This window comes from Pedobacter changchengzhani (genome assembly GCF_004354365.1).
In the GTDB taxonomy this organism is placed as follows: domain Bacteria; phylum Bacteroidota; class Bacteroidia; order Sphingobacteriales; family Sphingobacteriaceae; genus Pedobacter; species Pedobacter changchengzhani.
On the sequence record NZ_SJCY01000014.1, the window covers coordinates 1 to 57,671 of the forward strand.

The following is a 57,671-nucleotide window of genomic DNA, read 5'->3' on the forward strand; positions in this document are numbered from 1 at the left end:
ATAAAAAGAGGAACCCCATATCTTGCAGAGATGATTGCATAAAAGAAATTCAGAGGGCATATCTAAAATAATGCTTCTCAAAAAATAATTGCCTTTTTTCTTGTAAAAACCATAGAATACAGGTTTAAATAACTCGGGTAAACCTCTATAACTCCCAAAAGCGTTCAGTTTTTGGCTAAAGCCTATTTCATGTTCAATATCATAGCCCTTGGCTGAAGCCAAGGGCTATGAATTTGTTATCGCAAAAGCTTTCAACTGTTCAGTTTTTGGCTAAAGCCTATTTCATGTTCAATATTATCCCTTGGCTGAAGCCAAGGGCTACGAATTTATGATTGTCGTTTTATTTTCCACCAACATTTACCACAACACCTATTGTAAAAATAGAATTTCCCGCAGTTAAATAATCTCTACTTTTTAACCCGAAATTACTACTTGTTGTATATTGCAGTTGGATAACTTTACTCAATTGCATGCGGGTAAAAAATATAGGTTCGAAAAAAATATTATTTTCTTTTGGTTGTACAACGTTATTTATAAAAAATCGATCCATATTTACTTTACTTATTCTTAACGCCGTACCGTAATTTAATGGAAAATTAGTTCCAAAAATCCTAAAGTTACTTTTCCTTTTCGAACTATAATTTACCTGTAAATACGCCCTACGGTAGTCAACTTTCTGCAATTGTGTGTTAATTAGTAGGTCATCTTTATAATCTCTAAAAGTAATGTTGCTGTAGCCCTTGCCTACACCACCGTAAACTTCAATTATTCTGTTGTCATCAGGCCCGAAAGTGTTAAAATAACCGCCTCCAATTTCAAATAATTTATGGTTAAAATCTTTTGCTTTTCTTTTATTATCCATTGCGGCACCACTAAAAAGTAAAGCAAAATGATCAGAAACAGCATAGGCACCGTTAATACTGGTGTTTCCTTTTAACGATATATGCCCGCCACCACTAAATTCGCCCTGTTTACTTAACATTGGTGTATTGGGTACATTTGGCATGTAAACGGATGAGCAACCAGTAATAAAAATTATTGAAAATGCTAAAATTGAAAATAAGTATTTATTCATAGATGTTTTAATAAACAGATTTAAATGGGAAAAATTGTGCTACAAATCCATATTCATAAATTGCATAACCCTTTTAAATTCTTGATGAAGACTTGCTTTAATGTAAATTTTCTGATTTGTTATTGGATGAACAAAAGTTAATTCAGATGCATGGAGCAACATTGTGGTCATATCCCATTGTTCCTTAAAAAACTTATTTTGCTTATTACAACCGTGTGTTCTATCGCCAATAATTGGGTGTAAAATATGGCTAAAGTGCCTCCTAAGCTGATGCATACGTCCGGTTGTTGGTTTCGCTTCTACTAATGAATACCTCGACGTAGAAAACTTGCCAAACGGAACATCAATTTCTGCTCGTTGTAAGGTTTTAAAATGTGTAAATGAATCTTGGAGGGTTCCATTTTCTTTCGCCAACGGATAATCGATATCCATTTCATCGGCTGTAAAACCACGTAAAATTGATAAATATTTTTTATCAGTTTCTCCATTCATAAACTGCTGTTGCATACCAATTTCAGTAGGCTTATCGAAAGCAAATAATAAGATACCACTTGTCTTTCTATCTAGCCTATGCACCGGACTTACGTGCTTACCAACCTGGTCTCTGAGCATCTGCAAAGCAAACTCGGTAGCATCTCGAGCAATCGATGATTGATGAACCAACAAACCGTGTGGCTTATTAATCGCAATTAAATTTTCGTCTTGATAAATTATCTCCAACATTTTGGCGAAGATAAGAATTGTAGGTTTTTAATTGGCGACTTTTATTTTATACTTCTGAGTATCTCTTAAAATGACGGGAAAAAGTATCAACGTTGTTAAAAGCCAGACAACATAAACTTGCAATATTTGATTATTTACCACCAGAAAAGCGGTAAGTGATGCATATACGCACCAATCATTGTTTGTTATCGTCGAGTTGCAATTGAGATAAGCCAAACGGTTGTAATAAAAGCATACAAGCTCCAATTGCGATACCAATGATGGCGAGCGTTTTCCAATTTTGAAATGGAAATGGATAAGGTTGTTTTAGAAAATTGATTATTTTCATTTTAGGTAAATAAATCAAAAGCCACACGATATGTATTGCAATGGGCATCAACAATATCTTTAATATCAGCAGAATATCCACCGCCCATACTCACCTGAACAGGGATATTCAAATCTTTGCACTTCTTCAAAACCATCAAATCTCTTTCTCTACAAGCGCTTTTACTTAAAGATAGCTTTCCCAATTTATCTGTTGCTAAAACATCAACACCCGATAAATAGAAAACAAAATCTGGCTTTGCCTTTTCGAAAGCGAATGATAAATTTTCTGCTAATAAACTTAAATATTCATTATCGGCTACGCCATCATTTAAAGGAATATCCAAATCAGACTTCTCTTTCCTGAAAGGGAAATTTTTATCGCCATGCATAGAAAAGGTAAATACATTCGGTTCATTTTTAAAAATTTCGGCCGTTCCGTTTCCTTGATGAACATCTAGATCTATAATTAAGATTCGAGTTACTATCTTTCTGTTTAATAAATAGTTGGCTGTTATAGCTTGATCATTTAATAAACAGAAGCCTTCTCCCCAATTACTGCCAGAATGATGCGTGCCACCAGCAATGTTAAATGCAATTCCATCATTTAATGCAAATAATGCAGCATCGATTGTACCCTGTGTAATGCGCAACTCCCGCTCAATTAATTGTTGAGATAAAGGGAAACCAATGCGTCGCTGTTCTTTTACTGGCAAAGTTAAATCTCTTAATTGAAGCCAGTACGCTTCAACGTGGGTAACAAGAATGATATCTTCAGTAACAGGTTCTGGAGAAAATAAATTTTTAGGCTCGATAGTGCCCTCATGTAGAAGTTGGCCAGGAATCAGTTCGTATTTCAACATCGGAAAGCGATGACCTTCTGGCAATGGATGTGCATAAATTGGATGATAGGCAACCTTAATCATTATTGGGAGCTAAAATTACTTTACTAATATTAAGCAGTGCGACTCCTGTTAGATAAATATCTTCAAATGAATTGTACAACGGTACAGGAGAAAATCGAATTACATCAGGTTCCCGCCAATCGCCCAAAATGTGTTTTGCCACCAATTCATCGAAAATTTCTTTGCCTTTTTCCTTTGCTATGATCGATAATTGCGCACCGCGTTCGGCTGGATTTGCTGGTGTAATAATTCTGTATTGCGTAAATCCTATTGATTTATTTACCTCATTTATAATAAATTCTAAATAACCAGTTAAAGCAATACTTTTTATTCTAAGCGGTTCTAAATTGTCTGCCTCTGCAAAAATTTTAAGGGCTGCATGGTAAATCGCCATTGGCAAAACTTGCGTACAACTAACCTGCCAACCATCGGCGCCAGCTTCGGGTACAAAACCTTTATCCATTTTGAATCTAGAATTTTCATTGTATCCCCACCAACCAGCAAAACGGTTTAATTTCGAGGCGAAATGTTTCTCGTGGACAAAAATAGCACTTATCCCGCCAGGACCGCCGTTTTGATATTTATAGGAGCACCAACAGGCAAAATCTACATTCCAGTCGTGTAATTTCATGGGCACATTGCCCGCTGCATGTGCCAAATCAAAACCAACAATGGCACCAACTTCATGTCCGGCTTTTGTAATCGCTTCCATATCGAACCATTGTCCGGTAAAATAATTGATGCCACCAAAAAGCACCAAAGCAATTTCATCTCCGTTTTCTTTGATTTTAGCCACAATATCTTCAGTCCGAAGTGTTGATTCGCCTTCACGTGGAAAAACCTCTATAATCGCTTCGTTTGGCTCGAAACCATGATGTATGATCTGGCTTTCTATCGCATATTGATCTGAAGGAAACGCGCCAGCTTCCATAATAATTTTAGATCGTTTAGACGTAGGACGGTAAAAGCTGACCATTAAGAGGTGTAGATTTACCGTCAAAGTATTCATCGGACAAACCTCCACTTCAAAAGCCCCAACCAAAGGCGCTAATAATCTTTTGATTTCTTTGTGGTAGAACATCCATGGCTCATCTCCATGAAACCAGCCTTCTACCGCGAGATTTGCCCAACGATCTAATTGCAAATTTGTAACCTCTTTAGTAACTTTAGGTTGAAGTCCTAATGAATTACCGCATAGGTATATATAATCCTTACCCATGCGATTTGGAAATAGAAATTTCTTTCTAAAATCCTTTAAAGGATCTTCCCTATCTAAGCGGTTAGCAAAGGTTAAAGTGTTTTCAAAAATCATTATTGTAATAATACAAAAAAAGCAGGTATTGTTTCCAAACCTGCTCAAAATATGATGTTAATTTTATTTTAAAAACTCATGGTGTCGTGCTTACCTAAATCTGGCGTTGACCCCGTCACTAAAGCCTTCAAAGTGCTGAATAGAACCACAATTTTTGATGACGATGAATCCCAGTATTCAGCAGTATGCGGAACCACTTTAATCAAAATCAGTCGTGGATCGTCTATCCCATCAGGAAACCACGCTTTAATAAATGGCGAAAAATACGACTCTTTCCTAACCCGATCATCTACCAATTCGGCATCGCCCTTAACTGTTAAATAGGTGTTTTTTGATGGATCGCTATATACCAATAAAACCGAATTGTCTTTAGATACCTCTTTCGATTTTAAAGAATACTCATTCGTAAAAAACCAAATTGTGCCATCATCTTCAATTTTAGCAGTACCCATCGGTCGGCTTCCAAATTCATCTTTAGTAGAAAAGGTGGTAAACATGCAAATTCTTACACTTTCTGCCATTTCTTTTAAAATGGATATATTTTTTTCGTTTTTCATGCGCTATGTTTTTTAATTCAAAACATCCACCGTAGAAAAATGTTTCAACTAACTAATTAAACGTAGTTCTCAAATAAAAATTTTGGTGTAATAAAATGAAATTTCAATTAGCAAAAGAGCACAAAAACCCGCCCAAAGCCCGTTGTAATTATATAAACTATTTATTTAGTAAAATAGCTATAACTTGCGCTAAGTAAGTATTATCAATCTCATCGAAATGGTTTAGAAACTCACTATCAACATCTAAAACACCAATTACTTCACCATCTTTAATTAGAGGCAAAACTATTTCCGATTTCGATGCCGAGGCACATGCAATATGACCAGAAAACTCGTCAACGTTGGGCACGATTAAAGTTTTTTCTTGTGCCCATGAAGCGCCACAAACACCTTTTCCTTTATGAATACGCGTGCAGGCAACAGGACCTTGAAAAGGCCCTAACACCAATTGCTCGTTTTTAACCAAATAAAAACCCACCCAAAACCAGTTGAACTGTTCTTTTAAGGCAGCCGAAACGTTGGCTAAGTTTGCTATAAAATCATCTTCACCATGTAACAAGCCTTCAATTTGGGGAATTAAAGTTTCGTACTGTTCCGCTTTAGTCGCGGTTCTGTTAATAGTTAAATCTTCTGCCATTTGTAAATTTTTTTATTGAATATTATAACAACAAAGTTAACTGCTTTAGAATTTGCTTGCTTATTATCGTAAAAACTTTACAGACTTAAAACATTTATGGTTTTTTAAGCCTGACTAAAATACTTAATTTTGAACTTTAAATACCATACTTATACACACATGAATAAGAAAACCTTAATCTTTACTTTATTACTTTGCTTAGGCATTATTCAGCTTGCTTATACCCCGCCAGAAGAAGGTATGTTTCCACTTAGTGAGATTCATAAATTAGATCTTAAAAAGGCAGGATTAAAAATTGATCAAAATGAAATTTACAATCCTGGTGCACCAAGTTTGGTTGATGCTTTGGTTAATGTTGGTGGCTGTACAGGTTCTTTCATCTCTAATGAGGGATTGATTATTACCAACCACCACTGTGCATTTAGTGCTGTACAGTTGGCAAGCACGCCCGAAAATGATTACCTAACCAATGGTTTTGTTGCAAATAAACGTGAACTAGAAATTGAGGCAAAAGGACTAACCTGCCGTATAACTGATAGTTATGAGGATGTATCGGATAAGGTATTGGGTGCGGTTGCACAAATTACCGATCCAGCATCTCGAATTTCTGTTATAAACGCTGCAATGAAAAATATCGCTGCAGATGCTGAAAAAAGCGACCCTAGTATCAAAGCAGAAGTATCAGAAATGTTCATCGGTAAAAGCTACGTGCTATTTAAATATAAAACCATAACAGATGTGCGATTGGTTTATGTGCCGAGTAGAAATATTGGAGAGTTTGGTGGCGAAACCGACAATTGGGTTTGGCCACGTCATACTGGTGATTTCTCTTTTATGCGTGCGTATGTATCGCCAGATGGAAAACCTGCGAAATATGCCAAAGAAAATGTGCCCTATAAACCCAAAAAGTTTTTAAAGGTAAATCCAAAAGGCACTAACGAAGAAGATTTTGTGTTCATATTGGGCTATCCGGGAAGAACATTTCGCCACCGCCCAGCTGCGTATATAGAATATCAGCAAAATTATTTACTTCCCTATACATCAGAACTTTACGATTTCCAAAATACAACAATGGAAAACGTAGGGAAGAAAGATAAAGCTACCGAGCTGAAACTTGCCACTCGAATTAAAAGAAATGCAAACGTAATGAAAAACTACCGTGGCAAATTGAAAGGTTTGAAAGGGATTGATTTGGTAAATCAAAAAAAGCAGGAAGATGCAGCTATGGCTACTTTCATTAACAACGATGTTGATTTAAAAGCGCAATATGGCAATTTAATGAGCGATATTGACAACACCTACCGGATTATTAACGGAGATGCCAATCGTGATTTATGGTTAAATCAAATATATAATTCTACTAACTTATTGGTTATCGCCCGAAACATCAACAGTTTCAAAAACGCTCTCGATTTGCAACCTGCAGATCAAAAACAAAGCTTTTTTGATAACAATGTTGCTTCGGTAAAAAATGTTTTGAAAAACAGTTATTCATCTTACGATATTGATGTTGACAAAAAGATTTTGAAAAAGATGATGAACGACGCAGCGGTTTTTAGGCCAAATGAGCGCGTAAATGCAGTGGATAAAATCACCAGCAAAGGATCTGACAATGAAAGCTTAATAAGCTCATTTGTTGCTGATGTTTTTGAATTGACGAAATTGAAAGACGAAAATTATGTAATGAATAATTTGCTAAAATCACCAAAAATATTAGCTAGTTATAACGATGGACTGTTGGTTTTGGAAGGAGGCATAAGTAAGCAACTTGCAGATTTGAAACCCGAAAAGGATAGACGAGATGGTTTGGTAAACAAACTAATGGGCGATTACGTAACGGTTAAGGAGAAATTCCTCAAAAAAGATTTCATTCCTGATGCGAACAGCACACTGCGCTTAACTTATGGCTATGTGCGGGGTTATTCGCCCGCAGATGCAAGCTATATGCATCCGTACACCACAATAAAAGGTATATTGGAAAAAGGCGCAACAGGAAATCCCGAGTATGTTTATCCCCCAGTAATCAAAACCCTTTGGGGCGCAAAAGATTTTGGTGATTTTGCCAAAGATGACTTGAAGGACGTACCGGTTGCGTTTTTATACAACACCGATACAACGGGCGGAAACTCTGGCTCCCCAATTATGGATGCCAATGGCGAATTGATTGGCGTTAACTTCGATAGAAATTATGAAGCCACTATTAACGATTATGCCTGGAATGAAAGCTACAGCAGATCTATAGGTGTTGATATTCGCTATGTATTGTGGGTGGCTGAAAAAGTAGATAAAGCAGATTTTTTGCTAACGGAAATTGGAATAAAAAAGTAATGATTGTAGCCTTAACAATTACTAAATATCGTACCGCAGCCATCCCCTTTGCATTTATGGGGATGGCTATTTTGCGTGTACCGTTGTGGTTAAACAAGAAGTGTAGTTTTTGGAAATTAATGGGAAGTGGCAAAAATGCACAAGTTGATTTGCCTCCTGATTTTAAACATTGGGGAATCATCACCGCATGGGCTAACGTAGAGGATTGCGATGAATTTTATAAAAATTCGTTTGCAATAAAATGGTTTAAATTCTTTGCTATTGAAGATTTTACAATATTACTAAACCCTTTAAGTGCGCATGGCTTATGGGAGGGTAAACAACCATTTACCCTTGATAAAAATAGCAATAAAAAAGATGGTAGAGTAGCTGTAATTACCCGTGCCGGAATTAGACTAAATAAAGTAAAAGAGTTTAGAGAAAACATTAAACGCGCAGCCGATGCGATGAGAGTTGCACCAGGATACATCTTATCTGCGGGTATTGGTGAGTTACCTTTTGTAATGCAGGCCACTTTTTCCATTTGGGAGAGCGCAGAGCTGATGAAAAGTTACGCCTATAAAAGCCATGATCATGCTGATGTTATTAAGTTAACACGGGAAAGAAAATGGTATAGCGAAGAGCTTTTTGCACGCTTTGAAATAATAAGAAGCGAAGGAAGCTTGAATGGAATTGAGTTAGATTAATAAATTAGAAATACAAAAAATGAGAGTAGTCGCAGAGCTTCCGCATCCAGAATGCAAAATCACAATTTTCTCTATGAACCAAAAGTTTATTGTAAAATTTGAGCTTGGTAGTTTGGAGCAGAGCTATAAATTATCGGAGTTAGACCTGAGCGGAGGAGGAGTTAATGATGTGTTTGAAATTTTAGATGAAACATTTATTGCCACAGTGGTTAAGCGTTTTAAACAAATGAACGTAGAGTTTGTTGAAGCCTACAATCGGCACCAATACTAAATATTAAACTGCCTAACTAATTGATATACAGCTGTCGTTTTGATGAAACAGAATTTTATTTTGTGTTTTTGGGGTCTAATAAGTGTCCTAAAACGGCAATAAATTAATTGTTTGTTTAAGTATTAAGATGTAAGTATTTGATTAATAGGTAATTATCATAACTAACAAAATTAAATATTGTATAGTAAAAGCGCCAAATATTAGGGAGGTTTGGCATTATGGGGTTCTTTTTTGATAAAATGATGATTTTGTTTGCTCTTAAAGTCTGACCTCGAAAACTAATTTTAACAAGCAATGTTGGGTTCCTCTTTTTCGAATCGGAGCTTTGCCAATAGCTTTTTTTAAGTCTGATATACTAAAGATTGATGGTTTTTTGATGAACCCCTATTTGATAAAAATAAGAATGCTTTAATCGAAAATATCAGCGAAGAGGTATAACAATATCGTTAGTTTTCAGGTTGGTTGAGTTTAGCATATTTGTGATGATGATAGGAATAATTCTTAACCGTGTGATTTTTGAAAGATTACCGAGTTAGCAGAATTTATAAAATGCTAAAGCCAAAACTTACAATTGAAAAGTCTTTTTAACTTATTGGCGAATAAGAAAAATGTACGCCAAATTTAAGGCATAAAAAAAGCGGTTATGTTTCCATAACCGCTTTAATATTTTATATATGTTAGTTCGCGCGACCAGATTTTTTGTCAGCACCTCTACCGATTAGATAACCGCCGCCTGCGCCAACTACGCCACCAATTATTGCACCACGTCCTTTTTTCTTATCAATTAATGCACCACCAACCGCTCCGGCTGCACCACCAATAACAGCACCTTTTGCAGCTTCACTCCAACCTTTTTTCTTAGCTGTTGGTTGTGTACCACCATAAGCCGAATTTGCTGTACCAGATCCATTTCCACTACTTCTTACATTTGCACTTCTTGCGCCTTCTTTTCTTGCAGTTGCCACCGCAGCAGCTTGCTTACTATCTTCAATTTGTTTTTGTTTAGTAAGCTCGGCTTTTTTAAAGCTATCTAAACGCATACTATCTTTAACCACTTTAATGGTAGCTTGTTTTTCAACTTCCTGTTGTTTTAGTGTGGCTTCTTCTTTGGCTTTGTTATTACAAGCAAACAAAACCGTACTGGTTAATGCAATTACAACGAATATCTTTTTCATAACTTTAATTTTAACATCTTTTTAAATTTAGAGATTTAAAAGATTTTTTTGTTTACGTATTTAGATTGTTATAAGAGAAAACAATGCCAAAATGTTTTAATTTTTATTTCATCGGTTGTAAATCGGTAAACCAAAAACCTAATTTAGAATCCTCATTGTTGAGATTAACATCGTCTTTTTCTGCTAACTTAGGTTTTTTAAAACTTCTAAATACCTGCTCTCCAATTTCAAAATCAATTTTATGTTTAAAAATTGGTCCATCAAACGCAAAACTATGGTATTCACCATTTTCGCCACACGGATCAATATCTGAGGGTAATTGATCGATTAAATCCTGTGTAATAACTTCTCCACAGAAAGACTTCAAATTTTGTTGCGTGCAAATAATGATGGTTTTAAAGGTCAGTTTTAGAAATTCGGAAATTAAAGACTTCGTATTTCTCTTCCAAAGTGGAAAAATTGCCGTTAATCCTACCCTTTCGAGTTGCTTTTCTCGGTATGTGCGTAAATCTTCTAAAAAAATATCACCGAAAATAGAATGTGTAATGCCTTCTTCCTTAAATTTTGATAGATGTTTAAACATCATTTCATCGTAAGTTTCCATATCGGGCAGTTCGGGCAATTTAATTTGATATAGCGGAATGCCGATACTTTCGCATTGGGCAATCAACAATTCTCCCCTTACACCGTGCATAGAAATTCTGTTAAATTCTGCACTTAGCGTCGTGACTAAATATTTGATTTCGATTGTAGGGTCTTGAAGCGCATAGTAAAGTGCCAACGCGCTGTCTTTCCCGCCACTCCAGTTAAATATACAAAGTTTTTTATTTTTCATTTAGCAGAATTTCTTTTAAAATTTGAAGTTGAGAAATGGCTGTTCCTTCTAATTTGATTACGTTTTTATATCTACTAACATTGGGTATATTTGGGTCGATAATAAATTTTCTCGTTCCAGAAGGCACAAAATCCAATAATCCTGCAGCAGGATAAACCGCTAACGATGTACCTATCAAAACAAATACATCGGCGGTGCTACAAATTTCTGCAGCCATTTCTATCATGGGTACAGCTTCGCCAAACCAAACTACATGTGGGCGCAATTGCGATCCAAATTCACAAAGTTCGCCCATTCTTAGTTCATCGCCAACAATTTGATAAGTTGAATCGGGATTGACGTTTGATTGCGATTTTGTAATCACACCGTGCAAATGGCTAACTTTTGTTGAGCCGGCTCTTTCATGTAAATCATCTATATTTTGGGTGATAATTTCCACCTCGAAATGATTTTCTAATTCGGCCAAAATTAAATGTGCTGCATTTGGATTGGCTTCTAAAACTTGCTTTCGTCTATCGTTGTAAAACTGCTGCACCATTTCTGGGTTTTTCTCCCATGCTTCTGGTGTAGCAACATCATATACATTGTAACCTTCCCATAAGCCATCAGTATCTCTAAAGGTTTTTAATCCGCTTTCTGCGCTAATCCCCGCTCCTGTTAGTACAACAATTTTCATTTGATTAAATTTTAAGTGATTGGTTTTTGAAATATTTTTTATCCTATCTTGAGTTCAAACTAATATCAGTTTTTATAAATATTGCTAGCGTTAACGATTGGAGCGGTATCCTTTTTGGTTTTTTCTACCAAAAAGATAAAGCGTAAAGCGTGTTAAAACGCCCTAAACTAAATTAAATCATTACAATTTAGATGATTTACTAAAATAAACTTTTTTGGGGCAAAAAAAATCCTCTTTTGCATTTAAACAAAAGAGGATTTTACTAAGATATTTGATTTTTAAACTCGTTGAGTCTGTAATTTTAATACTGGGTATTTAACTTTAAGCAATTCGAACAAACCGAAAAGAATTGCACCATACATTAAAGTTCCTTCTAAAAATCTAATCTCGAACGGAATAGCTTGTGTTAAACATAAACCAAATCCTGCCAAAGTTTGAGGATAGGTTGGGTTGTGAAACCAAACGCCGAAATCGGTAACCAACCAGTGGATTAAAACGATAACCAAAGTAGAAGCTAAAAGTGAAATAACGTTAATTTTCTTCAACATTACCCTACCCGCTAAAACCATTAAACCAAAAGCCAAATAAACCCACAACTGCCCAAGTAAAGCGCCACCAGCATATTTTTGATAAATAGTGCTATACAACACAATATCGCTAAACAATAAACTTAACAACGGAAATGCAAAAGCTTTTAAGTTATTTTTAAAGTAAGCGCCACCAAATAAAGCAACTGCACCAATTGATGAGAAATTTGCGAACTGCAATTCTTCGGAATTGAAGGTAACCAATAAACGCATCAGCGTTGCAACGAATATAATCAACAATAGTATGGCGATGCTGGGATTAAATTTTAAGTTCGACATTATCTTGGTATGAAGTTTTTAGTAATTAGTATTTAGACTTTTAAAGCAACAAGCTTAGTGCAAAGTTATTATTTTCTAATGGATATTAAAACTAACACCAGTATTAAAATTAAAACCTAACGTGTTGTAGCCAATAATTTCGCTATACTTTTCATTCAAAATGTTTTTGGCATCAAAAAAGAGTTTAACACGTTTTTTAGCTAGCGCATATTCTACATAAGCATTTAACAATTTATATGCAGGCAAAGCATCAACGGTGTATGTGGTAAAGTTACCATCAGTACGGTTGCCAAAATACCGGTAGTTCGCACTTATAAATAAATTATCAGTAGCTTGTACACCTGCATTAATTCCAAATGTATTTTTTGGCCTGCGGAAAAGGTAATCGGCAACCTTATTATCAACAAAATTAAATTCATTCCCTTCAACATACGCATAATAACCGTTAAGGCTAAATTTACCAATTTTTACTGTCGGTTCAACTTCAAAACCTTTAGTTTTTTGACTGATTTGATTCACATATCCAGCAGGATAAGCGTAAATTATCGCATCCTTTAAATCGCGTTTAAAACCAGCAATTCTAACTGTAAACTTTTCATCGGCAATATTTAGATTTAAACCTGCCTCATAATTTTGTGATTTTTCGGGTTTAAGATTCAAATTAGCCCCAAACTGACCGAAAAGCATACTTAAAGTAGGGATTTTAAAAGCTGTTGATACTGTTCCGAATAATTTAACTTCTTTTATAATATTAATGGATGGTGTAATGGTATAGGTATAATTTTCGCCATATTGGTTGTGCTTATTGTAACGGCCACCAACTTCTAAATTAAACACACTTACATCATGCAAGAAAACAGAAGCGTAAGTTGCAAAAATGTTTGTATGTGCATAATTAGTGCCTGCAACAAGGTTTAAAGAGCGGTTATCCAAACCAAGCAAAACATCTAATTTATCGCCAATTTTTTGATTATAAAATAAATCAACCAAACTTACCTTGCCTTTGCTAAAACTTGGGTAAGCACTATGCGCATCGTTAGAAGTGGTTTCGTAACTGTAATTTAAATTAACTTTCGATTTCGAAAAGGCTAATTTGGCGTTTGCACCTAAGGCAGCATTTTTAATTATCGAGAAATTGTTTGCATCTGCAAAAGCGCCACCATCAAACTTATAATTACCAAAGTTATAACGGGCAAAAGGATTGATTGATAAGTTTTTATTCAATTTTAAACCGAAATTGGCATTCACGCCATCGCTTTTATAACCATCTTTATCAAAATCAACCGTGTTTCCTACTGGGTTAGCGGCCTCAGAAATACCATCAGTTTTAACATGAGTATAATTAATGTTGTAATTAAAATCGCTAACACTTCCGTTTACGCCAATTGTTCCTTTGTAAGTTTCGTAGCTCCCTGCGCTTGCAACACCATAAATTGTATTTCCTTTTGGTCCGTCTTTTTTAGTAATGATGTTAATTACGCCACCAATAGCATCAGAACCGTAAATGGTAGATTGGCCACCTCTTAAAATTTCGATGTGGTCAATCTGATCAATAGGAATTAAACGAAGATCAAAAGCACCACCAACGCCCGAAGGGTCATTTTGCACAATACCATCAATTAAAATAAGGGAATAAGCACTACCTGCTCCCCTAACAAAAACCGATTTGTTTAACCCTGGATTACTAGTTGCACCGGCCACAATAATTCCCGCCTGCTCGCTAAGTAATTCGGATAATGATTTTCCGTGGCTACGTTCCAATACTTCTTTTGAAATAATGGTAACCACCTTGCCAGTTTGCGATTGTTTTTGATCGTTTTTTGTTGCAGAAATTACAACATCCTTTAGTTTAAGACTGTCTTGTGCATTAGCCTTTTGGCCAAGCATTAATTGTACAAACCCTAGGCCTGCTACAATTAAAAATTTTTTGTTCATTTGATTGTGAGTTTGTTTGCCCACAGCCAACAGATTAGAAAAGGAAATGAAAATACAATATATAGAAAGTACCTCATCCTTAGCTTCAATCCCCGAAAGCTATGAAATATGTGCTAAGGCAGGTCTTCTGACTTGCTCCCGGTTTTTTGACCTTCCCATTCTTTAACGAACAGTGGCCAATTGGATTAAAAAACCGTTATGGAGCTTACAGCTGCGGGACAGTTGCAGAATTACACTGCATTCCCTTTTAATACCGGGTTTAACCGGTAACCAAAAGCGCTGCAAATGTAACAAAAAAGTTCACTTAAGCAATGTAAGTGAACTCCTTTGTCTATTGAAATTGTTGATCGGTATTATTTTATATTCAAATCTACAGCGCCTTTAACATCCGTAGAAATCTCTCCCAAGAAACTTGCATTAACGTTTTGTGCGGTATAAACTTTTATAAAGTCAACTGTATGTAAAACCACTTTTTTACCCGTTGCATCTACAGCCCAAGAAATATCGAAACCATTATATTGGTTGGTTTTATAATCATCGCCTAAAGAATAGCTATCAGTATAACCCCAATCGAACGCGCTATTGGTAACTAAGCCAGATGTGCTAAGTGTAGATGGAAGCAAAGTGCCTTTAAAAGTAATTGTTTCTTGATTTTTCGCAAAAAGCGGATAAAAATTTCTTGATCTCGAACTGTTATTTACAAATCCGCTCCCTCCTTGGTTATCCGTCCAAGGTACAGCTACAAACGCTTTTGGGTTGGTGTATGTAATTTCGTAATTTTTAATGGTTGTTGTTTTGGCGTACTCACTACCAGCAAGTTCAAACCACTCATCATCGGCTTTGCCATTACCATTTTTATCTCGACTCACCATTACAATACCCGGCTCGGCAAATGCATACGGTAGGCCAATTGGATTGCCGTAAATAGCTAAATCTGTACCCGTTTGGTTTACCACAGAGTGATCAAAACTAAAAATAATGTAGCCACCAAAACCACCTAAAGAAACGGAATTGGTAATGCTTCCAACTAATTTTTGAGCTTGCTCTGGCGAGCCAATTGTAAGTTGGTTAATGTGTTGTCCGGGTGCCGGCGCATATTCTAAAATTGCAGAAATAAATTTGCTACTTGTTGGCGAAGTTGCAATTACAGGCACAGGAACGCTAATTTTGTAGGTATAAACGAAAGTACCAGCATTATTTGTTGCGGTGTAAACCAAAACATAGTCGCCAGCCAAAACAGGCACAAAATTGTAAGTGTTTGCCGTACTTACCACTTTATCATCTAATTTCCATTCTTGAGTAAAGGAGTCGGAATTTGTGTTATTCGCTTCGAACTCAAATTTTCCGTTTACTGGCACCGTGATTTCGGTCGCTTTTGTTTTTAAGTCTGGCTTTGGTGCATACTCCATTCTGTCCTTACTGCAAGAATAAAATAAGGCGATAAAGAGCGTAGAAAGTAAAATGTAATTTTTAATTTTCATGGTAATTTTTAATTGATTTATTTATTATTTAGTGTAAAAAGCAAAGTGTCCTGGAATATCTCCAGTGGTTACCGAAAACTTTTTCTTGCCATATTTATCAAAGCAATAAAGCGTTCCAGGTGTTACATAATCTTTAGCATCGGTAACGTAAATATCCGATGAAAGTGGATCTATGGCTAATCCGTAAGGAATTTCGATTTCTTTTTCTGTACCATCGGTAATAAAATTACTTGGGATAATGGTTTCATCTTTAATATTAATTTTGGTGTAGGAAACTACATTTGAACTTGTAATACTGCTCCATTCAACACTATATATGTAGGCAAAATCCTTATCTATGCATATATCACTCGCCGTAATATTAAACTTCTTTTTAACTGCATCAGTTTTAGTATCGATTACATATAAATTTGAAGGAATGTTCGCATAGTTGCCTCTTGAGGTTACATAAATATCTCCATACTGATCGGCTTTAAGGTGATGTAAATTCACGTCCACATCAATTCTTTTTAGTTCAGTATTGGTGTTTAAATCTATTACAGAAACGGTATGTTCATAATTTGGATAGTTGTAACCGCCAGAGTTTGCCACATAAAGCTTCGAGCCAACAATAGCCATTTCTTCAGGTTGTTGGCCTACTGCTATTTGGGTTTTAACAGCTAGCGCAGCCGTATCAATTACCGCAACATAACCCGCATAAGCAGTTACGTAGGCATTATTTTTATAAAAAGAAATGTATCTACAATTTGGAACATCAACCTGACCAATTTTTTTTGCAGTTTTTACATCCAATATTTCAACCTTATTTGATCCGTTAACAACGATGTATAATCTCGATCCATAAATTTTAATGTCGTTAGCTGCATCGCCCAAGCCCAGCGTAACCGATGGGTTTGCTTGTTCGTAAATATTTTTACGGTAAATTCCGTTAGCATAATCGTAATAATCTAACGATGCTTTATTTGACCCAAAGTTGCCTTCGTTTAAAATATACAAACCATTTATAGCCGTAATTTGATTGGGTACTTTGGTAACTTCTTCGTTAATAATTCCTTTCTCTTTTCTACAAGAAAAGAAAATAGAAGCAAGCATTATTACCGATAATTTAATTTTTAGGTTATTCATATTTGTGGGTTAAAAATCTGCGCTGAGCGTTAATCTGTAGTTTCTTCCGGGCATTGGGTAGTTTAGCACTACATCGTAATATTGGTTTAATAAATTGTTTACTTCTGCCGCAATGCGATAATTAATCTTATTCTTTATAATGTTTTTTTGTAGGGATAAATCGTGGGTGAACCAAGCCGGAACATAGTTTTCAGGTATATTTGCTTTTTGACTGTAACGCTCGCCTGTAAAAATATAACTGTAATTTAGTCCAAAGCTTTTCCAATCCGCACCTAATAAAATAGATGCACTTTGCACCGGGATATATGGGATTTGTTGTTTATAACTGTTACCGGTTGGCGTTACATCGAGTGCTTTTTCGAAAGTATAACCCATTTTCGCTGTAGCTTTAATTTCGCCGAATTGCCAAAGACTTTGCACATTGGTTTCTATACCTTTAATAGATACTTTACCAAGGTTTAGCATAGTCCAACGGAAAAGATTTAACGTAGGTACAGCAACAATTTTATCGGTTACTTGATTGTAATAAGCATCTGTTTGGATAGAGATGCTTTGAAGACTGACGTTTGTGAAGCTTTTTGAAAAGGTAATTCCTAAATCATACTGTGTTGCATATTCAGGTTTTAAGGTAGAATTGCCAATAAAGGTATAATATAAATCGTTAAAAGTTGGCATTCTAAAAATCGATTTGTAAAAAGCCCTAATTCTTAAATTAGCTGTGTTAAAGGGTTGCCACGATGCCATAATTGTTGGTGTGTACGCTGCCTTATTTCCTGCGGGAATATTTGTTTTTACTTTATCGTTTATGATTGTTGCCAATAAATTTGCCTGCACATTAAATCGAGGCCAACGCAATGTATTTGCAAATGCGATAAGCGTAGTATTTCTTGATGGATAAGCAAACGATTGTAAATTGGCATCAAGTTTTTGAAAACTGTAATCGGCCGAAAGCGAGATTACCCAAAATGTATCAATTTGGTATTGATTGGCAAATGAAAAGTATGTTTCTTGTTGCGTATATTTATTATTGAGCGGGCCATTTAACGAAATTCGATCAGGATCTAAATATCTGGTAAAATCATAAGCATATTTAGCATTAAAAAGATATTGGTAGTGCTTATTTTCTTTGCTTTGATAACTGCTTTGCAGGAAGAAATTATCATCCCATTGGCGCTGAGAAAAATTAAATTTATTGGCAACTATCGCTCCCGGAACTCCCCTTTCGCTGTTGTAATTATATAATTTAACCTGCCATTTACTGCTATCTGCTGTTAATCCATAAAGTCCAGCCTCCATACGCTTTGCAAAAATATCCGTATTGGTTCGCGTAACGGTAGTATCATAAACGCCATTTGTGTACCTGTATTTATATTTACCACTGGCATTTAAAATTTCGGTACTTAAATTAAAAGAAAGTTTTTTACTTAGTTTTTGAGTGTAATTAAATGAAGGATTAATAAAATCGAACGAACCACTTTTTAAACTGGCTTTAAAATAATGATTTTGATTAGGTTCGAATTTTGGTACGGGTGTTTTAATGTATAGCGCACTTGCCGATGCATAAGCTTTTGCTGGCATTAGGAGGGCACTTTTTTGTCCGCTGTATAAAGTAACCTCTTCAATATTATCTAAAGAAAACTTACCTAAATCTACTTGTCCGTTTTGCGCATTACCTAACTGAATGCCATCGTAAAATACCGCCGTATGGTTACTGCCCATACTGCGTACATTAATGGTTTTTAAACCGCCAATACCGCCATAATCTTTTAACTGTACACCAGAAAAATAGCGTATAGCATCGGCAACAGATAAACTGCTTAGTCGTTTTAAATCATCGCCTCCCAAATTTTGAACAGGCGTTGGTGATGATTGTAGTAAATTAATTTTTTTTGCCTTAATTTGGATTTCATTGAGCTGTTTTATTTTTGCAGAATCTACCTGTGCCCATAAAAAATTAGGGCACACCACGCCTAAGCATGTTGCAATAGCAAAATAAAAACAACCAATGCCCAAACAAGCATTTTTGTTTTTAATCATTTTTGTTGTGAGTAATTACCCACAGCAACGAGAAATAAGGAGCATGTAAATACAACAAGCAAAACACCCCTAGCTTCAATCCCCGAAAGCTATGAAATATGTGCTAAGGCAGGTCTTCTGACTTACTCCCGGTTTTTTGACCTTCCCATTCTTTAACGAACAGTGGCCAATTGGATTAAAAAACCGTTATGGAGCTTACAGCTGCGGGACAGTTGCAGAATTACACTGCATTCCCTTTTAATACCGGGTTTAACCGGTAACCAAAAGCGCTGCAAAAGTAAGCATTTAAGCTGAGAACAAAAATGTATTATGTACAAATAGTTTTATAGCCGATCATTTATTCATGTTAAATATCGGTAAACTAAATTTCTAATTCGAGGGTATTATTTATTAACTAACTACTTTTAGAGTTGTATATTGTTTATTATTAATGAGTTAACGAAAAGGGTTAATTCATTTAAATGATTGCTATTCTGCCATAAGTGCATTTTTAGTTTCTTGTAATTTCGCTTGCTCCTCTTTGCCTAAAACCGGAAACTTAAGTTTTAAACTTCTAAGCTTATCGGTAATAATTTCGCTAATAGCCAAACGGGCGAACCATTTTTTATCGGCAGGAATGATGTGCCATGGAGCGTTTTTAGTACTGGTTTCGTTAATGGCTTCTTCATAAGCTTTCATATAATCATCCCAAAGTGCACGTTCTTTAATATCGCCTGATGAAAATTTCCAATTCTTAGAAGGATCTTCTATTCGATCGAGAAAGCGTTGTTTTTGTTCGTCCTTGCCTACGTTTAAGAAGAATTTTAGAATAATTGTTCCATTCTCAGTTAAATGGTCTTCAAAATTGCGAATGCTTTCATACCTTTTCTTCCAAAAATCGGCATCTACTTTTTTAACATCATTTATGCCGGGTATATGCTCACTCAGAATATATTCTGGGTGCACTTTGCAAACCAGCACATTTTCATAATGCGAACGGTTGTGTATGCCAATTCTTCCACGTTCGGGCAAAGCCTTGTAGTGGCGCCATAAAAAGTCGTGCTCATATTCTTCGGATGTTGGTACTTTAAAACTAAAAACTTGACAGCCTTGAGGGTTTAGTCCGCTCATTACATGTTCAATAGCACTATCTTTACCCGCTGCATCCATCGCTTGAAAAATAATTAACAACGAATAGGTATTCGAAGCATAAAGTATTTCTTGTAAGTTATCCAACTCCAATTTAGCTTTTGTAAGTGCTTCTTTCGATGAATGCTTGTTGTAACCTCCTTTTTCTTCGGTTTCGGTATTTTTTATCGAAAACTTTTTATCGCCTTGTACAATTAGCTTTTTAAATTCGTTCTTCATTATATCGTTTTTTTTATCACAATATTTAAATATAGATTAAAAATTAAGTAAATTAAAAAATGTTAATTTGTGCTAACAGTTTTTATATATTTATCAAATACACATTTATCCTTATACAAGCTTTACCAACATGTTTAAAGAGATTAAAAACAGATACTTACGTTACGCCACCTATTTCATTTATTTTTTAATTATTTTCTTTTCTGCGCTACAATTAAACTTTTTGTGGCTTTTTGGTTATTCGCCAAGCTACTCCGATATCAAAATGCCCAGTTTGCGTGTTGGTTCTGAACTCTACACTGCCGATGGAAAATTAATTGGAAGGTACTTTAAAGAAAACCGTACGCCTGTAAACTACAACGAAATTGCGCCAAAGGTTTTAAATGCTTTGGTGGCTACTGAAGATGTACGGTTTTACAAACATTGGGGAATTGATATGCAAGCTGTTGTACGAGCCGTAGCCGGATTTGGTAAAGATGGTGGCGCCAGTACAATTACACAACAACTTGCAAAAAATTTATACCGCACTAGGTACAACAAATCTCAAGGTATTTTTGCTAAAGTGCCATTAATACGCACATTAATTTTTAAACTGAAAGAATGGATGACTGCCGTGAAATTAGAATCGAACTATTCTAAAAACGACATTATTACGATGTATTTAAACACAGTTTCGTTTGGCAATAATACCTATGGTATTAAAACTGCAAGTCGGGTTTACTTTGATAAAGAAGCGAAAGAACTGAATACAAACGAGGCTGCTTTGTTGGTTGGAATGTTAAAAGGTACAACGCTTTACAACCCCATCAAATCTCCAGATAAAGCCTTGGCACGCAGAAATGTTGTGCTTTCGCAGATGAATAAGTATAAATATTTAAGTAACGATAGTTTGGCTCAACTTTCTAAATTGCCAATAGACCTGAAAGTGGGCGAATTGGATGATGGAAGTGATGGAGATTCATATTTAAGGGCTGCCGTGGCTAAAAATTTAGAGAAATGGTGTGCAGATAACGACATCGATCTTTATGAAGATGGATTAAAAATTTATACCACGATTGATTCTAAACTCCAGAAATATGCCGAAGAAGCTGTTCAGGATCAAATGAAAACTTTACAACGCAGATTTTATAGCGTTTGGGGAAATGAAGATCCATGGTATGATTCTGAAAAACAAAAAGTTGATTATCCGGCACGGGCGATGAGAAATTTACCCATCTATTCGTTGTTAGAAAAAAAGTATGCTAAAAAGCCAGATTCGATTTCGGCATATTTCAACAAAAAGAAAAAGATGAAGATTTTTACTTATAAAGGTGATCGAGATACACTTTTTTCTACGTTAGATTCTATCCGTTACTACGGCAAAATTTTAAATACCGGCATGATGACAATGGAACCTTCTACCGGAAAAATTAAAGTTTGGGTTGGTGGTATCGATCATAAATTCTTTAAATACGATCACGTAAATCAATCGAAACGCCAAGCTGGCTCTACGTTTAAACCTTTTGCTTATTTGGCAGCGTTAGAATTAGGCATGAGTCCGTGCGATAAATTAACTGATAAACCGGTAAAAATTGCGTACCAAGATAAAGGTGTAACCAAATACTGGGAACCTAAAAATGCCGATTATAGTGTAAGTTACAGAGAAATGAGCTTGCGTTGGGCTATGGCTAAATCGGTAAATACCATAACTGCACAAGTAACAGAAAAGGTTGGTTGGGATAATGTGGTAAAATGGGCACACGAATGTGGTATTGATAGCCACTTAGAATCCGTTCCATCAGTAAGTTTAGGTCCAAATGATGTGTCTGTATATGAAATGGTAAAGGCGTACAGTACTTTTTTGAATAAGGGAATAAAAACCGATCCCATTTTAGTAGAAAAAATTACAGATCAAGACGATCATATTCTTGAAGAGTTTGTGCCAAAAACCAAAAGAGTTTTATCCGAAGAGATGGCTTGGTTGATGTTGTATATGTTCCGCGGTGGTATGGAAGAACCCGGGGGAACTTCGCAAGCGCTTTGGGAATGGCCAAAATTGTTTAAAAAGAACAATCAAATTGGTGGAAAAACAGGTACTTCATCTGATTATGTAGATGCTTGGTACATGGGTATTACCAAAGATTTAGTTACCGGTGTTTGGGTTGGATGTGATGAACGAACCGCCCATTTTAAAAATGGCGAACAAGGTGAAGGCTCTAGAACGGCGCTTCCTATTTTTGCGAAATTTATGAGTAAAGTTTACACCGATCCATCCAGCGGTTACACATACGGACCTTTTCCTAAAGCAACAGTACCAATTACAAGGACGATAAACTGCCCTAGTCCGCGTATTGTGGTTGACACTGCAAGTGCAGACACTTCTGCTGTAGACTCTGTAGCGGTAGAACCAATTGCCACTGATGAAAACAGCAATAACCAAACTTTACCTAAAGAGCCTGAAGTTAAAAAAGAAGAAAAACCAGCTCCGGCGCCTGCGCAAGTGATTACTGCGCCGCTATCCAAAAAAGAAGAACGAGAATTGAGAAGGAAACAGCGACAGGAAGAGAAAGAAAAAACTGGCAACAATTAATCAAAAATTACCTAAAAAAATTAACATCATTAAACAAATCTCGCTACTTTTAGATAAAATCTTTTTTAAAGAAAATTTCGTAAATTGTTTAACATCATTAAAATACATAATATGAGAATAAGTTCTACTTTGATGAAGCTATCATTAGCCATTTTATTCTTTTTTATCGCCTCAAATGCAAATGCTCAATACTTTGGCCAAAACAAAGTGAGATACAAATCGATGGATTTTAAAGTATTGCAAACCCCACACTTTGAAATTTATTATTATTTAAATAATGATGCATTGTTAAAGCGTTTTGCACAGGACGCCGAAACTTGGTATAAAATGCATCAAGAGGTTTTTAGAGATACTTTTTTAGAAAAGAACCCAATTGTACTGTACAACAATCATCCCGATTTTCAACAAACAACTGTTTTAGATGGAGAGATTGGTATCGGTACAGGTGGTGTAACTGAGGCTTTGAAAAATAGAATCATTATGCCAATAATGGAATTGGGTAGCCAAACCAGACATGTTTTAGGGCACGAATTGGTACACGCATTTCAATACCATACACTACTAGAGAAAGATTCTATCAGTTTGCAAAATGTTAGTCAAACACCGTTGTGGATGGTTGAAGGAATGGCAGAATACTTATCGGTAGGTAAAAAAGATGCATTTACATCGATGTGGATGAGAGATGCAATGTTAAATAGAGATATTCCATCACTAAAAGATTTAACAAACTCTAATAAATACTTCCCATACCGTTACGGACAGGCTTTTTGGACTTACATCGGCTCGCAATATGGCGATACAACTTTAGTACCGCTATTAAAAAATACGGCAAAATATGGTTATGAAAATGCCATAAAATATACTTTTGGTTACGATGATAAAACGCTGTCAGGTTTGTGGAAAAGCGCGATTGATGCACATTATAAACCGATGTTGAAGGCCGATAGTTCGCAAATAAAAATTACTGGTACAAAAATTATCGATAATAAAAATGCTGGAAAAATGAACGTTGCCCCTGCCCTTAGTCCTAATGGCAAATATGTGGCTTTTATGTCTGAAAAGGATTTATTTGGAATAGATTTATTTATGGCGGATGCAAAAACAGGTAAAATTCTTCGAAAGTTAAGCAGTCAAGTTTCTAACGGACACATAGATGATTTTAACTTTATAGAGTCTGCGGGTGCTTGGTCGCCAGATAGCAAACAGTTTGCATTTAGTATTTTTAGCAAAGGAAAAAACCAAATGCTGATTGTGGATATATCAAACGGAAGTACTGTTTCTCAAACGGCCATGGGCGATGTAGCACAATTTGGAAATTTAACATGGTCACCAAACGGCAAAGACATTGCTTTTTCCGGTATGGTTGAGGGACAGAGTGATATATTTTCGTATAATTTAGATACGAAAGCGGTTACACAACTTACAAATGATGTTTACTCTGATTATGCGCCAAACTATTCGCACGATGGTACTAAAATCGTTTTCTCATCTGATAGGGCCGCTATTCAGAACAATACCGTCTCTGCAGTTTATCCAATAAATTTGGCTTGGTACGATGTGGAAAAGAAAACAGTTCAAAACATCAATATATTTCCTTTGGCAAATAATTTAAACCCACAATTTTCTGGCGATAGTAAGAGCATATTCTTCCTATCAAATAGAGATGGCTTCAGAAACCTGTATAAATACAATTTGACGGATGAGAAAGTAGATCAATTAACGGATTATTTTACGGGAATTAGTGGCATTACGGAGTTCTCGCCTGCTATCTCTGTATCTACAAATGATGATATTGTTTACAGTTACTACCGCTACCAACGTTATACGCTTTACAATGCAAACGTTAAAGATTTTAAGGCAAAAAGAATTGGTAACACCGATGAAAATTTCGATGCAGCCATACTACCTCCAATGGAAAATGCAGGTGTAAATATTATAAATTCTAATTTAGCAAATTTCGATCTTTATGAAAAAACAATAGCCGATTCGATGCGTACTGTGCCTTATCGGCCAAAATTTAAGTTAGATTATTTGGCAAATAGCGGTGGCGGCATCGGGGTTTCTACAGGGAGATTTGGTACTGGCGTGCAAGGTGGTATTGTAGGAATGTTTAGCGATGTGTTGGGTGTTAACCAAATAATTGCAAACCTATCGGTAAACGGAGAAATTTATGACTTTGGTGGCTTGGTTGGTTACGTTAATCAAAAAAGTAGAATTAATTGGGGCGCTGCCATTTCCCACATCCCCTACACATCTGGCTTAAGCAGTTACGCTTTTGAAAAAGTGCCCGCAGGAAATAATACCACAACTGATGCAGTGAACTACCGTACAGATATTATTAGAACATTTGAAGATCAAGCGCAGGTTTATGGTGCTTATCCATTTAGTAAAATACATAGGTTCGAGCTTGGTGCAGCATTTTCGCATTACAGTTACCGAGTAGATCGATACAGTAACTATTACACGCCTGATGGTTATTACCTGTATTCAGACAAGAGCAAAGTCTCAAATGATCAAGCATCAGCAGATATTGGCATTCCGTTTAACTCTTTTACACTTTATCAATTAAATGCTGGCTTTGTGGGCGATAATTCTATTTTTGGAGTTACTGCGCCACTTGATGGCTTTCGGTATAGAATTAGTGGTGAGCAATATTTTGGAACCTATAATTTCAGTACATTAAACGTAGATTTAAGAAAATATTTTAGGGTAAAACCCGTAACTTTTGCGGTGAGAAGTTATAATACGCTTCGTATTGGTAAAGACGCAGATCGTTTATATCCAATGTATTTAGGCTATTCATATTTAGTACGCGGTTACGAAGCAAATTCTGTTTACAAAACAAATTCAAACACCAGTAGCAATAGTTTTGATATTAATCAGTTAACCGGTAGTAAAATTGCAGTTGTAAATTTTGAAGTGCGTTTACCTTTTACAGGACCTAAAAAATTGGCTCAAATACCTTCGGGCTTTTTATTTAGCGATTTGAATCTGTTTTTTGATGCAGGTGTGGCGTGGACAAATAATACAACGGTAAGGCTTAATGGCAAACAAACATTTTTTACCGTGCCAATAAACGATGCAAATGGTAACCCAATACCCAACCAAAGTTACCAAGATACAAACGACCGCGTTCCGGTAATGAGCGCTGGTATATCATTAAGGGTAAACGTATTTGGATATTTTATTTTAGAACCTTATTATGCATTTCCTTTTCAACGAAAAGATGTGTCTGGAGGTGTATTTGGATTAACTTTTGCGCCAGGTTGGTAATAAAATAATGAATGGCTGGATTAATGTTGCAATCATTTAATCTGAATTTTACAACAAAAAGAGCGATTGGAATTTTCCGAATCGCTCTTTTTTTACGCTTATAATTTACCTTACGATAAACTCGTAAATGGAAGTGTTACTTGTTGTGTTATGTTGCGGTGTAACATAATGTTTTCAAAATCCAATCCAACCGTTAAATCAATCCAATCGGGATTGCATGAACGAACCAAGCGTTCCTTTTGCATCCTCGTAAAACGGCTCATCAGTTTAAATCTCGTTAAAGCTTGTTGTTCTGTTTTAAATTCTTCGAAATATACCAATCGAGTTAGTTGCTGTCCACCATCAAAAAATAAGTTGGGCATTTGCTTATAAAAATCCAAGGTTTTAATTAAATCAGAACTCATTCCTACATGCATGCTAGTACGGTTTCTGTCGGTAACGATGTAAACAAACTTTTTCATAATTTCTTTTCTTAAAAATGGATAACTAAACTAATTAGTATATGTACTTGCAATTCAAAATAATATTGCTAACTTTATTGGCATAAAATTACTAATTATTTTAGCATTTACAAATTTATTTTAAAATATTTTTTTATGTCGAACATCTCCAATAATTTAAAGTACCTAAGGAAGAAAAAAGGCCACACACAGCAACAATTCGCTGATATTATGGAAATTAAAAGATCATTGATTGGTGCTTACGAAGAAGATCGGGCAGAGCCAAAATATGAATTGCTAAAAAGAATAGCAGAATATTTTGAGTTAACCATCGATGAATTCATCAACGAAAAAATATCTGATACCTGGAAACCGAAATTAAAGAGTTCGGGTTCAAACTTACGCGTACTGAGTATTTCGGTTGATCAGCATGATAATGAAAATATAGAATTGGTACCCGTTAAAGCGAGTGCAGGTTATTTAAACGGATTTTCCGATCCTCAATATATAAGTGATTTACCAAAATTTCAATTGCCTCTGCCCTCTTTACGCCAAGGCACCTTCCGCGCTTTTGAAATTATGGGCGATAGCATGTTGCCTGTGCAACCCGGCAGTATAATTATTGGAGAATACTTAGATAACTGGAGCGAGGTAAAAACAGGAGAAACTTACATCGTTATTAGTAAAAATGAAGGCGTAGTATATAAACGTGCTGGTAATCGTTTTAAAGAGAATAAGGAATTAAAGTTGATATCAGATAATAAGGTGTATGATCCTTATTCCATCGCAGCAGATGATATTTTAGAAATTTGGAAAGCGAAAGCCTACATTTCTACTTCTTTGCCAGAACCTACACCAGAACCAACAATCGAAACATTAACACAAATGATGTCGCACATGCAAAAATCTATTTCTCAGTTAAATAAGAATTAACAAATTTTAACAACTTGCCGATTAAACCGTACCGCAGTTTTAGCATCTATCAGTTAAACAACGCATAATAAAAACTAAAAAAGATGAGAAAAGTAATTTTAACAATGGCGATTGCGGTGATGGGTTTTACAGCTGCTTTTGCTCAAGATGCTTCAAAACGGAAAATGGATATGCAGAAGTTTACGCCCGAACAGCGGGCTGAACGAAGCACTGCAATGTTGGATAAAAAATTAAGTTTATCGGCAGATCAAAAAACAAAAATTTACCAAATTAATTTAGATCGTGCCAATAAAGTTGAAGCCATGCGTAACACTGCCGAAGACGGCAAAAAAGGTAGAGGTAAACAAATGAAAGCTGATATGGATGCATCTAATAATCAGCTTGAAATGGTGTTGACACCAGCACAAAAAATAAAATACGATGCGTGGAAAGCAGAAATGAAAGATAAAAAGAGAAATGGTGGCAGACGTGGCTCAGGTTATAGTAAAAAAGACATGAAGCCCGTAGTTTCAAATCCACCAGCACAAGGCTAACATAATTTAGTAATTATTTAATTTTACATAAGAAAGCGTCTCGATTATCGAGACGCTTTCTTATTTTTGGGCATCGATGAAAAAAATTGAACAATACTTAGGTGCGCAACTTCAAAGTAGAGAAGACAATTTATCCATAAGAAAACTGTCAACAACTAATTTACCAATAGATTTTTGTTCAAACGATTATTTGGGTTTTGCGAGATCCTCGATTTTAAAGAGTAAAGTAGAACATTACCTAAAAAGCATTTCCTACGCAAATGGTTCGGGTGGTTCTAGGTTATTAAGTGGCAATACAAGTTTGGTAGAGGAAACCGAACAAGATATAGCCAACTTTCATAAGGCAACTTGCGGTTTAATTTTTAATTCTGGCTACGATGCAAATATTGGCTTATTCTCTTGTATAGCCCAACGTGGCGATACAATAATTACCGATTCATTTATTCATGCAAGTATAATTGATGGCTGCAGGCTAAGCCATGCTACACGCTATAAATTTGAACACAATAATTTAGACGATTTAGAAGCGAAGCTAAAAATTGCAAAAGGAAATATAATTGTTGCTGTAGAAAGCGTTTATTCAATGGATGGCGATTGTGCGCCACTTGCAGAAATTGCAATTCTTTGCACAAAATATCAAGCCAATTTAATTGTTGATGAGGCGCATGCAACTGGAATTTTTGGCGCTCTCGGTCGGGGCTTGGTTAACCAACTTAATTTAGAAGATAGTGTTTTCGCCCGAATTATTACCTTCGGAAAGGCTTTAGGCACACATGGCGCAATAATTTTGGGAAGCGAGACGCTTAGAAATTACCTCATAAATTTTGCCCGTTCTTTTATTTATACCACTGCTGCGCCTATTCATAACATCGTGGCCATAAAGTGCGCTTATCAACTTTTGCAAGAAAGTAATCAGCAGGAAATACAGGCGAAAATTAATTTATTTAGAAGCTTGGCTGATGAATACAAAATTTTAACCCTTGATAGCAATAGTTGTATTCAAGGTGTTTTATACGCATCTAATAAAGATGCAAAAAAAGCTGCCCAAATGTTACAACTCCAAGGTTTGGATGTTAGAGCAATTCTAAGTCCGACGGTAGCTGTTGGAAAAGAAAGAATTAGGATTTGTCTCCACACCTTTAATAAACATTCAGAAATAAAATCATTAATAGAAAACTTGAAAAAAATTTAAATGGCAAACTATTTTGTAACCGGAATTGGTACCGGAATTGGAAAAACTTTAGTTAGCAGCATTTTAACAGAGAAACTAAATGCCGATTATTGGAAACCCATACAAGCTGGCGATTTAGACGTGAGCGATAGCTTAACGGTACAAGACCTACTTACCAATACTAAAACCGTTATCCATCCCGAGCGATATAGGTTAAATACGCCAGCTTCGCCACATTATGCAGCTAAGCTTGATGGAATAGAAATTAATCTTAACGATTTCACTTTGCCTCAAACCGAAAATAATTTGATTATTGAAGGTGCAGGAGGCATCATGGTGCCTTTAAATGAGAAGGAACTGTTATTAGATTTGATTATAAAACTGGATGTAGCCGTTATTTTAATTTCGCAGAATTATTTGGGCAGTATTAACCACACACTACTGTCAGTCAATCTGCTAAAACAACATCACATTAAAATAAAAGGTATAATTTTTAATGGTGATGAAAATACAGAAACACAACGCTACATTTTGCAATATACAGGCTGTAAATTCTTGGGTCACATCCCTACTATTTCATCAATTAATAAAGAAAGTGTTGTTGGTGCGGGTAAATATTTATCGTTATAACAAACACAAAATAATAGTTTAATCTGAGCTAACATATTAGTAGTACCGGTTAAAAATCCGACTTGCGAAAAAAAGCATTTTTATCAGCGTATTGTTAATTTATGGTGCATTACGAAATAAAAACCAAATACTTAAAACCGTTTGCGCCTTAAATTCATTTAAAGTTTGTGTTGTTAATTAATTTACAGAAATTCGGCATTATTAAAGCCATTATATGAGCACTCAAAAAGAATCGAAAGGAAATAACATCTTATCTATTGATATAGGTGGAACAAGTATTAAAACCGTCCTTTTGGATGAAGATGGTAATATGCTTACAGAATATACCAAGGCAAAAACGCCAGAAAATGCAACTCCTAGTCATATTTTAACGGGTATTGAAGATTTAATTAAACCTATTCCCGATACCTATAATAGAATATCAATCGGTTTTCCGGGCTATGTTAAAAAAGGCGTAGTTAAAACTGCTCCAAATTTGGCTAAAAATAAATGGGCAGATGTAGATTTGGCGCAACGTGTTGCCAACGCATTGAAAAAGCCTGTACGATTAGTTAATGATGCCGACCAACAGGGATTAGGTGTGGTAGATGGTAAAGGTTTCGAAATCATGTTTACCCTAGGTACCGGATTTGGCACTGCAGTATTATTTGATGGCGAATTATTGCCACATTTGGAGCTGGCGCATTTTCCTATCAATAAAGAGGAAGATTATGATGATTATGTAGGCAACAAAGCTTTTGAAAAAATTGGAACTGAGCGCTGGAACAAACGTGTTAAAAAAGTAATTGAGATTTATAAAACAGTTTTCAATTATGATCGCTTATATATAGGTGGAGGAAATGCTAAGGAGTTGGATTTAAAGTTAGATGATAACATAAAAGTTGTAAGCAATAGAGATGGTATTAAGGGTGGCGCTAAACTTTGGAAGCTGACCGAAAGATATGACATTTTTACAGTTAACCCTAAAGCTTAAAACCACCTAATAAACAAATATATATTACAATTAGTTAACATCATATAACAAAATATTAATTTGTAAAACCTAATTTTGGGTGTTACATAATAAAATTAAAAATGGCAAATATTGATTTAAAAAAATATAAATTGGGCATGATTGGTTTAGGTACCATGGGCCGTAATTTATTATTAAACATGGCCGATAAAGGCTTTTCTGTTACCGGATATGATAAAGATCTGAAAATGATCACGAAGTTAGAAGACGAAGGAAAAGACCATAATTTAGAAGGTTTTAGTGATATTAAGAAATTTGTAAGTCAACTGGAAATACCCCGAACTTTAGTTTTATTGGTTCCCGCTGGACCAATTGTGGATAGTGTAATTGCAGAATTAAAACCGCTTTTAAGCAAAGGAGATATTATTATAGATAGCGGTAATTCGCACTTTACAGATACAAACCGCCGTGTGGATGAACTTGAAAAAGAAGGTTTACACTTCTTCGGAATGGGGATTTCTGGCGGAGAGGAAGGCGCACGTTTTGGTCCGAGTATGATGCCTGGTGGCGACAAAGAAGCTTACAATGTTGTGAAGGATGTTTTAGAAGCCATTGCAGCGAAAGTTGATAATGATCCTTGTGTAACTTACCTTGGTCCGGGTGCTTCTGGGCATTTTGTTAAAATGGTACACAATGGTATCGAATATGCCATAATGGAGCTAATTGCAGAGGTTTATGGCATTTTGAAAAATGGATTAGGGTACAGTAACGAAGAAATTTACAAGGTATTTAAAAAGTGGAACGAAGGTAAATTACAATCTTTCTTACTGGAAATAACTGCAGAAATTTTCTTGTTTAAAGATACCGAAACGAATACTGATTTGGTAGATCAAATTAAAGACGAAGCACGTTCTAAAGGAACAGGGAAATGGACATCAGAGGTTTCTATGGAACTCCAATTGCCAATTCCAACCATAAACGAAGCGGTTGCAAATCGTGATTTATCTAAATTTAAAAGCTTAAGGGTTTCATTAGAAGAAGCATTTGGTAAAAATGAATCGAAGATAGATGTTACCATTGATGAACTTGAAGATGCATTTTATTTCTCGATGATTAGCGCTTATGCACAAGGTATGCACTTATTGGTTCAGGCTTCAAAAGAGTATCAATATAATTTGAATCTACAAGATATAGCAAAAATTTGGAGAGGTGGCTGTATCATCAGAGCTTCGTTTTTGGAAAATATCTATCAAGCGTACAATAAAAATAACGATTTGGAGCATCTTTTCGGCGATTCTGATATTCAAGATATTATTAAAAGCCATACCAAAAATACACGTAAAGTAATAGTTGCCTGTGTTAATGCAGGTGTTGGTATTCCAGCGTTTGCCTCTACCCTTACTTATTTTGATACACTTACCACAGCTAGAATGCCATCTAACTTAATCCAAGCACAGCGAGATTTCTTTGGTGCACATACTTTCGAGCGAATCGATAAGCCAGGAATTTTTCATGCAGATTGGAATAAATTATCTTAAAAAACACATATTAAATAATTAAAATGAAAACCAAAACCTCATTAAGCCCCACAATATTTGTAATATTTGGTGGTACAGGTGATTTAAATAAAAGAAAATTAGCGCCAGCTTTATATAATTTATTTCTAGATGATTACATGCCAGAAAAGTTTGCCATTATTGGTACTGGTAGAACTAAATTTACAGATATCACTTACAAAGAGGAGCTGGAAAATGCAGTAAATCAATTTTCTCGTACAGGAAAGGTTAAAAAAGATAAATGGGAAGATTTTGGTAATACAATTCACTACTGCCCTACCGACTTTGCCGAACCAAAAACTTTCGAGCATTTAAAAACTGCAGTAGAGAAATATCAAAAAGAATATGGCCCGGATACACAAGTAATTTATTACTTAGCAGTTGCACCGAATTTTTTCCCGGTAATTGCAGAATGTTTGCAAAAATACAAACTTGCTCAAAATGAAGACAACAGTCGTATTGTAATTGAAAAACCATTTGGGCACGATTTAGACTCTGCAAAAGCGCTAAATAAGCTTTTGAGCACTATTTTTACGGAGAAGCAAATTTACCGCATAGATCATTATTTGGGTAAAGAAACTGTGCAGAATATGATGGCTTTTCGTTTTGCCAATGCACTTTTCGAACCCTTGTGGAATCGCTCATACATAGATCACGTACAAATATCGGTTACCGAACAGTTGGGCGTTGAAGAACGCGGTGGCTATTATGAAGGTGCAGGCGCATTACGAGATATGGTGCAAAACCATTTATTGCAATTGCTTTGTTTAATTGGTATGGAAGCGCCGATTAGCTTTGATGCAGATGAAATACGCAATAGAAAAGTAGAAGTTTTAAGAGCAATGCGCCCTTTTACTGCCGAGGATATCCGTTTTAACACTGTTAGAGGTCAGTATGGAAAAGGTTGGGTAGAAGGTAAAGAAGTGCCGGGCTATCGCCAAGAAGACAGTGTTGATCCACATTCAAATACCGAAACATTCGCTGCAGCTAAATTTCATATCGATAACTGGAGATGGCAAGGAATTCCATTCTATTTGAGAACAGGAAAGCGTTTGAACCAAACATCATCGTTAATCACCATTCAGTTTAGAGATGTACCGCATCAAATCTTTTCATCTACAGTAACCGAAAACTGGCAGCAAAATCGTTTAGTAATCAGCATACAGCCCGAAATGAGTATCCGTATGCAGGTGCAGGCAAAACGCCCAGGTTTGGATATGGTTTTAAATCCGGTTGATATGGTTTTCGATTACAAAGGAACCTACGAAAACGATACCCCAGAGGCTTACGAAACTTTGTTATTGGATGCCATGATGGGCGATCAAACGTTATTTATGCGAGGCGATCAAGTAGAGACGGCTTGGGAGTTGGTTATGCCTATTCTTAATTCTTGGGAAAATAAGAAATCAATCAATTTTCCTAATTACCCTGCTGACAGTTGGGGTCCAGAAGAAGCCGAAGCACTTATCGCTCGAGACGGTTTCCATTGGTTTAATCTGCCTTTAAATAGCAAAGAATAATATAAAAAAAATCATTGGTCGTTTGTCTGTAAATTGGTTAAAAACCAACATACAAAAAACGAATGACGATTAACGCATAACCACAAAAAAAATGAACTTACTCATATATAAAACACAAGAAGAATTAAATCAAGATCTAGCAGATTACATCATTAAAGTTGCTGAATTTTCTATTGAAGAGAACGATCGATTCAATTTCGTCCTTACAGGAGGCAGTTCGCCTAAAGAATTGTACAAAACTTTATCGAGCGAGTGTAAAGACCGTATTGATTGGGAAAAAGTTTATTTCTTTTTTGGTGATGAACGTAACGTTCCAGCAAATGATAAGGATTATAACGGTTTAATGGCTAAGCAAACGTTATTCGATCCTTTAGGAACTGCGGAAGATCATATTTTTTATGTAAACACAAGTTTACCGCCCGAAGAGGCTGCGAAAGCCTATAAAGCCTCAATTGATGCGCATTTTAATAATGAAGAAATTATTTTCGATTTCATATTATTAGGTATGGGCGACGATGCACATACAGCATCGATTTTTCCGCATACAACATTGGTTGGTGCTAAAGAAGAAACGGTGTTGTCGGTTTATGTAGAAAAGTTAAAAACTTACCGAATTAGTTTAACAGCACCGCTAATTAATCAGGCCGATAATGTAGCTTTTTTAGTTTTTGGAGAGAATAAAGCCGAAGCCATTAAAAATGTAATTGGGAATGAAACTAAAGATTTCGACACCTATCCATCGCAGTTAATTGATCCGATTGATGGTAAATTAACTTGGTTTGTAGATGAAAAAGCAGTCGCGTTGCTACAAGATTAATGATCGAGTTCAATAGCGAGCTGTCGAATTTTTTAAATGGAAAAACGGAACACACTTTACGGTTGTTCCGTTTTTTTGTTGCAGAATTTGAAAAGATTTCTCTCATAGAAATTCGTGTAACAAAAACGATGATTGCATTAAAGGGTAATGGTAATGAAATTTATATTACGCAATTAGGCAAAAACTTTGTTCATATCGTGTTTCCCTTTAACCAAAGGTTTGATGATAATTTTTGGTTTAGAAAAAATTGCCCAAGTGCCCATTACGCAACAATTTAACCACCATCTTAGAATTTATAATGAAGAAGATGTAAATGAGGAGGTTAAAACATTTATGAACATGCGTCATTCCGGTTGAAAACATGCCTTAAATTTATTAATTTGTAATTACAACTTATACGACTAATCCACAGTCCGCAAACCAACGTATATCAACACAAATCGAAAAAATAAATGTTGGGTATAAAAATAACCGAGGCCGAAATTGTAGCATGGAAATCTCGAAATGGAATGAATATTTTAAGAATTTGCTTAGGTATAATATTCGTATGGTTCGGCGTATTAAAGTTTTTTCACGGAATAAGCTCGGCTGAGGAAATAGCAGGCAGAACAATTTTAAAATTAACCTTCGGATTGATAACGCCAACTTTTTCGATGCCGTTACTAGCAGTTTGGGAGTGTATTATTGGCATAGGTTTAATAACTAAGGCATGGTTGCGACTAACCTTAGTTTTACTTTATATGCAAATGGCAGGTACGTTTCTTCCCTTGGTATTTTTTCCGCACGAAACATTTAACCATTCTTTATTTGTACCAACTTTGCTTGGTCAATATATTATTAAGAACCTTGTGCTTATTTCGGGCGGGATAGTAATTGGCGCTACGTTAAGTGGACATAAAGTAAACGAAAAACGGGTTTAACTTATCCATTTTCGGTCTATCACACCTTAGTTTTTTCTAAATTTTCTTCTATCAAAACTTTAATCAATCCATCGGCCATACCAACTTTGGGTACATAAATTTCGTCAATTTCTGCCCACTTCATTAACGTTAAATATATTTCGCAAGCTGGAATAATTACGTCTGCCCTATCGGGATTTAGGCCTAAAATTTCGATTCTATCTTTTAAAGAAAAATCGCTTAACTTTTTATAAATGGAACTTAATTTTTGGATAGATAATGGTGCACTGTCTTTTTCATCGGCCATTCTAAACAACTTATTAATATTACCTCCAGTACCAATACCCGCCAACTTTTTATAATGATCTGTATTTTCTTGCACCCAAGCCTTCATTTCATCCCAAGTTTCTTGCTTATCTTGATGATCTAACATCCTGATGGTACCAATATTAAACGATTTGGATGCGGTTAAACTTCCTTTTACAAAAACAGAAAGTTCGGTGCTTCCGCCACCAACATCAATATACAAATATGTTTTATTTTGGTCTAAATCTTTTTCAACGTGGTTGGCATAAATTATATCCGCTTCTCGCTGCCCTGCAATAATTTCGAGGTTAATATCGGCTTGCTTTTTAATTAGCTTAACAATATCGTTACCATTTTTGGCCTCACGCATGGCCGAAGTTGCACAAGCCAAATATTCGGTAACGCCGTAAACATCCATTAGCTTTTTAAATGCAAGCATCGTGTTTACTAAATCGGTAGTTTTCTTAGCAGAAATGATTTGATTTAAAAATGCATCATCTCCCAAACGTAACGGAACCCTGATGAGGGTATTTTTTTTATACTTATAACCGTCTTTACTTTTACTTATATCTGCAATTAGCAAACGTATTGCGTTCGATCCTATATCTATCGCTGCATATCTCAACATGTTATTGGTGCTTGGTTTTTAAATAATTATAAATTGCCACTTGTGCCCTAGTCTTTTTCACCAATCTGTTTTTATGGTATTTATTGTTATTTAGGATATTTATTTCTCGTGATTTGGTGTTATCCTGCAACTGTATATCAATAATATCCAATATTTCTTGTTTTACGTCGGCCTCTAAAATAGGAAAGCCAACTTCAACCCGGTGTTCAAAATTTCGGCTCATTAAATCGGCAGATGATAAGTACATGTCGTTTTTACCATTGTTGCCAAAGATATAAATGCGAGCGTGTTCTAAAAATTTATCAATAATACTAATTACCGTAATGTTTTCGCTAAAGCCTTTTACGCCCGGTACCAAACAACAAATCCCTCTAATAATAAGTTTAATTTTTACGCCAGCGTTACTTGCTTGGTAAAGTTTTTCAATAATACCTTCATCCGCCAGGCTATTCACTTTTAACAAAATGTAGGCAATTTTCCCTTGTTTGGCATTTCTAATTTCTCGATTAATAAAATTATAAAGCTTACTTCGGCTTTCTAATGGCGAAACTATTAAATACTTAAATCCCTTCGTTACCGTACGCTTGGTTAGCGCATCAAAAAGTTTAACTAAATCGCCCGTAATTTCTTTGCGTGCGGTAAAAAGGCTATGGTCGCAATATAATCCAGCAGTTTTTTCATTAAAATTTCCCGTGGCTAAATTGGCGTAATAAACTGGTTTTTCTTTCTCTATTCTTTTAATTAAGCAAATTTTAGAATGAACTTTGTAGTCTGTTAGCCCGTAACTCACTTTTACGCCTTCTTCCAACAACCTGCTCGTCCAATAAATATTGGCCTGTTCATCAAACCTAGCTTTCAACTCTACCAAAACAGAAACACTTTTACCGTTTTTAGCGGCGTTAATTAAAGCGTTAATAACCTTAGAATCTTCAGCCAAACGGTATAAAGTAATTTGTATTTCCGTAACTTTTGGATCTATCGCAGCCTCACGCAGGAAAAGAATTATATAATCATACGATTGATAAGGCAAGTTTACCAAATAATCCTTTTGGGCTACCTTGGCAAAAATACTTTGCGTTCGATGCAAGCCAAAAACTTTTAAGGGCACGTTTGGCACGTACTCCAACTCTTTGCCACCCACGTTTGGAAAGGCAATAAAATCGCCAAATTTATGGTATCTATTGCCCGGAATTAAGCTCTCTACCTCCAACTTTAATTTATTAACTAAAACAGTCAACATATTTAGCGGAATGGCAGAATCGTAAAGCAAGCGCATCGGTTTTCCTTTTTTGCGTTTCTCAATACTACTTTTTAACTCATCAATAAATTTATCGCTAATACTATTATCAATGTCCAACTCCGCATCTCTTGTTAGCTGTATGGAGTACGCCTCTAAACTATCATAAGTAAAAATATAGAAGATATCGTTTAAACAATACCTAACAATGTCTTCAGCCAAAATGATAAACTTTAATCCGTTAGTTTCTGGTAAAACTAAAAACCTCGATAATTTAGGTGGCATTTCAATTAATGCGTATCGATCTTTTACTTTAGAATCGTTTTTTGATAATTTAACAAAGAAGTAAAGATACCGATCCTTAAGTTCTGGAAAAGGTTTATCCATATCAATCATAATCGGCACTAAATTGGATAAAATTTTATCCCTAAAATGATTTCTAACAAACTCTCCCCTGCTTACATTTAACTGCGTATCATTTAGTATGAAAATACGATTTTGAGCAAGTTCATTAATTAACGTGGCTTGAAAAAGTTTATCAAATCGCTTTTCCTGTTTAACAACGATATTTTTGATCTCATTTAGGATTTTTTTAGGATTATAACCCAAAAGGGCTTTTGCCTTATCGTTTAAATTGCTTAAACGGGTTAACGTTGCCACCCTAACACGGTAAAATTCTTCAAGATTGGAAGAAAAAATCGATAAAAATTTAATCCGCTCGATAAGCGGAACAGTTTCATCTGAAGCTTCTTGCAAAACGCGCTCATTAAAATATAACCAACTGATTTCTCGGTTTACAAAAGGAATTTTTTTCTTATCCATTAAAAATAACGCTTAACTCTAAATTTAGTTCAAAGCAACATAATTATAAGTTAAATTAATGTTAATCTTTTCATCGTTCAATCTATTTTTTTTCTGCTGGTTTTACCGTCTTCTTCGCTACTGGTTTAGCTGTAGCAACCACAGGCACTTTTTTTACAGCCAAAGTTGCAACTTTTTTTACTGGCGCAACGCGTTTCGCTACATCAACTTTTTTGGCAACAGCTGGTTTGGTTACATTTTCTACCTTTTTAACAACTTCTTTCGCTGTTTTTTGTACAGTTTTAACTGGTTTTGAAATTGCCTTTACCACTTTTTTCTCTGATGCAATGGCGCCAACTTTTACGCTTTGTACAACAGGTTTAGCTTTAGCAACAGCCTTTTTTACCACTTTTTTAACTTTCTTTTCGGCTTTAGTAACTGGTTTTTTTATGGCCACTTTCTTTACATCCTTCTTTACATCATTTTTCGACTTTTTTAAATCGTCTACTTTATTATCGACAGCATTTTTAACATTTTTAAACTGTTTCGATAACTTTAAAGCCACCATTTTACCTACATTTGCAATGTCTTCACCAATAGTTTCAACATCGTGACCTAAGTTTTTTACTACGGCTAAAAACTGTTCGGTTAAAGTTTTTTCGAGTTGTTTTTTAACAGCTTTTTTAACAGCTTTTTTTGTCGATTTTGTTTTTGTGGATTTCATAATATTTTTCGTTTTTTTGTAAAGTAGATCAATAACTAAATCTACGTATTAATTTAATTTTTTAAAGCCAAAACCATGCCTTCTTTTGATATTGTAAGTAAAGTAGATGCTCAAACTCTTGATAATGCAATTAATAACGCTAAAAAAGAGATATTAAATCGTTACGATTTTAATTCGTCTAAAAGTACAGTCGAATTGGATAAAAAAACGAACATGATTACCATCGTTACTGAGGATGATATGCGCTTAAAAGCGATTGAAGATTCCATCATTTCTAGAATGATGAAGCAAGGTTTGGATTCGAAAAGTTTAGATTTTAGAAAAGAACAACAAGCCTCTGGTAATATGATTCGTAAAGAAATTAGTATTAAAGAAGGCTTGGACAAAGAAGCTGCTAAAAAAGTTGTCGCCAAAATTAAGGCAAGTAACCTAAAAGTGCAAGCCTCTATAATGGACGATCAAGTAAGGGTAACAGCCAAAAAGATTGACGATTTGCAAGCGGTAATGAGCCTTTGTAGAGGAGAAAATTTTGAGCAACCTTTACAGTTTATTAATATGAGAAATTAATTGTTTTGAGCTCAGTATTATGGGTTGTAGGTTAGTTTAGAAAAAAACCGAACTACGAACTAAACCTCAGCCTTAATCATTCTATCTTTTCCCTGCATATCTTTTCTTAATTCTGTATTTTTAAAGCCTTTGTTTTTTAACATATCTAAAGTTTGTACACCCAAATATTCGTTGATTTCTAAAAATAACAAACCATTTTTATTGAGGTTTGATTTTGCAAAATCGGCTATTTTTTCATAAAAAATTAATGGTTGTTCATCGGCAACAAATAAAGCCAAATGAGGCTCAAAATTTAATACATTTTTGTGCATATTTTCTTTTTCTAACTCCCTTATGTACGGTGGATTACTAACCATTACATCAAATTTTTGTTCACTTTGATAAATCAGAATATCTGCACAAAAAAATGTTACATTAACGCTGTTCAATAATGCGTTTTTAGCAGCGATGGAAATGGCTTTGGTTGAAACATCCAAACCATGTACATTAAAATTTGATAAATGCTTTTTTAGTGATATCGGGATACATCCAGAGCCAGTACCAATATCCAAAATACTTAAATTTTCGGCTTTGCGTTCGTTAAGGTCGTTAATCATCCAATCCACCAATTCTTCTGTTTCAGGCCTCGGTATTAAAACATTTTCGTTTACCCGAAATATCGATCCATAGAAATGTGCTTCGTCTAAAATATGCTGAATGGGTTTGCCAGTTTCGAGTAGCTTTAAAATCTGCAAAAGTGCTTCCTTTTCATCAACCGAAAATAATGTATCCGCCTTTAAATTTCTCACTTCGTTAAACGAAAGATTTAAAACTTTCTCCAATGCTAAGTTTAGCAATAAGGTAATTTCCTCCTGCTCGTACAGAGATTTAAGTTGGGTTTTAAATTCGACTTCTAAAGCTTTAATTAACATAGCCTGTAAAATTAGCAATTTTGTTATTACACCAATTCTATTTAAGAAATTATCATCATGCTTTTTTTAGTATTTTTGACCCAATGGTGGATGAAATTTACATGAATCGTTGTTTAGAACTTGCAAACTTGGGTAGCGGAAATGTTAGTCCGAACCCAATGGTGGGCTGCGTAATTGTGGCTGGCGAGCAAATTATTGGCGAAGGCTACCACAGGCAATACGGACAAGCGCATGCCGAGCCGAATGCTGTAAAAGCAGTATTCGACCGTTTTGGAATCGATGCAGACAGTTTATTAAAAAAAGCCACTGCGTACGTAAATCTGGAACCGTGTGCACACTTTGGAAAAACGCCGCCATGTGCCGATTTATTTGTAAAACATCAGTTAAAAAAAGTGGTTATAGGCAATACCGATCCATTTTCTGGTGTTGATGGAAAAGGAATTGAGAAATTAAAAAATGCAGGTATAGAAGTTATAACCGGGGTTTTAAAAGCTGAGTGCGAATATTTTAACCGTAGGTTTTTTACCAGAATAAAGAAACAAAGACCATACATTATTTTAAAATGGGCAGAAACGGCAAATGGATATTTCGGTACTACCAACGGTACGCAAAAATGGATTAGTGGACCTCTGGCGAAACGCTTATCTCATAAATGGCGAACCGAAGAAGATGCAATTTTGGTAGGTAAAAATACAGCAATGATCGATAACCCAACTTTAACGGCTAGAAACTGGACCGGGAAAAATCCAACTCGATTGGTCATCGACAAAAATTTGGAAATTCCAACCACGCATAATATGTTTAATAGGGAAGCAAAAACCATCATTTTTAATGAGGTTAAGACAGATGTTTCAGAAAATATTCATTACATCCAGATGGAAGATATGCACTTTTACCTTCCTCAAAAAATAGCTTTTCAATTGTATTTAATGGATATTCAATCGGTGATAATTGAAGGTGGTGTAAGTATTCTAAACCAATTTTTAGATGCAAATCTTTGGGATGAAGCAAGAATATTTCAATCAGAAAGTAATTGGAGCAGTGGAATGAAGGCGCCAAAAATTAATGGATTTTTAACGGAAGCTGTACAAATTGGAATAGACAAACTTAACTTATACGCAAACAAATGATTTATATAATTTTAAGTATTTGTTGTAGCGTAATTGTTGCTATTTTATTAAAATTAGCTAAGCGATATCAAATCAACATTATACAGGCGGTAATAAGTAATTACCTAATGGCCATTGTTTTATGCTACTTTTTTTTCAAACCCAATCTCAATTTTATTACAACAAATGCGCCATGGGCAATATATTTATCGTTAGGTATTTTATTGCCTAGCATTTTTTTATTCTTAGCTGCTTCCATAAAAAACTTAGGTATCGTAAAAACAGATATTGCGCAGCGCCTTTCGTTGTTTATACCCATTTTAGCGGCGTATTTTCTTTTTAAAGAAGATTTTAGTCTTGTAAAATTTTTAGGTTTAGGAACTGGCTTTTTGGCCATACTTTTCACATTTATCCGGAAATCAGAAAACAACAAGGAAATTAAAAACTGGATTTACCCAGTAACTGTTTTTGTTGGTTTTGGAGTGATTGATGTACTGTTTAAACAAGTTGCACTCAATAAAGCTATTCCATACACCACATCATTATTCACCATTTTTTGTATTGCATTTTTAGTTGCCACAATAATTGTTTTGGTAAAAGTAATTAATCATAGAACTAAAATTCAGTTGGTAAATTTAGGCTGTGGTTTAATATTGGGTTTATTTAATTTCGGGAACATTTTATTTTATTTAAAGGCACATCAGTATTTTTCCAAAAATCCATCAACAGTATTCGGTGCAATGAATTTGGGCGTAATCGCTTTGGGTACGCTAATTGGCGTTTTAATTTTTAAAGAAAAATTATCAGTGCTCAATTATATTGGTATTCTGTTGGCAATTTGTGCAGTGCTGCTCATTACAATCTCTCAATTATATGCTGTTTGATGATTCTTATAAAACGATAATTACTGTATCAGAAGGTATTTTTAGAGATAAGGGAAGCAAATTTATTGCGTATGCTTATCCAATTAAAAATGAGGAAGAAGTTAAGCCAATCATTACAAATTTAAAGTCTGCCCATGGCAAAGCAAGGCACTTTTGTTATGCTTATAGGTTAACGTCAGATCGTTCTATCTTTAGAATTAATGATGATGGAGAACCATCCGGCACCGCCGGTCGACCAATTTTAAATACCCTTTTATCAAAAGATATTACCAATGTTTTAATTGTTGTTGTACGCTATTTTGGTGGCACGTTGTTAGGCGTGCCGGGTTTAATAAATGCTTACAAAACTGCGAGCCTTGAAGCGCTAAATAGCGCAGAGATAATTATCAAAACCATTAACGACATTTATGAGGTGAGTTTTCAATACCTCCAGATGAATGATGTGATGAAATTAATAAAAGATGAAAGTTTAGAAATATTAACGCAAAAATTTGATATAGACTGTAGTTTAAAGATGGAAATTAGAAAAGCCCAACTTAAGCAAGTTTTAGGTAAATTTGAGAAAATGGAAGGTGTAAAATTATCTTATCAATACAGCAATTAATTTGTAGTTTAAACACTTGCTTTCCTCTCAGCATTATAAATAGACATTATGAAAATAGCAGAAAGTGATTTAATCCTAAATTCAGATGGATCGATATATCATCTAAATCTTCTACCTGAAGATGTTGCAGATACGGTAATTACGGTTGGCGATCCGGATAGAGTTGGCGAAGTAAGTAAATATTTCGATTCTATTGATTACAAAAAAGGTAAACGCGAATTTATTACGCATACCGGTTTTGTGGGTAAAAAACGTGTAACTGTACTTTCTACGGGCATTGGCACCGATAACATCGATATTGTTTTTAATGAACTTGATGCACTTGTAAATGTAGATTTCGAAAGTCGAACAGTAAAAACCAAATTAAAATCTTTAAACATTATTCGTGTCGGTACATCTGGCGCAGTTCAACCTGATGTGCCGATGGGCACAATTTTAGCCTCATCTTATGGTTTAGGAATGGATGCTTTAATGAATTATTATGTGCAAGATTTATCGCCAGATGAACAAAGCTTGTTAGGTGAGTTAGAAAACCATTTTAGCGACTTAAAAAATATTAATCCGTACCTAACAGCAGCAAGTTCTAAACTGCTTAATACCATTGGTAAAAATATGGATAAGGGAATTACCGTTACCGCGCCAGGTTTTTATGCACCACAAGGCCGGCAGGTTAGGGCAAAAAACGCAGTACCAAACTTTATTGGCCTAATTAATAGTTTTAAAAGTGGGGATAACAGAATTACAAATTTAGAAATGGAGACTGCGGGCATTTATGCGCTGGCAAAAATTTTAGGTCATCAAGCTTTATCTGTAAATGCAATTTTAGCCAGTAGAGTTAAATTAGAATTTAGCAAAGAGCCTAATATAATTGTAGAAAAAGCAATTAAAATGGTGCTCGAAAGTTTATAAAAATTTAACAATACTAATTTATCCTATACCTATAATAGCCCGCCAGCGTTTAAAACATGTACAATAGCCGGAAAAGTGTTTTTAAGCACTGGCACTAAATGTTTTTTATCTAACCAAACGGCTTCGTCAATTCCTTCCTCTTTTTGTGGTATTAACTTAGGTTCGCCTTTAACAGTCATTTTATACCAATTGGTTTTTTTGAGGATAAATTTATTACCCAATGTATATACATGAAAGGTTTTGCAGAGCTTTTCTTCACGTTTTAAAATTTTTACGCCACACTCCTCTTCAACCTCTCTAACAGCCGTTTCTTTCATGTTTTCGCCAGTTTCGAGCTTTCCTTTTGGTAAATCCCACTTTTTATTTCGAAAAATAAAAAGGTAATTTCCCTGCGCGCTTTCCACAAGTCCACCTGCTGCTTTAATTAGCGTACAACCCTTCTTAAGTTTATTAAAGGTTTTTTTTGGTGTTTTAGAGAGTAAAATGTAATGCTTTTTACTGTTATACTTTAATTTTTTGGAAAATGTTTGTAAATCAAAATCCTGTAATTCAAGTTGTTGAATTTTTTCTGTCAATTGTGGTAAAACTTCTGCAATCAACAAGGTGTTATCGTTAATAAATATTCTGTAATTTTGTGCCATGTATAATAAAAGTGATATAGAATTAAAGGTAGCAGAATTTTTATTACAAATTAAAGCAATTAAATTGCAACCTAATAATCCATTTACTTGGGCTTCGGGTTGGAAATCTCCCATTTATTGCGATAATCGCATCACCCTATCCCATCCCCAAATTAGAACTTACATCCGTCAAAAATTAGCGCAGACGATTCAAGAAGAATTTGGTGCTGTTGATGTAATTGCAGGTGTAGCAACAGCAGGCATTCCACAGGGCGTTTTGGTTGCGCAAGAATTAGGCTTGCCGTTTATTTATGTTAGAGCAAAAGCTAAAGAACATGGTACAGGTAGTTTAATTGAAGGTGAAGTTGTAGAAGGACAGCGTGTTGTGGTAATTGAAGATTTAATTTCGACAGGTAAAAGTAGTTTACAAGCTGTTGAAGCGCTAAGAAATGCAGGGTTGTCGGTTGCCGGCTTGGCAGCAATTTTTAGCTACGGTTTTGATCAGGCAGAACAAAATTTCGCTGCAGCAAAATGTCGTTACCATACTTTATCTAATTATGAGGCGTTAATTGAATACGCTGCAGAGCATAGCATCATCGCTCAGACTGAAATTGAATTGCTCACTAAATGGCGATTGAATCCTGCTGAATGGGGTCAAGAAAAATTAACCAATCAAGCTTCTTGATTTTAAATTAAACCTTTATTTGGTATAAAATATGACAATTATAGAAAGTGAGGTAAAAGTTAATAAACCGGTAAGCGAGGTATTTGCTTTCCTTTCAAACATGAACAATCATGAAAAATTGATGCCGGATAACATTTACAATTGGGTATCTACGGAGGATGAGGTGAGTTTTACCATCCAAAATATGGCGAAATTGGCAATCAAAATTTCTAGTCGGGTAGAAAATAAAGAACTAATTGCCATTCCAACTGAAAAAGCCCCTTTCGAAATCGAATTAAAATGGACCACCGAAGATAATGGTGATGGAACAACTACTGCAAAACATATTCTCTCAGCAGATTTGAATGTGATGATGAAGATGTTGGCTTCTGGCCCATTGCAAAAACTTGTAGATCATCAAACAGCGCAATTACAAGCAATATTAGGATAGTTAGTTAGTTTTTTGGTTATTTAGAGGGTTAGCGTTTAGAACTTTAAAGAAAATAAAAGATATAAAGCATTTGCAATAATTTGTAGATGCTTTTTTATGTGCTTTAACAAAGGTTTCGGTTTTCGCTTTAATTTAGCTTCTGCCCTTCCCATTTAGACCTCAGCAGCGAATCATCAATAATCGGTCAAAATTTCAGTATAAGATACTAAAAATCAGTAATTTAGTCATTAATTCAATTTGCGTACCGACAAAATTTCCGATTCTAAAATCTTATATGACGTGGCACTTGTTTTGAGCAAAAGCAAGTATGAACTTCAACAATTTTACTATAAAAGCCCAGGAAGCAATTCAACAGGCTTCTGAAATAGCCCAAGCAAATTCGCAACAGGCTATTGAACCCGCACACCTGCTTAAAGGTTTGCTTACTGTTGATGAAAACGTAGTTTCTTATGTTTTAAAGAAATTAAACGTTAACCTTAATATTTTAAATCAAAATTTGGATGCAGAGATTGCCAAGTTCCCCAAAGTGAGTGGAAGCAACGTATATATGTCATCCAATACGAATAACATTTTGCAGAAAGCACAATCTTTTTTAAAGGAATTTAAAGATGAATTTGTATCTGTAGAGCATCTTTTATTAGGGATTTTATCGGTTAGCGATAACACATCGAAATTATTAAAAGAACAAGGTGTAAATGAAAAAGACCTTAAAAAGGCTATTGTTGCCTTGCGTGGCGATAACCGTGTAACCGATCAAAATGCCGAAGCAACTTACCAAGCACTAAGCAAATATGCCCGTAATTTAAACGAATATGCCGAAAGTGGGAAACTCGACCCAGTTATTGGTCGCGATGAAGAAATACGAAGGGTTATTCAGATTTTATCGCGTAGAACGAAAAATAATCCAATTTTAATAGGCGAGCCAGGTGTTGGTAAAACCGCCATTGCAGAAGGCATTGCGTTTAGAATTATTAAAGGCGATGTACCCGAAAATTTAAAAAGTAAAACCGTTTATTCTTTAGATATGGGTGCTTTAATTGCCGGTGCAAAATACAAAGGCGAGTTTGAAGAACGCTTAAAGGCTGTGGTTAAAGAAGTTACACAAAGCGATGGTGATATTATTTTATTTATTGATGAAATACACACCCTAGTTGGCGCAGGCGGTGGCGATGGCGCCATGGATGCTGCAAACATTTTAAAGCCTGCATTAGCCCGTGGCGAATTAAGAGCAATTGGTGCTACAACTTTAGATGAATATCAAAAATATTTAGAGAAAGATAAAGCCTTAGAACGTCGTTTCCAAAAGGTGATGGTAGCAGAACCCGATACCCAAGATGCGATTTCTATTTTACGTGGCTTGAAAGAAAGATACGAAACGCACCACAAAGTTCGCATCAAAGATGAAGCCATTATTGCGGCTGTAGAATTATCGCAACGCTACATTGCAGATCGTTTTTTACCAGATAAAGCCATCGATTTAATGGATGAAGCAGCATCTAAATTGCGTATGGAAATGGATTCTGTTCCCGAAAATGTAGATGCTTTAGATCGTGAAATTATGCGTTTGGAAATCGAACGTGAAGCCATAAAAAGAGAAAAAGACGATAAAAAAGTTAAAGAACTGAGTGAAGAAATTGCCAATTTATCCGCAGAGCGGGATGAATTAAAAGCGAAATGGCAAGGCGAGAAAGATTTGGTTGATGCCGTAAATACGCAATTAGAACAAATTGAGCACTATAAACTAGAAGCTGAGCAGGCCGAACGTGCCGGAGATTATGGCAAAGTTGCCGAAATTCGTTACGGTAAAATTAAAGATGCGCAAGATAAAGTTGAAAAACTGAAAGCAACTTTAGAGAGTCAGCAGAGTGAAAGTCGCATGCTTAAAGAAGAAGTTACCGCCGATGATATTGCTGGCGTGGTTGGCCGTTGGACAGGTATTCCCGTTACTAAATTAATTGCTAGTGAACGCGAAAAATTATTGAACCTTGAAGATGAATTGCACAAACGTGTAGCTGGCCAAGATGAAGCGATTGAAGCGATTTCTGATGCGATACGCAGATCGAGAGCGGGTTTGCAAGACAAGCGCAAACCGATTGGTTCTTTTATTTTCTTAGGAACTACAGGTGTTGGAAAAACTGAATTAGCAAAAGCATTGGCAGAATTTCTTTTCAACGATGAAAACGCAATGACTAGAATCGATATGAGTGAGTACCAAGAGAGACATGCAGTTTCTAGGTTAATTGGTGCGCCTCCGGGCTATGTTGGGTACGATGAAGGTGGACAGCTAACTGAAGCTGTACGTAGAAAACCATATTCGGTGGTGCTGTTGGATGAGATTGAGAAAGCACATCCTGATGTATTCAATATCTTATTGCAGGTTTTGGATGATGGACGTTTAACAGATAACAAAGGCCGTTTGGTTAACTTTAAAAACACAATCATCATTATGACTTCCAATATTGGTTCTCATTTAATTCAAGATAATTTTAAAGCTTTGACTGATGAAAACCGCGATGAAGTAATTGCGAAAACTAAAAATGAATTGTTCGAGCTGTTGAAGCAGACGATTCGCCCTGAGTTTTTAAATAGGATTGATGAACTGATTATGTTTACGCCTCTGCAGAGAAGTGAGATTAGAAACATTGTCGATTTACAATTTGCACAGGTGCAGCAAACCTTAGCCGAAATGGGCATAACCATTGAGGCAAGTGTAGAAGCTTTAGATTGGTTGGCAGAATTGGGTTACGACCCACAGTTTGGCGCTAGACCATTGAAAAGGGTTATTCAGAAACGTATTTTGAACGAGTTATCGAAATCAATATTAGCTGGAAAAGTGGATAAAGACAGTAAAATTAAATTAGATATGTTCGACCATCAGTTTGTTTTTTTGAATGAAAAGGTAGAAAATTAGGTTAAGATTGAGGCTGAGGTTAAGCGCCACTATGAGCATAATTGCTTGTCGTGGCGTTTTACATTTTTTAACATTCTGTGATTGCGATATCGATTAAATTTCAATTAAACTTGTAAGTATAAACCACAAACTAATGAAATTTAAGATCTTCTGTACGTTCATCTTGATTATCTCGTGCCAAGCGCTTTTTGCACAACAAGATTACACCAAAATATTGCTGAAGAATGTGGTGCAATTACCGTTACCAGATAGCGGATCTTATGTTTCAATCTTTTTTACCAGTAACGAAAAACCACAGATTTTGGCTACTGCTAAATTCAGTGGAGACATCCCATTGTATGGGAGTGTTATTATGGCCTCAACCTTAGATAAAGGTAAAATTATAGCATTTGGGTCATCTGCCTATCTAAAGGAAAATTTGATTTCCAATACCTCGGTTAGCCAACTTTTGCAAAACTGTATAAATTGGCAAACTAATAACAAGAAAAAGCCAAAGCTTGTAATTTATAAAAATGAGAATTCGGCGTTACAGAATTTTCTTAAAAAGAATCGATTAAAAGCAAATGTCATTAAAAATTTTAAGCTTCTTAAAAAAGCAGATGTGGTATTTTTAAATGATGATGTTGTAGATAGTTCCGAACGAAAATTGCTCGAAAACTATTTACGTGCCGGAGGTAATTTGATTTTCGCATCTCCATACAATGAAATTTTTAAAAATCGTGACACAACAAACAGCTATACTGACGAACTGATCAAAATAAATGATGTTTTAGAAAAAAGTGGCATTTTTAACGCTTACACTTTATTGAGTTCATCCGCAAAAAATAATATGCTATCTACTAATGAGAAGCCTTTTTACTTACATATTAATACGATTATCAGCGAGCTCGCTAATCCTGCACATAAAGAAGATGATGAATATCAGAAGCAGTATTATATTATGCCTACAATTGCGATGAGTCTTTTTAGCAATACTTACGATTCACCATTAATAAATAAAATAAAAAGTACTTTTAAAACTACGGACAGTTTAATCAATCCGACACCTGAACACCCAATTGATGTTTCCACGATCTATAAGAGATGGCGATATTATTTTAGTACCTACATTTATCAAAGGCAACACAATAAAAATGAGCAACCCAACTTTGTATTTCCTGCAAGTAAGATTTTTCCTGGCGAAGTAGCCGATAGTACTAAACGAAGTAATGAAAAATTATCAATATCCATACAAGTAGGTTCGCAGGGGTTATCCGAACCGAATCCAGTTTATTACCGCCTGCACAGTACTGGTTTTTATGTGCAGGCTGGCGGAGAAGTAAAAATAATTCTTAATAAGACGTATTTGCCCTTAAAATTAAAAGCCCAAATTGGTATTCATAGTGATGATTTGTTAAGTACTGACATTACCTCATTAACCAGAATGGGTATAGACTTAACTAAAACTTTTGAGATTACAAGTGATACAACAATGATTGCATCGCCTTACGGAGGGTTACTTTATATAAATATACCCGATACAACAAAGTTGAAAAGCCTAACATTAAAGGTAAATGGAATTGTTAAAGCGCCATATTTTAAATTGAACGAGGTTACAGACCAAGCTTGGAAATCGATCAGGAATAATCCTGCGCCATGGGCAGAATTGGCAACAGACAATATTATTTTAACTGTACCCAGTTACCGTATTAGAAATTTGCAAAATCCATCTGCGTTGATGAAATTTTGGAACGAAGTGATGGATGCGGATGCAGATTTAGCCATCATTGATAGAAAAAGAACACACCCAGAAAGGGTAATTGTTGACAGACAAGTAGCTTATGGATACATGTTTACTCAATCTAATAAAATTGTAGTTCCTGATGACGAAAGTTGTGAATGGATGCTAGATGAAAAATTGATAAGAGAAAAAGGTTCATGGGGATTATTTCACGAACTTGGCCATCGTCATCAATTTTGGGGACTTGATATGGATGAAGTTGGCGAGGTAACTTGCAACTTGTATTCTATGTACATCTTTGATAAGGTATTGAAAAAAGGAATTTACAATCATGAAAATATTTCCAACAAAGAAGCCGTTTTAAAAAGAGTAAAAAACTATCTAGATAATAAGCCCGATTTCAAAAAATGGGGCGAAGATCCATTTACAGCCCTTTGTATGTATATACAGATTATTGAAAATTTCGGCTGGAAACCTATTTTAGATGCAAATGAAATATACCGAAAGATTGATCCAAAGACTTATAATTATGAAAATGCACTAAGCAATCAACAACGTATTGATCTTTGGTTTACCACTATTTGTAAAACTACTAACTCTAATTTATCGTCGTTTTTTGAAGTATGGAAAATACCAATTAGTGATGTAGCAAAAGCTGAAACTAGTGGCTATAAAAAGTGGTTTCCAAATGAACTTGGGAGTTATTTATCACATTAAATTAATAGTTACATAGTTTTATGGCAGTTAGTTGGCTTTTTAGGATTTATCAATCATTATATTAAATTTTCTACCTTAGCCGGAAAAAAATAATATGAATATCTTGCTCGCTTCTACTTCTACCCTATTTGGTGGCAAATATTTAGAATATCTAAAAGATGAATTAATTGATCTTTACACTGGTATTGATGAGATATTATTCATTCCTTTTGCGCGACCGAGCGGAATCTCTCACGAAGATTATACGGCGATAGCTAAATCATTCTTTGCAGCTATAAATATAAACGTTAAAGGTTTAAACGAATTTGACGATAAAATTAATGCTGTAAATAATGCTAAAGCCTATTTTACTGGCGGAGGAAATACTTTTTTATTGGTTAAAACTTTGCACGAAGAAAATTTAATGCAAGTGCTTAAAGAAAATATAAAAAATGGTAAACCTTATTTAGGATGTAGCGCTGGGGCAAACATTGGTGGTTTAAATATGAAAACAACGAACGATATGCCCATCGTTTATCCGCCATCTTTCGATTGTTTGGCATTGATTCCTTTTAATATAAATCCACATTATTTAGATCCTAACCCCGATTTAAAACATAACGGCGAATCTAGGGAAACAAGAATTATCGAATTTTTAACACAGAATGATATCACAGTAATTGGCTTACGCGAAGGGAATTGGATTAGAAGAAAGGGGAATGAAATTAAAGTAGAGGGCGCTGTGCAGACTAGAATTTTTAAGAAAGGTACAGCACCTTACGAAATCGAAGTAGGAACGCACTTGAAATAATCATTTATCAACTATTTCAAAACGGTGGCAAATTCAAATCCTCTACTAATTATTGCAAGTCTCTTATTTATAATTAACTTTGCGCTTTGCTAAAATGTACATTCTTCATCATTTAAAATTAATACGACGATGAAAGCATTTTTTAAAATTTATTAATGAACTCACTTAAATTAAATTAAAGATGAAAAAAATTTTTACATTATTATTTTTGTTAGCCATTGGCTACACACACGCAAATGCACAAGCTAGCGCTTACAAAGGCGAAGGCGATTTGCGTTTTCAAATTGGAGCTGATTTTCAAAAATACGGTACTGGCATAGTAACCTCTTTAGATTTGGGATTAGGAAAAAGCTTTTCTATTGGTGCACAGGCCGATTATTTACTTGGTGTTAAAACCTTCCCGCCTTTGAGCAAGCCAGGTTTTGGCGATAGATTTGACCTTAAGGCTAGATTTAATGCAAATTTGGGTAGCGTAATTGGTTTACCAGAAAATGTGGATGTGTATCCTGGTTTAAATTTAGGCTTAAAAAACTTTGGTGGCCATGTTGGTGCTAGATTATTTTTCGCACAAGGTTTTGGCCTTTTCGCCGAAGCACAGTTTCCAATTGCTAAATACAATACCAACGCAAACGGTTACGACAACTTAAATAATCAGTTCTCAGTTAATGCTGGTGTTGCATTCGATTTAGGGAAATAAGATAATTATAAATTAAACTGAAGCCACAGTCGGAAAGGATTGTGGCTTTTTTTGTGTTTAAAAAAAAATAATATTTAAACTATTGTATTTATGTATTTTTTGTGTTACAATTGAAGACACAAAAAACACACAAATGAAAAAACAATTTTTATTTACCGCCATGGCGGTAGCATGCCTTTCCGTGTCTGGATTAGCGCAAACGAAAGGAACATCCGCACTAAGTTTCGGCATCAATTCCAACACCACTAAAACAACTTACTCTTCGGCTGAGGTGAAAAACACGACCAACAACTTCTCGTTAGGTTATGGCTATTTTGTTAAAGACAATGCTAAAGTTGGAGTTGACTTATCCTACGGACATGGTAAATATGAAAATTTGAATAATCCGTCGAACACTTTGAAAAGTTATGGTGGTAATGTAAGTTATCAAAAATACTACCCTTTGTACAAAACCCTATATGCCTATGCAGGTGGAAAAGTTGGCTACTTTAGTACCAAAGAAGCTTCAAGCATTACAAATAATAATGCTGAACAAAAGTTTAATTCTAACCAATATTCATTAGGTGCAAACGGCGGTATTACATGGTTTGTATCAAAAAGGTTTGCTTTAGAGACAAGTTTGTTATCTGCTGACATCGTTTATTCTTCAACTAAACAAGAAAATACGCCTAGTATGGGCGCAAACTATAGTTCTGAATGGACAAATTTTAATTTTAGCAGTCAAGGTTTAATTAATAATTTAAGTTTTAAAATTTACATTTTATTTTAAGAATCCACGAGTTTCTTAAGTAATTAATACAAGTCCATTTCGAAAGAGATGGACTTTTTTTACGCTTTACAAAAATGAATTTATTAATTATTGCAAAATAAGTTGTAAATGGATAAATCCATTTGGGATATTGTGATTAGAATTATTAGCCCACGGTTGAAACCGTGGGCTAATGTTAAAACATGGGCTAGTAATTACAATACCAAACCATTTTAATGGTTTAACAGGGCACAAAGTCCAAATCGATAAATTCGTGTGCGAATAATGGCCAACCTACGGTTTCCACCGTGGGAGAAGCAAGCGAATCCAAACCATTTTAATGGTTTTTTGATTTTTCCCAAATCACGGTTCGAATGATGCCCAACCCACGGTTTCAACCGTGGGAGGAATGAGAAATAAAAAACCATTTCAATGGTTTAATTTGAATTTTAAAAAATAAATGGTTAATTTCAACATAAATTGTTGGTATCCAGTTATATAACCTACAATTCAATCTCAAATAAAATTAAAACGCCATGTCACACTCATATAACAAAATTTGGATACACGGGATTTGGGGAACTAAATTTAGAGTGCCATTAGTTCACGAAAATATAGAAAAAAGGGTTTACGATTTCATTACCGAGCAATTACGAGAACAAGGTTGTCTCCCTCGAATTGTTAATGGCATGCCAGACCACATTCATTGCTTATTTTTATTGTCTCGACAAAAATCAATAGCAGATGTTATGAAGCAGATAAAAGGAAGTAGCTCCCATTTTGTAAATGAAAATAACTTAATTTCCGAGCATTTTGCTTGGCAAACAGGATATGCTGCCTTTTCTGTGTCAGAGTCGGGAGTTGAAAATGTTTTCAAATACATACAAAATCAGAAGCAACACCACAAGACCAAAAGTTTTCAAGATGAATATGATGAGTTTTTGAAATTATATGGATTTGAGCCAGATAAGTAAATAATATTTCATTTCAGGAAATACTAGCCCACGGTTTCAACCGTGGGCAGGTGAAAACCGTGGGCAGGTGAAAACCGTGGGCAGGTGAAAACCGTGGGCAGGTGAAAACCGTGGGCAGGTGAAAACCGTGGGCAGGTGAAAACCGTGGGCAGGTGAAAACAGGAATCTAATGCGAATGAAAACGCAATTTATTATTTTAAAATTCCCGCCTATTTGCGAAGGACGCGAAGTGTACTAGCACTTACATCCTGATAAATCAACTACACCCAAAACGGATCAGCCATATTATCTTCGAATTTCTCTTCAACATGGAACGTTTCAATATCCTTTAATTGACTTTCTGTTGCATATTTCTGCACTTCGTTAAATAAAGTGCGTTCTTCAAACCTAACGTGATTTTGTAAAGTTTCTTCAATCGTCTGTAGTTTTTGCTCTAAATTCCCATCCGTTGTAAAAAGTTGAATCAAATGCTGGTGATCGCCTTTTGCCTTTTTAACCATTGGATGTTCATCGCCTAAAACAATAAAAACATATTTTTCCTCAATATCGAAATGTGGTAAGAGGTGCTGCTTAAAAAACCAATCGGCATACTTCTTTATCCTTTCGGGAGACACGCCTTTGTTTAACCCGTTTTTAATTTTCCAGCACAATAACAAAGCATGATGGTGTTCCCTACTCAAAGGCTTCAATATTTCACTTCGTTTAATCGGTTTCTCTTTCGTAATTGATTTCTGTTTTAAACGTTCTACAATTTTAAAAATATCTGGATCGGCATAAGTGCCATAACCGTTCACTACAATTCCCTTTAAACTGTGTTTTTGAGATGAAATTGCATACACAATCATTTCATCGCCAGGATCGGTTTCCCCATCAAAACGGTGGGTTTCATCAATTATAAATTCATCGGGCGAAAGTTGCTGTGCCGTTTGTTTACACACCAAGCAGTCTTGCTCTTTAAGCACTTCAAAATCTGTGGTATAACCTTTCTTTGCCAATTCATTCATAGCCTCGCTGGCGGTAGTGTAGTATGTTTGCCTTTTCATAACAGATTAATTTATCATGCTTTATTACTTACTTTTTAGTGCTAACCAATTAAATGCGCCAAACCATTCTCTACTGGCTCACACAAAACATTAATACTGTTTTCGGTAAATATGGTCTGGATAATTTCTCTACCTTTTTTATACTCGTTATGTATTGGGCACGGGTGTGTAGATGAGCATTTACTCAATCCCAAACCACATTCGGTAAAAATATCTTGCCCATCAATGGTATTTACAATATTTATAATGGGTTGTAAACGTTGCTGTTCGGTAATTAAAAAACCTCCTGTAGGGCCTTTAATACTGTTTATGATTTTCTGTTTTACTAAATTTTGCAATAGCTTACTTACCGTATGCTCACTCGCATTGATGTGTTGCGCAACCTCTTTCACTCCCGCCTTCTCGTTACGAGCAGATTTTGACGCCAAATAGATTACTGCTTTTATCGCTGTTTTACAAGTGTTACTTAACATATTATGCGTTTAAAAATTCGTTTCCCTCTTCCGAAATCATATCCGGATTCCATGGTGGGTTAAAGGTAAGTTTTACGTTAATTTCGTAATCTTGAAATCGCTCTTGCATTGCCTGAGTAGTTGCATCTACAATCGATTCGCCCATTGGACAAAACTGCGTGGTAAGCGTCATAATTACCGTAATCAAATGTTTGTCTTCATCAAACTGAATTTCGTAAATTAAACCCAAATCTACAATATTCAATCCAATTTCTGGATCCATTACATAGTATAAACCCGATAAACCAATTGTACTTTTAAGCTCGTTATTTGTAGTTACGTTCATTGTAGTTTTGGTTGATGAAATAATATCGTAAATACATTAATGTTGTAAAATACTGCGTTGATTACCAATAATATAGCGCCTATATTTAGTGTAATCGTATTTGTATTGATAATACCAAAGCTAAGGATGGTGAACCCTAAAAAGTAACTGATCACGTTGGCCACAAAAATTTTAGATTTAAAAAGTTCTTTTGGATTTGGCGTTTTACCTAAACCAGCAATATGATGGTAAACTTTGTTCCAAACGATAAAAGGTAATGTTTTAAAAGTCATACCCAAAATAATTGCTGTAATAAAACCAAAAAAGATGGTAAAGCCATAAAGCATTACAAATTGTTGATGCCCTAAACTAGAAAAAATTAAAATTATGCCAGTAATTACAACCAATGGAATGCCAATTAATGCAACTGATACCATAGAGATTTTTACCTGTCCATCTATTTTTTTACGAATGCGCAATCGGTAAGCTTTATAAATATATCGGCTAAATAATATTAATGTGGCAAGTATAAATCCTATCGGCATTAAGCTAAAAACAATATTTGCACCTAGAGTAAAAGTGATGATAAACGTAATTAAACCTGTATTAATTAACCCATAAATCCACCATAATATTTTTGTGTTTTCATATTTGGAGATTAAAAACATCGGAATTAGCCTTGCGCCTACGCCAACAATCATCAATAAAAACCAACCAATAATACCCAAGTGTGCATGCAGAGATAAGTAATAAACTGATGATTTAGAAAATATAGGTGTTTGAAAATTGCAAACAAGTAGCAAGCCAACAAAGGTGGTTACCAACAGCCAAATTACCGCGGTAAAAGCCGAAACAGCATGTACGTTAGTTTTTTTACTTTTAACAATGCTGATGGTTAAATTGATTAAATAACTAATTACGGCAAAGTTGATAAAGACTGCACCAAAATCGGCCATTAAACCAAAATTCAAATTGTAAAAGGCATAAACTAACATTGGTATGCCAAGCGCACTGGAAATGAACGATATATGCGCCAAATGAATGCTGTGGAGTTTACCTTTTATTAATACCGGGAATAATTGATGACTGGCGCCCAAAATCATCATTGTACCCCAGCCTAATGCCATTGTATGCGTAATTGCCAAGGTTTTTCCATTAAAGTGATGCTGCGTAAAGGAATCAACATTAAAACTAATTAAGAGAGTTGCCACTAAAAAAGACAAAGCTGCATAAGCATAAAATGGAAGTACTACACGGTAATCGGTGTTTTTTATCGGACTATTGGTACCTGCCGTGAACATTTTAGTTT

The 57,671-nt window shown here is 35.2% G+C and carries 56 protein-coding genes and 2 riboswitches (1 of these 58 running past the window's edge); of the genes, 28 read left to right on the plus strand and 28 right to left on the minus strand.

The window, feature by feature from the left end; genetic code table 11:
- The 8 genes from EZJ43_RS17385 to EZJ43_RS15515 all read right to left on the minus strand — a co-directional run.
- On the minus strand, positions 1-222 hold a 222-nt coding region (locus EZJ43_RS17385), incomplete at its 3' end, for a hypothetical protein (RefSeq protein WP_207924639.1).
- A gap of 118 nt (positions 223-340) precedes the next feature.
- Complete coding sequence (locus EZJ43_RS15490; RefSeq protein WP_133263630.1) at positions 341-1,075, minus strand: hypothetical protein; 735 nt, start codon at positions 1,073-1,075, stop codon at positions 341-343.
- Between the two features lie 39 nt (positions 1,076-1,114).
- A complete protein-coding gene (locus EZJ43_RS15495) occupies positions 1,115-1,798 on the minus strand; it encodes a pseudouridine synthase (protein ID WP_133263631.1) in 684 nt (227 codons plus the stop codon).
- A 175-nt stretch (positions 1,799-1,973) separates the two neighbouring features.
- A complete protein-coding gene (locus tag EZJ43_RS17245) occupies positions 1,974-2,126 on the minus strand; it encodes a hypothetical protein (protein WP_165953191.1) in 153 nt (50 codons plus the stop codon).
- Position 2,127: 1 nt separating this feature from the next.
- Positions 2,128-3,030, minus strand: a complete 903-nt coding sequence (locus EZJ43_RS15500; RefSeq protein WP_133263632.1) for a histone deacetylase family protein — start codon at positions 3,028-3,030, stop codon at positions 2,128-2,130.
- Positions 3,023-4,321 carry a kynureninase gene (gene kynU, locus EZJ43_RS15505; RefSeq protein WP_133263633.1) on the minus strand — a complete coding sequence of 433 codons (1,299 nt, stop codon included), beginning with the start codon at positions 4,319-4,321 and terminating at the stop codon, positions 3,023-3,025. The genes EZJ43_RS15500 and kynU overlap by 8 nt, the downstream gene beginning before the upstream one ends.
- Before the next feature lie 68 nt (positions 4,322-4,389).
- Positions 4,390-4,878 carry a pyridoxamine 5'-phosphate oxidase family protein gene (locus tag EZJ43_RS15510; protein WP_133263634.1) on the minus strand — a complete coding sequence of 163 codons (489 nt, stop codon included), beginning with the start codon at positions 4,876-4,878 and terminating at the stop codon, positions 4,390-4,392.
- A gap of 157 nt (positions 4,879-5,035) precedes the next feature.
- Complete coding sequence (locus EZJ43_RS15515) at positions 5,036-5,515, minus strand: GAF domain-containing protein (protein ID WP_133263635.1); 480 nt, start codon at positions 5,513-5,515, stop codon at positions 5,036-5,038.
- Between the two features lie 159 nt (positions 5,516-5,674).
- Here EZJ43_RS15515 and EZJ43_RS15520 point away from each other — a divergent pair, with 159 nt between their 5' ends.
- From EZJ43_RS15520 to EZJ43_RS15530, 3 genes are read left to right on the plus strand one after another with little or no spacing between them, the layout of a single operon-like run.
- Positions 5,675-7,843 (plus strand): S46 family peptidase, encoded by a 2,169-nt coding sequence (locus EZJ43_RS15520; protein ID WP_133263636.1) that lies wholly within the window; start codon positions 5,675-5,677, stop codon positions 7,841-7,843.
- A complete protein-coding gene (locus tag EZJ43_RS15525) occupies positions 7,843-8,529 on the plus strand; it encodes a DUF3291 domain-containing protein (RefSeq protein ID WP_133263637.1) in 687 nt (228 codons plus the stop codon). Before EZJ43_RS15520 ends, EZJ43_RS15525 begins: the two co-directional genes overlap by 1 nt.
- Positions 8,530-8,548: 19 nt before the next feature.
- Positions 8,549-8,800 carry a hypothetical protein gene (locus tag EZJ43_RS15530; protein WP_133263638.1) on the plus strand — a complete coding sequence of 84 codons (252 nt, stop codon included), beginning with the start codon at positions 8,549-8,551 and terminating at the stop codon, positions 8,798-8,800.
- Between the two features lie 677 nt (positions 8,801-9,477).
- Here EZJ43_RS15530 and EZJ43_RS15535 read toward each other — a convergent pair.
- The 9 genes from EZJ43_RS15535 to EZJ43_RS15575 form a co-directional block, all read right to left on the minus strand.
- Positions 9,478-9,975, minus strand: a complete 498-nt coding sequence (locus EZJ43_RS15535; protein ID WP_133263639.1) for a YMGG-like glycine zipper-containing protein — start codon at positions 9,973-9,975, stop codon at positions 9,478-9,480.
- 103 nt (positions 9,976-10,078) lie between these two features.
- The gene (locus EZJ43_RS15540; RefSeq protein WP_133263640.1) at positions 10,079-10,810 is read right to left on the minus strand and encodes a Dph6-related ATP pyrophosphatase; all 732 of its coding nucleotides are present in this window, start codon (positions 10,808-10,810) and stop codon (positions 10,079-10,081) included.
- A complete protein-coding gene (locus EZJ43_RS15545) occupies positions 10,800-11,486 on the minus strand; it encodes an SIR2 family NAD-dependent protein deacylase (protein ID WP_133263641.1) in 687 nt (228 codons plus the stop codon). Before EZJ43_RS15545 ends, EZJ43_RS15540 begins: the two co-directional genes overlap by 11 nt.
- 278 nt (positions 11,487-11,764) lie before the next feature.
- Positions 11,765-12,352 (minus strand): DUF6580 family putative transport protein, encoded by a 588-nt coding sequence (locus EZJ43_RS15550; protein WP_133263642.1) that lies wholly within the window; start codon positions 12,350-12,352, stop codon positions 11,765-11,767.
- A 75-nt stretch (positions 12,353-12,427) separates the two neighbouring features.
- Positions 12,428-14,287 carry a TonB-dependent receptor plug domain-containing protein gene (locus EZJ43_RS15555; protein ID WP_133263643.1) on the minus strand — a complete coding sequence of 620 codons (1,860 nt, stop codon included), beginning with the start codon at positions 14,285-14,287 and terminating at the stop codon, positions 12,428-12,430.
- A gap of 100 nt (positions 14,288-14,387) precedes the next feature.
- Positions 14,388-14,577, minus strand: a riboswitch (cobalamin riboswitch).
- A gap of 63 nt (positions 14,578-14,640) precedes the next feature.
- Positions 14,641-15,768: a PKD domain-containing protein gene (locus EZJ43_RS15560; protein ID WP_207924640.1), complete on the minus strand. Its 1,128-nt coding sequence runs from the start codon at positions 15,766-15,768 to the stop codon at positions 14,641-14,643.
- Between the two features lie 24 nt (positions 15,769-15,792).
- The gene (locus EZJ43_RS15565; RefSeq protein WP_133263644.1) at positions 15,793-16,893 is read right to left on the minus strand and encodes a YncE family protein; all 1,101 of its coding nucleotides are present in this window, start codon (positions 16,891-16,893) and stop codon (positions 15,793-15,795) included.
- A gap of 9 nt (positions 16,894-16,902) precedes the next feature.
- On the minus strand, positions 16,903-18,930 hold the full coding sequence (locus EZJ43_RS15570; RefSeq protein WP_133263645.1) for a TonB-dependent receptor plug domain-containing protein: 2,028 nt from the start codon (positions 18,928-18,930) through the stop codon (positions 16,903-16,905).
- Positions 18,931-19,020: 90 nt separating this feature from the next.
- Positions 19,021-19,210, minus strand: a riboswitch (cobalamin riboswitch).
- Positions 19,211-19,398: 188 nt separating this feature from the next.
- Complete coding sequence (locus tag EZJ43_RS15575) at positions 19,399-20,277, minus strand: polyphosphate kinase 2 family protein (protein ID WP_133263646.1); 879 nt, start codon at positions 20,275-20,277, stop codon at positions 19,399-19,401.
- Positions 20,278-20,407: 130 nt separating this feature from the next.
- On the opposite strand from EZJ43_RS15575, the gene EZJ43_RS15580 reads away from it, so the two are divergent.
- Together EZJ43_RS15580 and EZJ43_RS15585 are read left to right on the plus strand one after the other, a co-directional pair.
- Positions 20,408-22,846, plus strand: a complete 2,439-nt coding sequence (locus tag EZJ43_RS15580) for a transglycosylase domain-containing protein (protein ID WP_133263647.1) — start codon at positions 20,408-20,410, stop codon at positions 22,844-22,846.
- Between the two features lie 111 nt (positions 22,847-22,957).
- Positions 22,958-26,119, plus strand: a complete 3,162-nt coding sequence (locus EZJ43_RS15585; RefSeq protein WP_133263648.1) for a peptidase MA family metallohydrolase — start codon at positions 22,958-22,960, stop codon at positions 26,117-26,119.
- 110 nt (positions 26,120-26,229) lie between these two features.
- On the opposite strand, the gene EZJ43_RS15590 is transcribed toward EZJ43_RS15585, so the two are convergent.
- Entirely contained in the window at positions 26,230-26,580 is a 351-nt protein-coding gene (locus tag EZJ43_RS15590) for a GIY-YIG nuclease family protein (protein ID WP_133263649.1), read from the minus strand.
- 135 nt (positions 26,581-26,715) lie between these two features.
- On the opposite strand from EZJ43_RS15590, the gene EZJ43_RS15595 reads away from it, so the two are divergent.
- From EZJ43_RS15595 to EZJ43_RS15640, 10 genes are all read left to right on the plus strand, one after another.
- A complete protein-coding gene (locus tag EZJ43_RS15595; RefSeq protein ID WP_133263650.1) occupies positions 26,716-27,492 on the plus strand; it encodes an XRE family transcriptional regulator in 777 nt (258 codons plus the stop codon).
- Between the two features lie 83 nt (positions 27,493-27,575).
- Positions 27,576-28,025: a DUF4890 domain-containing protein gene (locus EZJ43_RS15600; protein ID WP_133263651.1), complete on the plus strand. Its 450-nt coding sequence runs from the start codon at positions 27,576-27,578 to the stop codon at positions 28,023-28,025.
- Positions 28,026-28,101: 76 nt separating this feature from the next.
- Positions 28,102-29,217, plus strand: a complete 1,116-nt coding sequence (locus EZJ43_RS15605) for an aminotransferase class I/II-fold pyridoxal phosphate-dependent enzyme (RefSeq protein ID WP_133263652.1) — start codon at positions 28,102-28,104, stop codon at positions 29,215-29,217.
- Positions 29,218-29,826 carry a dethiobiotin synthase gene (bioD, locus tag EZJ43_RS15610; RefSeq protein ID WP_133263653.1) on the plus strand — a complete coding sequence of 203 codons (609 nt, stop codon included), beginning with the start codon at positions 29,218-29,220 and terminating at the stop codon, positions 29,824-29,826.
- 214 nt (positions 29,827-30,040) lie between these two features.
- Positions 30,041-30,799 (plus strand): ROK family protein, encoded by a 759-nt coding sequence (locus tag EZJ43_RS15615; RefSeq protein ID WP_133263654.1) that lies wholly within the window; start codon positions 30,041-30,043, stop codon positions 30,797-30,799.
- Positions 30,800-30,900: 101 nt separating this feature from the next.
- Positions 30,901-32,316 (plus strand): NADP-dependent phosphogluconate dehydrogenase, encoded by a 1,416-nt coding sequence (gene gndA / locus EZJ43_RS15620; RefSeq protein WP_133263655.1) that lies wholly within the window; start codon positions 30,901-30,903, stop codon positions 32,314-32,316.
- A 23-nt stretch (positions 32,317-32,339) separates the two neighbouring features.
- Positions 32,340-33,854, plus strand: a complete 1,515-nt coding sequence (gene zwf / locus EZJ43_RS15625; protein ID WP_133263656.1) for a glucose-6-phosphate dehydrogenase — start codon at positions 32,340-32,342, stop codon at positions 33,852-33,854.
- 91 nt (positions 33,855-33,945) lie between these two features.
- Positions 33,946-34,671 carry a 6-phosphogluconolactonase gene (gene pgl / locus EZJ43_RS15630; RefSeq protein WP_133263657.1) on the plus strand — a complete coding sequence of 242 codons (726 nt, stop codon included), beginning with the start codon at positions 33,946-33,948 and terminating at the stop codon, positions 34,669-34,671.
- Positions 34,672-34,893: 222 nt separating this feature from the next.
- The gene (locus EZJ43_RS17560; RefSeq protein WP_262708867.1) at positions 34,894-35,028 is read left to right on the plus strand and encodes a hypothetical protein; all 135 of its coding nucleotides are present in this window, start codon (positions 34,894-34,896) and stop codon (positions 35,026-35,028) included.
- 95 nt (positions 35,029-35,123) lie between these two features.
- Positions 35,124-35,591, plus strand: coding sequence for a DoxX family protein (locus tag EZJ43_RS15640; RefSeq protein ID WP_133263658.1), 468 nt, complete (start codon positions 35,124-35,126; stop codon positions 35,589-35,591).
- Positions 35,592-35,610: 19 nt separating this feature from the next.
- On the opposite strand, the gene EZJ43_RS15645 is transcribed toward EZJ43_RS15640, so the two are convergent.
- From EZJ43_RS15645 to EZJ43_RS15655, 3 genes are all read right to left on the minus strand, one after another.
- Positions 35,611-36,504, minus strand: coding sequence for a Ppx/GppA phosphatase family protein (locus EZJ43_RS15645; protein WP_133263659.1), 894 nt, complete (start codon positions 36,502-36,504; stop codon positions 35,611-35,613).
- A 1-nt stretch (position 36,505) separates the two neighbouring features.
- Positions 36,506-38,563: a polyphosphate kinase 1 gene (ppk1, locus tag EZJ43_RS15650; protein WP_133263660.1), complete on the minus strand. Its 2,058-nt coding sequence runs from the start codon at positions 38,561-38,563 to the stop codon at positions 36,506-36,508.
- Positions 38,564-38,645: 82 nt separating this feature from the next.
- Entirely contained in the window at positions 38,646-39,266 is a 621-nt protein-coding gene (locus tag EZJ43_RS15655) for a hypothetical protein (RefSeq protein WP_133263661.1), read from the minus strand.
- Positions 39,267-39,341: 75 nt separating this feature from the next.
- Here EZJ43_RS15655 and EZJ43_RS15660 point away from each other — a divergent pair, with 75 nt between their 5' ends.
- A complete protein-coding gene (locus EZJ43_RS15660; protein ID WP_133263662.1) occupies positions 39,342-39,833 on the plus strand; it encodes a YajQ family cyclic di-GMP-binding protein in 492 nt (163 codons plus the stop codon).
- Positions 39,834-39,892: 59 nt separating this feature from the next.
- Here the strand turns inward: EZJ43_RS15660 and prmC are convergent, their stop codons facing one another.
- Entirely contained in the window at positions 39,893-40,744 is an 852-nt protein-coding gene (prmC, locus tag EZJ43_RS15665; protein ID WP_133263663.1) for a peptide chain release factor N(5)-glutamine methyltransferase, read from the minus strand.
- 83 nt (positions 40,745-40,827) lie between these two features.
- Here prmC and ribD point away from each other — a divergent pair, with 83 nt between their 5' ends.
- Genes ribD through EZJ43_RS15685 form a run of 4 tightly spaced genes read left to right on the plus strand, consistent with a single transcriptional unit; the run spans position 40,828 to position 44,250 of the window.
- Positions 40,828-41,874 (plus strand): bifunctional diaminohydroxyphosphoribosylaminopyrimidine deaminase/5-amino-6-(5-phosphoribosylamino)uracil reductase RibD, encoded by a 1,047-nt coding sequence (gene ribD / locus EZJ43_RS15670; protein ID WP_133263704.1) that lies wholly within the window; start codon positions 40,828-40,830, stop codon positions 41,872-41,874.
- Positions 41,871-42,737, plus strand: a complete 867-nt coding sequence (locus tag EZJ43_RS15675) for a DMT family transporter (RefSeq protein ID WP_133263664.1) — start codon at positions 41,871-41,873, stop codon at positions 42,735-42,737. Before ribD ends, EZJ43_RS15675 begins: the two co-directional genes overlap by 4 nt.
- Positions 42,727-43,341: an IMPACT family protein gene (locus EZJ43_RS15680; RefSeq protein WP_133263665.1), complete on the plus strand. Its 615-nt coding sequence runs from the start codon at positions 42,727-42,729 to the stop codon at positions 43,339-43,341. Before EZJ43_RS15675 ends, EZJ43_RS15680 begins: the two co-directional genes overlap by 11 nt.
- Positions 43,342-43,389: 48 nt before the next feature.
- Entirely contained in the window at positions 43,390-44,250 is an 861-nt protein-coding gene (locus EZJ43_RS15685) for a nucleoside phosphorylase (protein ID WP_133263666.1), read from the plus strand.
- Positions 44,251-44,279: 29 nt separating this feature from the next.
- On the opposite strand, the gene EZJ43_RS15690 is transcribed toward EZJ43_RS15685, so the two are convergent.
- Positions 44,280-44,891 (minus strand): NUDIX hydrolase, encoded by a 612-nt coding sequence (locus tag EZJ43_RS15690; RefSeq protein WP_133263667.1) that lies wholly within the window; start codon positions 44,889-44,891, stop codon positions 44,280-44,282.
- Here EZJ43_RS15690 and pyrE point away from each other — a divergent pair.
- From pyrE to tnpA, 8 genes are all read left to right on the plus strand, one after another.
- Entirely contained in the window at positions 44,890-45,555 is a 666-nt protein-coding gene (gene pyrE, locus EZJ43_RS15695) for an orotate phosphoribosyltransferase (protein ID WP_133263668.1), read from the plus strand. The genes EZJ43_RS15690 and pyrE overlap by 2 nt on opposite strands.
- 31 nt (positions 45,556-45,586) lie before the next feature.
- Complete coding sequence (locus EZJ43_RS15700; protein ID WP_133263669.1) at positions 45,587-45,985, plus strand: SRPBCC family protein; 399 nt, start codon at positions 45,587-45,589, stop codon at positions 45,983-45,985.
- A gap of 307 nt (positions 45,986-46,292) precedes the next feature.
- Positions 46,293-48,896, plus strand: coding sequence for an ATP-dependent chaperone ClpB (clpB, locus tag EZJ43_RS15705; protein ID WP_133263670.1), 2,604 nt, complete (start codon positions 46,293-46,295; stop codon positions 48,894-48,896).
- Positions 48,897-49,029: 133 nt separating this feature from the next.
- Positions 49,030-51,333, plus strand: coding sequence for a M60 family metallopeptidase (locus EZJ43_RS15710; RefSeq protein ID WP_133263671.1), 2,304 nt, complete (start codon positions 49,030-49,032; stop codon positions 51,331-51,333).
- A gap of 94 nt (positions 51,334-51,427) precedes the next feature.
- Positions 51,428-52,123: a dipeptidase PepE gene (gene pepE, locus EZJ43_RS15715; RefSeq protein WP_133263672.1), complete on the plus strand. Its 696-nt coding sequence runs from the start codon at positions 51,428-51,430 to the stop codon at positions 52,121-52,123.
- A gap of 181 nt (positions 52,124-52,304) precedes the next feature.
- Entirely contained in the window at positions 52,305-52,820 is a 516-nt protein-coding gene (locus tag EZJ43_RS15720; protein ID WP_133263673.1) for a DUF6646 family protein, read from the plus strand.
- A 133-nt stretch (positions 52,821-52,953) separates the two neighbouring features.
- A complete protein-coding gene (locus EZJ43_RS15725) occupies positions 52,954-53,589 on the plus strand; it encodes an autotransporter domain-containing protein (RefSeq protein ID WP_133263674.1) in 636 nt (211 codons plus the stop codon).
- Between the two features lie 515 nt (positions 53,590-54,104).
- On the plus strand, positions 54,105-54,542 hold the full coding sequence (gene tnpA / locus EZJ43_RS15730; protein WP_133263675.1) for an IS200/IS605 family transposase: 438 nt from the start codon (positions 54,105-54,107) through the stop codon (positions 54,540-54,542).
- Positions 54,543-54,802: 260 nt separating this feature from the next.
- On the opposite strand, the gene EZJ43_RS15735 is transcribed toward tnpA, so the two are convergent.
- The 5 genes in view from EZJ43_RS15735 to EZJ43_RS15755 are tightly spaced (at most 41 nt apart) and all read right to left on the minus strand, a layout consistent with a single transcriptional unit that may run on beyond the window.
- Positions 54,803-55,585: a hemerythrin domain-containing protein gene (locus EZJ43_RS15735; RefSeq protein ID WP_207924641.1), complete on the minus strand. Its 783-nt coding sequence runs from the start codon at positions 55,583-55,585 to the stop codon at positions 54,803-54,805.
- A 41-nt stretch (positions 55,586-55,626) separates the two neighbouring features.
- Positions 55,627-56,058, minus strand: a complete 432-nt coding sequence (locus EZJ43_RS15740) for an RrF2 family transcriptional regulator (protein WP_133263676.1) — start codon at positions 56,056-56,058, stop codon at positions 55,627-55,629.
- A gap of 1 nt (position 56,059) precedes the next feature.
- Complete coding sequence (locus tag EZJ43_RS15745; protein ID WP_133263677.1) at positions 56,060-56,383, minus strand: metal-sulfur cluster assembly factor; 324 nt, start codon at positions 56,381-56,383, stop codon at positions 56,060-56,062.
- On the minus strand, positions 56,380-57,663 hold the full coding sequence (locus EZJ43_RS15750) for a cytochrome C oxidase subunit I (RefSeq protein WP_133263678.1): 1,284 nt from the start codon (positions 57,661-57,663) through the stop codon (positions 56,380-56,382). The genes EZJ43_RS15745 and EZJ43_RS15750 overlap by 4 nt, the downstream gene beginning before the upstream one ends.
- A 1-nt stretch (position 57,664) precedes the next feature.
- Positions 57,665-57,671 carry the end of a DUF2249 domain-containing protein gene (locus tag EZJ43_RS15755; RefSeq protein WP_165953192.1) on the minus strand. The gene runs 806 nt beyond the window's last position, so 7 of the gene's 813 nt are visible here — the last part of the coding sequence; the start codon falls outside the window, past its right edge; it ends in the stop codon at positions 57,665-57,667.

Excerpts from the sequence above, each read along its gene's own strand:
- EZJ43_RS15575 (WP_133263646.1), bottom strand. The coding sequence starts at position 20,277 with ATGAAGAACGAATTTAAAAAGCTAATTGTACAAGGCGATAAAAAGTTT.
- prmC (WP_133263663.1), bottom strand. The coding sequence starts at position 40,744 with ATGTTAATTAAAGCTTTAGAAGTCGAATTTAAAACCCAACTTAAATCT.
- EZJ43_RS15510 (WP_133263634.1), bottom strand. The coding sequence starts at position 4,878 with ATGAAAAACGAAAAAAATATATCCATTTTAAAAGAAATGGCAGAAAGT.
- clpB (WP_133263670.1), top strand. The coding sequence starts at position 46,293 with ATGAACTTCAACAATTTTACTATAAAAGCCCAGGAAGCAATTCAACAG.
- EZJ43_RS15525 (WP_133263637.1), top strand. The coding sequence starts at position 7,843 with ATGATTGTAGCCTTAACAATTACTAAATATCGTACCGCAGCCATCCCC.
- EZJ43_RS15500 (WP_133263632.1), bottom strand. The coding sequence starts at position 3,030 with ATGATTAAGGTTGCCTATCATCCAATTTATGCACATCCATTGCCAGAA.
- EZJ43_RS15740 (WP_133263676.1), bottom strand. The coding sequence starts at position 56,058 with ATGTTAAGTAACACTTGTAAAACAGCGATAAAAGCAGTAATCTATTTG.
- EZJ43_RS15605 (WP_133263652.1), top strand. The coding sequence starts at position 28,102 with ATGAAAAAAATTGAACAATACTTAGGTGCGCAACTTCAAAGTAGAGAA.
- EZJ43_RS15685 (WP_133263666.1), top strand. The coding sequence starts at position 43,390 with ATGAAAATAGCAGAAAGTGATTTAATCCTAAATTCAGATGGATCGATA.
- EZJ43_RS15545 (WP_133263641.1), bottom strand. The coding sequence starts at position 11,486 with ATGAAAATTGTTGTACTAACAGGAGCGGGGATTAGCGCAGAAAGCGGA.
- EZJ43_RS15700 (WP_133263669.1), top strand. The coding sequence starts at position 45,587 with ATGACAATTATAGAAAGTGAGGTAAAAGTTAATAAACCGGTAAGCGAG.
- pgl (WP_133263657.1), top strand. The coding sequence starts at position 33,946 with ATGAACTTACTCATATATAAAACACAAGAAGAATTAAATCAAGATCTA.
- EZJ43_RS15615 (WP_133263654.1), top strand. The coding sequence starts at position 30,041 with ATGAGCACTCAAAAAGAATCGAAAGGAAATAACATCTTATCTATTGAT.
- EZJ43_RS15690 (WP_133263667.1), bottom strand. The coding sequence starts at position 44,891 with ATGGCACAAAATTACAGAATATTTATTAACGATAACACCTTGTTGATT.
- EZJ43_RS15710 (WP_133263671.1), top strand. The coding sequence starts at position 49,030 with ATGAAATTTAAGATCTTCTGTACGTTCATCTTGATTATCTCGTGCCAA.
- kynU (WP_133263633.1), bottom strand. The coding sequence starts at position 4,321 with ATGATTTTTGAAAACACTTTAACCTTTGCTAACCGCTTAGATAGGGAA.
- EZJ43_RS15655 (WP_133263661.1), bottom strand. The coding sequence starts at position 39,266 with ATGAAATCCACAAAAACAAAATCGACAAAAAAAGCTGTTAAAAAAGCT.
- EZJ43_RS15565 (WP_133263644.1), bottom strand. The coding sequence starts at position 16,893 with ATGAATAACCTAAAAATTAAATTATCGGTAATAATGCTTGCTTCTATT.
- EZJ43_RS17245 (WP_165953191.1), bottom strand. The coding sequence starts at position 2,126 with ATGAAAATAATCAATTTTCTAAAACAACCTTATCCATTTCCATTTCAA.
- pyrE (WP_133263668.1), top strand. The coding sequence starts at position 44,890 with ATGTATAATAAAAGTGATATAGAATTAAAGGTAGCAGAATTTTTATTA.
- EZJ43_RS15745 (WP_133263677.1), bottom strand. The coding sequence starts at position 56,383 with ATGAACGTAACTACAAATAACGAGCTTAAAAGTACAATTGGTTTATCG.
- EZJ43_RS15595 (WP_133263650.1), top strand. The coding sequence starts at position 26,716 with ATGTCGAACATCTCCAATAATTTAAAGTACCTAAGGAAGAAAAAAGGC.
- EZJ43_RS15750 (WP_133263678.1), bottom strand. The coding sequence starts at position 57,663 with ATGTTCACGGCAGGTACCAATAGTCCGATAAAAAACACCGATTACCGT.
- EZJ43_RS15550 (WP_133263642.1), bottom strand. The coding sequence starts at position 12,352 with ATGTCGAACTTAAAATTTAATCCCAGCATCGCCATACTATTGTTGATT.
- EZJ43_RS15555 (WP_133263643.1), bottom strand. The coding sequence starts at position 14,287 with ATGAACAAAAAATTTTTAATTGTAGCAGGCCTAGGGTTTGTACAATTA.
- EZJ43_RS15660 (WP_133263662.1), top strand. The coding sequence starts at position 39,342 with ATGCCTTCTTTTGATATTGTAAGTAAAGTAGATGCTCAAACTCTTGAT.
- EZJ43_RS15600 (WP_133263651.1), top strand. The coding sequence starts at position 27,576 with ATGAGAAAAGTAATTTTAACAATGGCGATTGCGGTGATGGGTTTTACA.
- EZJ43_RS15495 (WP_133263631.1), bottom strand. The coding sequence starts at position 1,798 with ATGTTGGAGATAATTTATCAAGACGAAAATTTAATTGCGATTAATAAG.
- EZJ43_RS15530 (WP_133263638.1), top strand. The coding sequence starts at position 8,549 with ATGAGAGTAGTCGCAGAGCTTCCGCATCCAGAATGCAAAATCACAATT.
- EZJ43_RS15645 (WP_133263659.1), bottom strand. The coding sequence starts at position 36,504 with ATGTTGAGATATGCAGCGATAGATATAGGATCGAACGCAATACGTTTG.
- gndA (WP_133263655.1), top strand. The coding sequence starts at position 30,901 with ATGGCAAATATTGATTTAAAAAAATATAAATTGGGCATGATTGGTTTA.
- EZJ43_RS15735 (WP_207924641.1), bottom strand. The coding sequence starts at position 55,585 with ATGAAAAGGCAAACATACTACACTACCGCCAGCGAGGCTATGAATGAA.
- EZJ43_RS15490 (WP_133263630.1), bottom strand. The coding sequence starts at position 1,075 with ATGAATAAATACTTATTTTCAATTTTAGCATTTTCAATAATTTTTATT.
- ribD (WP_133263704.1), top strand. The coding sequence starts at position 40,828 with ATGGTGGATGAAATTTACATGAATCGTTGTTTAGAACTTGCAAACTTG.
- EZJ43_RS15675 (WP_133263664.1), top strand. The coding sequence starts at position 41,871 with ATGATTTATATAATTTTAAGTATTTGTTGTAGCGTAATTGTTGCTATT.
- EZJ43_RS15540 (WP_133263640.1), bottom strand. The coding sequence starts at position 10,810 with ATGAAAAATAAAAAACTTTGTATATTTAACTGGAGTGGCGGGAAAGAC.
- bioD (WP_133263653.1), top strand. The coding sequence starts at position 29,218 with ATGGCAAACTATTTTGTAACCGGAATTGGTACCGGAATTGGAAAAACT.
- EZJ43_RS15570 (WP_133263645.1), bottom strand. The coding sequence starts at position 18,930 with ATGATTAAAAACAAAAATGCTTGTTTGGGCATTGGTTGTTTTTATTTT.
- EZJ43_RS17560 (WP_262708867.1), top strand. The coding sequence starts at position 34,894 with ATGATAATTTTTGGTTTAGAAAAAATTGCCCAAGTGCCCATTACGCAA.
- EZJ43_RS15720 (WP_133263673.1), top strand. The coding sequence starts at position 52,305 with ATGAAAAAAATTTTTACATTATTATTTTTGTTAGCCATTGGCTACACA.
- pepE (WP_133263672.1), top strand. The coding sequence starts at position 51,428 with ATGAATATCTTGCTCGCTTCTACTTCTACCCTATTTGGTGGCAAATAT.
- tnpA (WP_133263675.1), top strand. The coding sequence starts at position 54,105 with ATGTCACACTCATATAACAAAATTTGGATACACGGGATTTGGGGAACT.
- EZJ43_RS15725 (WP_133263674.1), top strand. The coding sequence starts at position 52,954 with ATGAAAAAACAATTTTTATTTACCGCCATGGCGGTAGCATGCCTTTCC.
- EZJ43_RS15560 (WP_207924640.1), bottom strand. The coding sequence starts at position 15,768 with ATGAAAATTAAAAATTACATTTTACTTTCTACGCTCTTTATCGCCTTA.
- EZJ43_RS15680 (WP_133263665.1), top strand. The coding sequence starts at position 42,727 with ATGCTGTTTGATGATTCTTATAAAACGATAATTACTGTATCAGAAGGT.
- EZJ43_RS15585 (WP_133263648.1), top strand. The coding sequence starts at position 22,958 with ATGAGAATAAGTTCTACTTTGATGAAGCTATCATTAGCCATTTTATTC.
- zwf (WP_133263656.1), top strand. The coding sequence starts at position 32,340 with ATGAAAACCAAAACCTCATTAAGCCCCACAATATTTGTAATATTTGGT.
- EZJ43_RS15580 (WP_133263647.1), top strand. The coding sequence starts at position 20,408 with ATGTTTAAAGAGATTAAAAACAGATACTTACGTTACGCCACCTATTTC.
- EZJ43_RS15590 (WP_133263649.1), bottom strand. The coding sequence starts at position 26,580 with ATGAAAAAGTTTGTTTACATCGTTACCGACAGAAACCGTACTAGCATG.
- EZJ43_RS15535 (WP_133263639.1), bottom strand. The coding sequence starts at position 9,975 with ATGAAAAAGATATTCGTTGTAATTGCATTAACCAGTACGGTTTTGTTT.
- ppk1 (WP_133263660.1), bottom strand. The coding sequence starts at position 38,563 with ATGGATAAGAAAAAAATTCCTTTTGTAAACCGAGAAATCAGTTGGTTA.
- EZJ43_RS15520 (WP_133263636.1), top strand. The coding sequence starts at position 5,675 with ATGAATAAGAAAACCTTAATCTTTACTTTATTACTTTGCTTAGGCATT.
- EZJ43_RS15515 (WP_133263635.1), bottom strand. The coding sequence starts at position 5,515 with ATGGCAGAAGATTTAACTATTAACAGAACCGCGACTAAAGCGGAACAG.
- EZJ43_RS15640 (WP_133263658.1), top strand. The coding sequence starts at position 35,124 with ATGTTGGGTATAAAAATAACCGAGGCCGAAATTGTAGCATGGAAATCT.